40 protein-coding genes (1 of these 40 running past the window's edge) are annotated in these 57,671 nt (G+C 70.9%); 25 read left to right on the top strand and 15 right to left on the bottom strand.

Annotation, left to right across the window (positions count from 1 at the left end; translation table 11 throughout):
- Positions 1-67: 67 nt before the first annotated feature.
- Complete coding sequence (locus ACWF62_RS03245) at positions 68-1,138, top strand: winged helix DNA-binding domain-containing protein (protein ID WP_452629401.1); 1,071 nt, start codon at positions 68-70, stop codon at positions 1,136-1,138.
- Between the two features lie 45 nt (positions 1,139-1,183).
- On the opposite strand, the gene ACWF62_RS03250 is transcribed toward ACWF62_RS03245, so the two are convergent.
- Complete coding sequence (locus tag ACWF62_RS03250) at positions 1,184-2,440, bottom strand: DUF7373 family lipoprotein (RefSeq protein ID WP_378507590.1); 1,257 nt, start codon at positions 2,438-2,440, stop codon at positions 1,184-1,186.
- Positions 2,441-2,663: 223 nt separating this feature from the next.
- On the opposite strand from ACWF62_RS03250, the gene ACWF62_RS03255 reads away from it, so the two are divergent.
- Together ACWF62_RS03255 and ACWF62_RS03260 are read left to right on the top strand one after the other, a co-directional pair.
- The gene (locus ACWF62_RS03255; RefSeq protein ID WP_452629402.1) at positions 2,664-4,454 is read left to right on the top strand and encodes a dynamin family protein; all 1,791 of its coding nucleotides are present in this window, start codon (positions 2,664-2,666) and stop codon (positions 4,452-4,454) included.
- Positions 4,451-5,872, top strand: a complete 1,422-nt coding sequence (locus tag ACWF62_RS03260) for a GTPase (protein ID WP_452629403.1) — start codon at positions 4,451-4,453, stop codon at positions 5,870-5,872. Before ACWF62_RS03255 ends, ACWF62_RS03260 begins: the two co-directional genes overlap by 4 nt.
- A gap of 42 nt (positions 5,873-5,914) precedes the next feature.
- Here the strand turns inward: ACWF62_RS03260 and ACWF62_RS03265 are convergent, their stop codons facing one another.
- Positions 5,915-8,068: an N-acetylmuramoyl-L-alanine amidase gene (locus ACWF62_RS03265; protein WP_378507593.1), complete on the bottom strand. Its 2,154-nt coding sequence runs from the start codon at positions 8,066-8,068 to the stop codon at positions 5,915-5,917.
- Positions 8,069-8,313: 245 nt separating this feature from the next.
- On the opposite strand from ACWF62_RS03265, the gene ACWF62_RS03270 reads away from it, so the two are divergent.
- The 3 genes from ACWF62_RS03270 (at position 8,314) to ACWF62_RS03280 (ending at position 11,765) form a co-directional block, all read left to right on the top strand.
- Positions 8,314-9,840: a SpoIID/LytB domain-containing protein gene (locus ACWF62_RS03270; RefSeq protein WP_378507594.1), complete on the top strand. Its 1,527-nt coding sequence runs from the start codon at positions 8,314-8,316 to the stop codon at positions 9,838-9,840.
- A 111-nt stretch (positions 9,841-9,951) separates the two neighbouring features.
- Positions 9,952-11,187 carry a cytochrome P450 gene (locus ACWF62_RS03275; protein ID WP_452629404.1) on the top strand — a complete coding sequence of 412 codons (1,236 nt, stop codon included), beginning with the start codon at positions 9,952-9,954 and terminating at the stop codon, positions 11,185-11,187.
- Positions 11,184-11,765, top strand: coding sequence for a TetR/AcrR family transcriptional regulator (locus tag ACWF62_RS03280; protein WP_378569814.1), 582 nt, complete (start codon positions 11,184-11,186; stop codon positions 11,763-11,765). The genes ACWF62_RS03275 and ACWF62_RS03280 overlap by 4 nt, the downstream gene beginning before the upstream one ends.
- Here the strand turns inward: ACWF62_RS03280 and ACWF62_RS03285 are convergent.
- A complete protein-coding gene (locus tag ACWF62_RS03285) occupies positions 11,741-12,475 on the bottom strand; it encodes a VIT1/CCC1 transporter family protein (protein ID WP_378569815.1) in 735 nt (244 codons plus the stop codon). The two genes, ACWF62_RS03280 and ACWF62_RS03285, sit on opposite strands and share 25 nt — an antisense overlap.
- 66 nt (positions 12,476-12,541) lie before the next feature.
- Complete coding sequence (locus ACWF62_RS03290; protein ID WP_452629406.1) at positions 12,542-13,351, bottom strand: arylamine N-acetyltransferase family protein; 810 nt, start codon at positions 13,349-13,351, stop codon at positions 12,542-12,544.
- A gap of 117 nt (positions 13,352-13,468) precedes the next feature.
- On the opposite strand from ACWF62_RS03290, the gene glf reads away from it, so the two are divergent.
- From glf to ACWF62_RS03355, 13 genes are all read left to right on the top strand, one after another.
- Positions 13,469-14,689: a UDP-galactopyranose mutase gene (glf, locus tag ACWF62_RS03295; RefSeq protein ID WP_452629407.1), complete on the top strand. Its 1,221-nt coding sequence runs from the start codon at positions 13,469-13,471 to the stop codon at positions 14,687-14,689.
- Positions 14,686-16,605: a glycosyltransferase gene (locus tag ACWF62_RS03300; protein WP_452629409.1), complete on the top strand. Its 1,920-nt coding sequence runs from the start codon at positions 14,686-14,688 to the stop codon at positions 16,603-16,605. Before glf ends, ACWF62_RS03300 begins: the two co-directional genes overlap by 4 nt.
- Positions 16,589-17,104, top strand: coding sequence for a phosphatase PAP2 family protein (locus ACWF62_RS03305; RefSeq protein WP_452629411.1), 516 nt, complete (start codon positions 16,589-16,591; stop codon positions 17,102-17,104). The genes ACWF62_RS03300 and ACWF62_RS03305 overlap by 17 nt, the downstream gene beginning before the upstream one ends.
- A complete protein-coding gene (locus tag ACWF62_RS03310; RefSeq protein ID WP_378507602.1) occupies positions 17,101-18,006 on the top strand; it encodes a decaprenyl-phosphate phosphoribosyltransferase in 906 nt (301 codons plus the stop codon). Before ACWF62_RS03305 ends, ACWF62_RS03310 begins: the two co-directional genes overlap by 4 nt.
- Positions 17,984-19,918 carry a flagellar motor control protein ZomB gene (zomB, locus tag ACWF62_RS03315; RefSeq protein ID WP_452629412.1) on the top strand — a complete coding sequence of 645 codons (1,935 nt, stop codon included), beginning with the start codon at positions 17,984-17,986 and terminating at the stop codon, positions 19,916-19,918. The genes ACWF62_RS03310 and zomB overlap by 23 nt, the downstream gene beginning before the upstream one ends.
- Before the next feature lie 297 nt (positions 19,919-20,215).
- A complete protein-coding gene (locus ACWF62_RS03320) occupies positions 20,216-21,211 on the top strand; it encodes an alpha/beta hydrolase (protein ID WP_378507604.1) in 996 nt (331 codons plus the stop codon).
- A gap of 523 nt (positions 21,212-21,734) precedes the next feature.
- Positions 21,735-23,621: an alpha/beta hydrolase-fold protein gene (locus tag ACWF62_RS03325; RefSeq protein ID WP_452629469.1), complete on the top strand. Its 1,887-nt coding sequence runs from the start codon at positions 21,735-21,737 to the stop codon at positions 23,619-23,621.
- Between the two features lie 119 nt (positions 23,622-23,740).
- Positions 23,741-24,286 (top strand): DUF732 domain-containing protein, encoded by a 546-nt coding sequence (locus ACWF62_RS03330; RefSeq protein ID WP_378507605.1) that lies wholly within the window; start codon positions 23,741-23,743, stop codon positions 24,284-24,286.
- A gap of 3 nt (positions 24,287-24,289) precedes the next feature.
- A complete protein-coding gene (locus tag ACWF62_RS03335) occupies positions 24,290-25,255 on the top strand; it encodes a cutinase family protein (protein ID WP_378507606.1) in 966 nt (321 codons plus the stop codon).
- 102 nt (positions 25,256-25,357) lie between these two features.
- Positions 25,358-26,350 (top strand): LLM class F420-dependent oxidoreductase, encoded by a 993-nt coding sequence (locus tag ACWF62_RS03340; RefSeq protein ID WP_378507607.1) that lies wholly within the window; start codon positions 25,358-25,360, stop codon positions 26,348-26,350.
- 171 nt (positions 26,351-26,521) lie between these two features.
- Positions 26,522-28,408, top strand: a complete 1,887-nt coding sequence (gene fadD32, locus ACWF62_RS03345; RefSeq protein WP_378507608.1) for a long-chain-fatty-acid--AMP ligase FadD32 — start codon at positions 26,522-26,524, stop codon at positions 28,406-28,408.
- A 67-nt stretch (positions 28,409-28,475) separates the two neighbouring features.
- Positions 28,476-33,506 carry a polyketide synthase Pks13 gene (gene pks13 / locus ACWF62_RS03350; protein ID WP_452629470.1) on the top strand — a complete coding sequence of 1,677 codons (5,031 nt, stop codon included), beginning with the start codon at positions 28,476-28,478 and terminating at the stop codon, positions 33,504-33,506.
- Positions 33,507-35,051, top strand: a complete 1,545-nt coding sequence (locus ACWF62_RS03355) for an acyl-CoA carboxylase subunit beta (RefSeq protein ID WP_378507609.1) — start codon at positions 33,507-33,509, stop codon at positions 35,049-35,051.
- A gap of 57 nt (positions 35,052-35,108) precedes the next feature.
- On the opposite strand, the gene ACWF62_RS03360 is transcribed toward ACWF62_RS03355, so the two are convergent.
- From ACWF62_RS03360 to ACWF62_RS03370, 3 genes are all read right to left on the bottom strand, one after another.
- Positions 35,109-36,080, bottom strand: a complete 972-nt coding sequence (locus tag ACWF62_RS03360; protein ID WP_452629413.1) for a hypothetical protein — start codon at positions 36,078-36,080, stop codon at positions 35,109-35,111.
- Positions 36,081-36,253: 173 nt separating this feature from the next.
- Entirely contained in the window at positions 36,254-39,541 is a 3,288-nt protein-coding gene (locus ACWF62_RS03365; RefSeq protein ID WP_452629414.1) for an arabinosyltransferase domain-containing protein, read from the bottom strand.
- 64 nt (positions 39,542-39,605) lie between these two features.
- On the bottom strand, positions 39,606-42,965 hold the full coding sequence (locus ACWF62_RS03370; RefSeq protein ID WP_452629415.1) for an arabinosyltransferase domain-containing protein: 3,360 nt from the start codon (positions 42,963-42,965) through the stop codon (positions 39,606-39,608).
- 416 nt (positions 42,966-43,381) lie between these two features.
- Here ACWF62_RS03370 and ACWF62_RS03375 point away from each other — a divergent pair, with 416 nt between their 5' ends.
- Positions 43,382-44,920 (top strand): serine hydrolase domain-containing protein, encoded by a 1,539-nt coding sequence (locus tag ACWF62_RS03375; RefSeq protein WP_452629416.1) that lies wholly within the window; start codon positions 43,382-43,384, stop codon positions 44,918-44,920.
- A 28-nt stretch (positions 44,921-44,948) separates the two neighbouring features.
- On the opposite strand, the gene ACWF62_RS03380 is transcribed toward ACWF62_RS03375, so the two are convergent.
- The 3 genes from ACWF62_RS03380 to ACWF62_RS03390 all read right to left on the bottom strand — a co-directional run bounded on the left by ACWF62_RS03380 (position 44,949) and on the right by ACWF62_RS03390 (position 48,797).
- Positions 44,949-46,709 carry a glycosyl transferase gene (locus ACWF62_RS03380; protein WP_378507614.1) on the bottom strand — a complete coding sequence of 587 codons (1,761 nt, stop codon included), beginning with the start codon at positions 46,707-46,709 and terminating at the stop codon, positions 44,949-44,951.
- An 89-nt stretch (positions 46,710-46,798) separates the two neighbouring features.
- Positions 46,799-48,445 (bottom strand): GMC oxidoreductase, encoded by a 1,647-nt coding sequence (locus tag ACWF62_RS03385; protein ID WP_452629417.1) that lies wholly within the window; start codon positions 48,443-48,445, stop codon positions 46,799-46,801.
- A gap of 82 nt (positions 48,446-48,527) precedes the next feature.
- Positions 48,528-48,797 (bottom strand): helix-turn-helix domain-containing protein, encoded by a 270-nt coding sequence (locus tag ACWF62_RS03390; protein WP_452629418.1) that lies wholly within the window; start codon positions 48,795-48,797, stop codon positions 48,528-48,530.
- A gap of 45 nt (positions 48,798-48,842) precedes the next feature.
- Between ACWF62_RS03390 and map the strand changes: the two genes are divergently transcribed.
- The 5 genes from map (at position 48,843) to ACWF62_RS03415 (ending at position 52,182) form a co-directional block, all read left to right on the top strand.
- Positions 48,843-49,610: a type I methionyl aminopeptidase gene (gene map, locus ACWF62_RS03395; RefSeq protein WP_452629419.1), complete on the top strand. Its 768-nt coding sequence runs from the start codon at positions 48,843-48,845 to the stop codon at positions 49,608-49,610.
- A gap of 69 nt (positions 49,611-49,679) precedes the next feature.
- Positions 49,680-50,678 (top strand): sigma-70 family RNA polymerase sigma factor, encoded by a 999-nt coding sequence (locus ACWF62_RS03400; RefSeq protein WP_378507616.1) that lies wholly within the window; start codon positions 49,680-49,682, stop codon positions 50,676-50,678.
- Positions 50,675-51,253 (top strand): TIGR03086 family metal-binding protein, encoded by a 579-nt coding sequence (locus ACWF62_RS03405; protein ID WP_378507617.1) that lies wholly within the window; start codon positions 50,675-50,677, stop codon positions 51,251-51,253. Before ACWF62_RS03400 ends, ACWF62_RS03405 begins: the two co-directional genes overlap by 4 nt.
- 141 nt (positions 51,254-51,394) lie before the next feature.
- Positions 51,395-51,820, top strand: coding sequence for a DoxX family protein (locus ACWF62_RS03410; RefSeq protein ID WP_378569822.1), 426 nt, complete (start codon positions 51,395-51,397; stop codon positions 51,818-51,820).
- A gap of 161 nt (positions 51,821-51,981) precedes the next feature.
- Positions 51,982-52,182, top strand: coding sequence for a PspC domain-containing protein (locus ACWF62_RS03415; protein ID WP_378507619.1), 201 nt, complete (start codon positions 51,982-51,984; stop codon positions 52,180-52,182).
- A 10-nt stretch (positions 52,183-52,192) separates the two neighbouring features.
- On the opposite strand, the gene ACWF62_RS03420 is transcribed toward ACWF62_RS03415, so the two are convergent.
- The 5 genes from ACWF62_RS03420 to ACWF62_RS03440 all read right to left on the bottom strand — a co-directional run.
- Positions 52,193-53,560 carry an MFS transporter gene (locus ACWF62_RS03420; protein ID WP_378569823.1) on the bottom strand — a complete coding sequence of 456 codons (1,368 nt, stop codon included), beginning with the start codon at positions 53,558-53,560 and terminating at the stop codon, positions 52,193-52,195.
- Positions 53,561-53,642: 82 nt separating this feature from the next.
- Positions 53,643-54,503, bottom strand: coding sequence for a hypothetical protein (locus ACWF62_RS03425; RefSeq protein WP_452629420.1), 861 nt, complete (start codon positions 54,501-54,503; stop codon positions 53,643-53,645).
- Between the two features lie 129 nt (positions 54,504-54,632).
- Positions 54,633-56,474 carry a galactan 5-O-arabinofuranosyltransferase gene (locus ACWF62_RS03430; RefSeq protein WP_452629471.1) on the bottom strand — a complete coding sequence of 614 codons (1,842 nt, stop codon included), beginning with the start codon at positions 56,472-56,474 and terminating at the stop codon, positions 54,633-54,635.
- A gap of 161 nt (positions 56,475-56,635) precedes the next feature.
- Positions 56,636-57,397, bottom strand: coding sequence for a decaprenylphospho-beta-D-erythro-pentofuranosid-2-ulose 2-reductase (locus ACWF62_RS03435; protein WP_452629421.1), 762 nt, complete (start codon positions 57,395-57,397; stop codon positions 56,636-56,638).
- On the bottom strand, positions 57,397-57,671 hold the 3' portion of the coding sequence (locus tag ACWF62_RS03440) for an FAD-binding protein (protein ID WP_378569826.1). 1,177 nt of this gene lie beyond the right edge of the window; 275 of the gene's 1,452 nt are visible here — the last part of the coding sequence; its start codon lies off the right edge, out of view; the stop codon is at positions 57,397-57,399. The genes ACWF62_RS03435 and ACWF62_RS03440 overlap by 1 nt, the downstream gene beginning before the upstream one ends.

Consider the following 57,671-nt stretch of genomic DNA (forward strand, 5'->3'; position numbering starts at 1 on the left):
TTCCCGCCGCCTCACTGGGGTGTGGGGGGGTCGGCCTCCCCCTCCGCCCCCCCCCCCCCGCGGCCTGGTGTGCCTGCACGCCACCGACCCGGCCACCGTCTACCTGTCCGCGCGGGCCCGGGTGGACGGGATGACGGTCGGTGACCTGGATCGGGCGCTGTACGAGGAGCGGTCGCTGGTCCGGCACCTCGCGATGCGCCGCACCCAATTCGTCTTCCCGCGCGAGACGCTGCCCGCCGCGCAGGCCGGGGCGAGCGGCCGGGTCGCCGACCGGGAACGCCGCAGCCTCGTCCGCGATGTGGAGAAGGCGGGGCTGTTCGGCGACGGCGCCCGATGGTTGGACGAGGCGGGTGCCGCGGTGCTCGCCGCGCTCGCCGACGGCGCCGGGCCGGTGTCCTACCGCGAGCTCAAGGCGGCGATTCCGGTGCTCGCCGGGGCCATCGTGCACGGGGAGGGCAAGAGCTGGGGCGGGAAGATGTCGATCGGGCCGCGCGTCCTGACCGTGCTGTCCGCGGAGGGCCTCGTCGTGCGCGCTGGCAACGACGGGTCCTGGTGGACGTCCCGAAACCGCTGGGCAACAACGGAATCGTGGCTCGGGTCGCGGATCGCGTCGGTCCCCGAGGGGGACGGCACCGCGCGCCTGGTCGCCGAATGGCTGCGCGCGTTCGGGCCGGGCACCGAGGCCGACCTGAAGTGGTGGCTGGGTTCGACCCTGACGGCCGTGCGGCAGGCGCTGTCGGTGCTGGACGTCGCCCGGGTGGACCTCGACGGCGGGGTGGGCTACCTGCTCGCGGACGACCTGGCGCCCGTCGGGGCGGTCGAGCCGTGGGCCGCGCTGCTGCCGGGTCTGGACCCGACGACGATGGGGTGGCGCGAGCGCGACTGGTACCTGGGGTCCTACCAGCAGCCGCTGTTCGACAGTGTCGGCAACGCCGGACCCACCGCGTGGTGGGACGGGCGGATCGTCGGCGGCTGGTGGCAGGACGAGGCGGGTCGGGTGGTGGTGCACCTGCTCGAGGACGTCGGAGTCGAGGCCGAGCGGGCGCTCGCCGCGGAGGCCGACGCGCTCACCGAATGGCTGGGCGGGGTCCGGGTGATGCTGCGCTTCCCGTCCCCGCTGTCCAAGCAGTTCGCCTGACCGGCTGCCGTTCCGGGCATCGGCGGTGCCCGGAACGGCGGCGTGCTACCGCGCGTCCTGGTCGGCCTTGGTCAGGATCAGGTACTGCGCCGAGATCTGCCGGTAGACGTCGGTGCGGTCATCGAGGCCGCTTGCCTCCCCGATGTAGCGGCCCACCTGGACCGAGCAGGAGTACTGGTCGGCGCTCTGCGTGGTCTTGGTCAGGCAGCTGGCGTTCGGCAGGCCCGCCGGGCTGGGGATCGTCGTCCACCCGTTGGACCGGCTCAGGCCGTCGAATTCGGTGAGCATCGCGGCGGCGTCGTCCGGGGTCGACGCCCGGTACACCGTCGTCTTGTAGATCGCGTTGTGCTCGGAGCCGTGCTTGGACAGGGTCCGGTACATCTCGGCGGGGGAGGCGTAGAAGTGCGACATGCCGCGCGGGCCGTACACGCCGCGGTCCGCGTCGCCGGCAGGCGCGTCCGCCGCCGCCGGGATCGCATAGATCAGGATGTCGTTCTGGTCGACCTCCAGCTGGGGGCGCTCGCCACCGTTCTGGGACCGGGTGGGGGTCCGCGGGAACCGGTCGATCAGCGGTCCCTGCAGCTCCACGATGCGGGCGAGGGTCGCTTCCACCTCGTCGGCCCGGTCCTGCGGCGCGCTCGCCCAGGAGTAGAGGACGTACTCGCCGTGCGGGGTGAACGCCGCGAGCTCGACCTCGCCGGCCACCGCGGTGCTGCTGATGCCGTGCGAGTCCGGCAGGCCGGGGATGTCCACGGCCGTGCTCCCCGGGCGCGCTGCGGACGCCTCGGCCATCTGCCCGGCCGCGGCGGCGGCGGCCGCCGGGTCGATGTACCGCATCACCAGGTTCGTCAGGGCCCGTTCCGTCCCGGCCCGATCGCCAGCGGTCGAGGTCCGCGCCGAGGTGACGAAGCCGTAGATCGCGGACGAGGCGTTCGCGGGGACCTCGTAGACGCTCTCGTCGAGGGTGCCCTTGAGCATCTTGTAGTTGCGGACCACGAACGTCGGGAGGGTCGGATCGTTGAACTCCGGGTCGACCTCCCACGGGGCGACGACGAACTCGGCCATCCGCTGACCGTCGACCGGCGCCACCTCCTCCGGGGTCGCGTTGCCGAACGCGGGAGCCGGGTCGGTGGGGTAGTCGCCGGTGTCCAGCGCCGCCGGATCCACCTCGGCCGTTGCGGTCTCGGCGGTCGCGGTGGTCTCCTCCGACTGCGGGTCCGTCGCCTCGGTGCCTCCGCATCCGGCGACCGCCCCGACGGTCACGGCCGCCGCCACGATCAGCTTGCATCCTCGAAGTCGCACTGCGCTGTCCCCTCTGGGTGTCGATGTCCACCCGGCCGGGTGGTTGGGTCTCGCAACGTTGGATGCGGCCGGGCGGCGAAATGTTCCCGGCGGCCGCGGTCAGCGCGCTAGCGCCCACGTCCGGGCCCCCTCGGAACGGCCGTTAGTGTAAGTGCGCAGCTGGCAGCCGGGCGGACGAGGGGGAATCGTGGGTGGTGTCGACTCCGCTCCAACGCCGGAGCGTGTGGCGGAGGTTGTTGCCGCGGCGGGGAAGGTGCTCCGCGCGTACGGCCTCGACGAGCTCGCCGACCTCGCAACGAGGAAGAACGACCCGGACCGGCAGCACCGGACGGTGGTCGTCGTCGGCGAGGTCAACCGCGGCAAAAGCTCGCTGGTCAACGCGCTGGTGGGGCGGCGGAACCTGTGTCCGGTTGGCGTGGACACCACCTCGTCGGTCACGGTGAGCGTCGTCCCCGACGTCGACGGCGAGGACGGGACGGCGACGCTGCTGACCCCCGGCGGGGGACGGCGGATCCCGGTCGCCGAGTTGGATCGGTGGGTGACCGTGGACGGTGCGGGGGTCCGCGATCCCGACGCGGAGTCGCTGCCCACCGCGGCGGTGGTGCCACTGGCCGGGCATGCGCTCGGCGACGTCTCCGTCATCGACACCCCCGGCGTCGGTGGCCTCGAACCCGGCCTGGCGGCGTTGGCGACCCAGACCTCCGCGCAGGCGTGCGTGCTGGTGCTGGTGTGTGATGCGTCCAGCCCGCTGACTGCGCCGGAGATGGCCTTCGCGAGGGAGGCGGCCGCGTCCGTCGACGCGTTGGTGGTCGCGGTGACGAAGACCGACAAGAACCTGCGCCGCTGGCGGCCGATCGTCGCCGAGAACGAGCGGCTGCTGCGCGAACACCTGCAGCGGGCGGTGCCCGTCATCGGGGTGTCCAGCCTGCGGGGTGTCCTCGCCGCCGACGACCCCGACCCGGCACGACGCGCGCACCTCGAGCAGGTCAGCGGAATCGGCTTGCTGCGCAGCGAGATCCATCACCGTCTCGCCGCCGCGTCGGCCCTGCCCGCCGCCGACGCGCTGCGCACCGCATTGGAGGGGCTGCGCACTGTCGCGACCCGGGTGGACGGCGAGTTGGCCGCGGTCGACAATGCGGCCGACCGGTTGCCCGGTCTCACCGCCGAACGCGACCGGCTGACCGAACTGGAGGAGCATTCCCGGCAGTGGGAGCAGTACCTCGCGCGGGACATCACCCTGGTGCGCCAGCAGTCCGCCGACGATCTCGACCGCCGACTCGACGAAATCCGCGACAAGTGGACGACATACGTGAATTCGCATGGCATGCAGGTGTTGCGGCGCAGCCCACAGAAATTTGTCGCCGACATGCAGGCCGACCTGCAGGCGGCGATGGCCGAGACGCTCGCCGGTTTCCTGCAGCGGCTGCACGCGGAGGTGTACCAGCCGCGGCTCGGCGATGACCCGGTGCTGTGGGAGGACCTGTGCGGCCGGATCGTCGACTCCATGCGGGACCGGACGATCGAGTCGCATCAGGTGGCGAGCCGTCGGCAGGGTCTGATCGACCCGGCGCTGCTGACGATGGGCGTGGTGGGGTCGTCGACGCTCGGCGGCCTGATCGGGCTGTCCGCGGTTGTCGGAATCGGTGCGGTGGTCGGGACGGTGTGGGTGGGGGTGAACCTGGGGCACCGCGCGATCCGGTCGGGGAAGGCGAACCTGCTGACCTGGCTGCGGGAAACGATCGGCACCACCAAGGTCACCGTCGGCAGGCTGCTGGACGGCGCGGTCGCGCAGGCACGGCCGGAGATCGTGATCGGCTATCGCAGCCACCTGCGCCGCACCCTGGAGGACCTGCGCCGGACCATCAGCACCGCCGAGCAGGCCGCCTCCTCGGACGAGGCGAGCCGCACGAAAACCCGTGAGCGGCTGCAGAACAACCGCCGGATCGTCGGCAAGCGGATCACCGAACTCGAGGAACTGCTTGCCCAGTCGCCGGTCGGGGCGGTGACCCGATGACGCGGGCGGGCCACGACCCGGTGCACGCGGTCGTGGACGACGGGCTGCGCAGGCTCGCCGCGCTCGGCGGGGATCTCGCCGACCACGCGAACGGTCTCGGCGCGATCCTCTGGTCGCCGCCGCGGGTGGTGATCGTCGGCCGGCTCAAGGCCGGGAAGTCGACGCTCGTGAACGCGCTGATCGGGGCGCCGGTCGCGGAAACCGCCGCGCTGGAGGCGACGAAGGTCGTCACCATCTACCAGGACGGGGCACCGTCCCGGGCCGAGGTGGTCGGACTCGACGGGGTGCGCCGCCCGGTCGCGGTGTCACCCGGCGCCGAGATGGCGTTGCCGATCCCGGCCGCCGAGGTCGGGCACGTGCACCGATGGCTGCCGTCGGCGGCGATCCGGGACGTGACCCTGATCGACACGCCGGGGCTGGCGACGCTGACCGCACCGAACGAGGCGGCGACCCGCCGCGCGCTGATCGACGGTGTCGACCAGACCAGGACCGCCTCCGTCGACGCGGACGCCGCGGTGTTCCTGTTCGACGCGACGCCGCGCGCCGACGAGCTCGAGTTCCTCCGGACGCTGCCGTTCACGCCGCTGAACGTCCTCGGAGTGCTCTCCCGGGCCGACGGATTCGGGGAAGGTGCCCTCGGGCAACAGGATCCACTGGTGCTGGCGAGGTCGCATGCGGCGGAGCTGGGGCGACGACTGGCCAGAACGGCGACGGCGGTGACGCCGATCTCGGGGTTGATGGCGCAGACGGCGTACACCGGCGCGCTCACCGAGCGGGACGCACAGTTGCTCGCGGGCCTTGCCCCGTACCACCCACTGGACCTGGTGGACCTGCTCGACTCCGACGACCCGGCCCCGCTGACCCCCGCGGACCGGGACCGACTGCTCGACCTGCTCGGTGAGTACGGCATCCTGCACGGCCGCGGCGTCGCCCAGTCGGGCGCCGCCGCGCTGGGGGCGTGGCTGGCGGAGCGTTCCGGCGTGGAGGACCTGCGGCGGCTGATGCACGCCTCGATCGGGCGGGTCGCGGTGTGGCACAGGGCGGGACGGATCCTCGACCGCCTCGACCGGCTCGCGTATCAGCATCCGGCGCGGGACCAGATCCGCACCATCGCCCACCAGATGCGGTCGGCGCCCGCGCTGCGGCAGGTGACCCTGCTCGAGGATCTCGCGCGGCTGCTCCAGGTCGATCCCGAGTCGCCGCTGGTCGACGAGGTGCGTGACCTGTTGGCCGGCGACACCGCCTGCGGCAGGCTCGGGTTGGCCGCCGATGCCGACCCGGCGCTGATCCGGGCGACCGCCCAGCAGCGCCTCGCCGACGCCCAGCAGCGGGCCGCGTTCTCCACCCAGTCCGCGGCGGAGGACACCGCGCTGGTGACGGTCATCGCCGCCTACCAGGACATGCTCTCGGCCCGCTGAGGATCCGAACGGATCCTCAGCGGGCCGAGAGGGAATCGGGTGTCAGCCCGCGGGCGCGGGTGCCGGAACCAGTGCCTCCGCGGGTGCCGGAGCAGGGGCCTCGGCGGGGGCGGGCGCCTGCGGGGCGGACCCCGCGACCGGTGCTGCGACGTCGGCGGCCGCGCCGTTGTACGCCCGGAGCACGGTCGTCACCACGCCGGTGACCTCGTTGAAGATCAGCGACCCCTTCTCAAACTCGGCCCGCATGCCGTCCGGCACCGCGTACTCGTCGCTGATCGGGAGGCCGAGCGTGCCCGCGTCGAGCCCGCTCTGCTGCCACGTCTCGTAAATCTTGCCGAGCACCGTCCACACCCCGCCGTTCGGTGACGTCGCGATCACCCCGTTCGCGAACTTCACCAGCAGGTTGCCCGCCTTGGCAGGCAACTCCCCGGTCAGCGCGGCGCCGAGCCGTCCGGTGTCGCCGCCCTCCGCGATCCACTTCTGCGCGATCGGGGACTGATCCGTCAGCTTCAGGATCTCGTCGACGAGGGCGACGACCGAGTCGGCCGATCCGGTGTCGAAGGGCAGGGCACCGCCCGAGGCCGGGGGAGCGGGCGGGGCCGCGTCCGGTGCCGGGTTGGCGGGCGCAGCGGCGAGGACACCCGACCCGCTCGAGGAGCCACCGTCCGGGTTGGCCTTCGCGATGGCCCGGATCTCGTTCATCTTCGTGTACGCGGAGTCGCCGGGGCAGCTGGTGTTGCCGACATCGCGGTGCGCGAAGATGATCGGCAGGTCGACCGCCGCGCCCTGCGGGTACGGCGTGAACTCGGTGCCCTCCGACCACATCGTGGTGCGCCCCTGCGGGTCCAGGCCCGCCTTGGCGAGCCGCCAGCCGAGGAACCGGCCAACCGCGTCGACGGTCGCCTGCGGCGGGCTGACCGTGGAGAAGTCGCCCATCATTGCGATGCCCATGGTGTTCTCGTTGAATCCGCCCGCGTGCGCACCCTGGACGTTGCGATCCAGGCCGCCCGCCCGGCCCTCGAAGATCTGGCCGTACTTGTCGACCAGCACGTTGTATCCGACGTCGCACCAGCCGAGGGTCTGCGCGTGGTACGCGTAGATCGAACGGACGATCCCCGCCGACTCGGCGCGGGTGTAGTCGTTGCTGCCCGCGGTGTGATGCACCGTCGCGCCGCCGAGGCTGTCGTCGTAGGTCGGGCCGTCGCAGCGCAGCGACTCATCGGCCCCCCACTGGGCGCGGGTGATCACTCGCGGGCCGGACCCGCCGACCGAGGTCGCGATGTCGGACAGCGACGCGTCCGCGTCCCCCGATCCCGGCTGGATGAGGACGGCGGTGACCGCGTCCGCCAACGCCTGCGCCGGGTCCTGCGCGCGCAGCGGGGTGCTGACAGCGGCCGGGGCGAATGCGATCGGGTCCTTCGACGGGTCGGTCGGGGTCAGCACGTTCGGCCGGGCGGGATCGGCGGGCTGCGCTGCCCCGGCGGGGGCCGCGTCGGCGGATCCGCTCGGCGTCCCGGCGACCGCCTCCGCGGCCTTGGTGACCAGCACCTGCACCGCGGTCGTGTCACCGACGTACACCGGCTCGGTCCCGGTCTTTCCGCCCGCCGCCCGATCGTTCTTGCCGGTCTCGAGCTGCTCGGTCGCGAACCACGGACCCCACGAGCCGTCGGCAAGCCGGGCCCGGACCTTGGCCGCGGTCGCGCCGAGCTCGGAGGTCAGCGCGATCATGCTGAACGGGGTGTCGCGGACGATCTCCTTGACCGCGGTGCCGAGCTCCTCCGCTGGCGCGGGGGCGCCGTTCTCCGCTGGCGCGGGGGCGACCGGTTCGGCGACATCCGACGGCGCCGACGGCAGCAGCTCGGTCGGCAGGGTGATGGTCTCCGGGAGGGTGATGCCCTCGGGCAGCGGCAGGCCCTGCGGGACGGCGATCTCCGACGGGAGTGGCAGCTTCTTCAGGTCGGACAGGCGCAGGTCGGGCAGATCGAGCCCGGTCAGTTCCTTCACCGGAACGACGATGTCGGGGATCTGGGCGAGTGCGATCTCGGCGATCTGGGTTGGGACCGCGACCGGCGACGAGTCGCTGGTCGAGCGGATGCCCGACGTACTGGACACGCCCCAAACCGCGAACGGGGCGGCGATGGCCACGGCGGCGACCGTCCCCAGGACGATCGACGACTTCGGTCGACGGTGCGGCAAAACGGCTCCCTCGGTTGCTACTGGCGTGTGCGGTCTGCGCCGGCTGCCGGGATGGTGACATCCGACCCGACGGTGTTACTGGTGTTACCAATGTGACAGATGTTGCCAATGCCGAGCACTCTTGCAACACTAGCCACAGATTACCTAAGCCTCAACTTTAGATTGAGACTTTGCTCGATGTCCGGGTGTCGACCGTTCGGCCGACGAGGACCCGGGGACAACTCCGTCGACGAGGAGACCTGGCCATGGCGAAACTCCGTCGCACATCAGCCCCGCGGAGACGATCCGATCGCGGGGGGCGCACCTCCCCGCTCCGTCGGTCGCTGACCCTGGGGGTGGTGCCCGCGCTGGTCGCGGCGGGCGCGGTCGGGACCCTCCTCGTCGACTCCGGGGACCCGGCGGTGATGCCCGTGGTCGCCGCCGACACCCCGTTCACCATCTCCGGCCACGGCCACGGGCACGGCCGCGGCATGGGGCAGTGGGGTGCCTACGGGTACGCCAAGAACGACGGATGGTCCGCCGAGCGGATCGTCGGCCACTACTACGGCGGCACCGAGCTCGGCGACGTCACCGACCGGCGGATCGGGGTCCGGCTCGTCGGGCTGGACGGCAAGGGGCTCGGCGCCTACTCCGATGCCGGGGCGCGGGTGGCGGGCCGGGACGTCGCGCCCGGCGAGGCCGTGCACCTGACCGCGACCCCCGGCGGCGCGGCGGTCGTCGTCACCCAGGGGTGCGACGGCGCGGTCGTGTGGCAGGGCGCAACCGACCATCCATGGGTGGACCCGATCGACCTGTCCCCGGACCGGCCCGCGAACGAACACCTGAAACTGTGCGGCGGCAACACTTTCCGCGGATCGCTCGGCGTCGCGCTCGACGGTGTCGAGTCCCGGGTCCTCAACAACCTCGACCTCGAGGACTACCTCCTCGGGGTGGTGCCGGTGGAGGCAAAGGCCGACTGGGCCGACAGCGGCGGGAAGGAGGCGCTGCGCGCCCAGGCGATCGCCGCCCGCTCCTACGCGGCGGCCGAGCATCGCTATCCCTACGCCGAAACCTGCGACACCCAGGACTGTCAGGTCTACGGCGGGTCGAGCCGGGAGGACGACCGGACCACCGAGGCGGTGCGGACCACCGCGGGCAAGGTGATCACCCGGGGTGGGCAACCCGTCTCCGCCGAGTTCTCCTCGTCCACCGGCGGATACACCTCCGGCGGTGAGTTCGCGGCCGTCGAGGATCGCGGGGACACCCTCTCGCCGACGCACGACTGGACGCAGACCCTCACCGCGGGCGAGATCGGTCGCGCGTTCGGCGTCGGCGACCTGCGGTCGATCACCGTCGTCGGCCGCAACAACCTCGGCGCCGACGGCGGCCGGGTCACCGACCTTGAGGTCGCCGGATCGGGCGGCACCGCCCGGGTGTCCGGTCAGGAGGCGCGGACGAAGCTCGGCCTCAAGTCGGACTGGTTCACCGTCACCGAGGGGCTCGTCGCGCCCGGTGCCGCGCCGGGCCCGGCCCCGGACCTGCCGCCGACCGCGCCCGGCGAACCGCCCGCCCCCACCGAGATCGAGAAGAAGTACGCCGAGATCGGTGGCCCGGCAGGGGCATTGGGTGACCCCATCGGCCCGGAGATGTCTATGCCGGACGAGGCGGGCCGGTTCCGGATGTTCGAGGGCGGCGCGATCGTGTGGACGCCCGCCCTCGGTCCGCAGGTCATCGACGCGAGCGTGGTGATCTCCGAGCTCCCCGGTCTCCCCGGTCTCGGCAGCACCAGCTGACCCAGCCAAGCGGCTGCGCCGCCCGTGCGTGATTTTCACCCCGACCGGGGTGAAAATCACGCACAGTTCGGGGTGGTTGACATATTCGAGCATCTGTCTCACTCTCGACACATGACGACGATGATGTCCGGCAGTGTGGCCTACGTTCCGCCCACGGGGGAGACCTGGCGCGACCCGTTCGGCATGTACGCGGCGCTGCGCGAGCACGACCCGGTCCACCACGTGGTGCCCGCGTCCACCCCGCAGCACGACTACTGGGTGCTGACCCGGCACGCCGACGTGTTCGCCGCCGCCCGCGACCACGAGACCTTCTCGTCGGCGGACGGGCTGACCACCAGCTACGGCGAACTGGACAAGATCGGCCTGCGGGACAATCCGCCGCTGGTGATGCAGGACCCGCCGCAGCACACCGACTTCCGCAAGCTCGTCGCCCGCGGTTTCACGCCGCGTCAGGTCGAGTCGGTGGAGCCTGCGGTGCGGGCCTTCGTGGTCGAGCGCATCGAGGGGTTGCGCGCGGCAGGCGGCGGCGACATCGTCACCGAGCTGTTCAAGCCGCTGCCGTCGATGGTGGTCGCGCACTACCTCGGGGTGCCGGAGGAGGACCGCGGCCGGTTCGACGGCTGGACCGAGGCGATCGTCGCGGCCAACGCGACCGGCGACCCGCTCGCCGCGGCGAACGCGGTCGGCGAGCTGATGGGGTACTTCGGGGAGCTGATCGCCCGCAGGCACGCCGAGGCCGCGACCGGGGAGCTCGGCGACGACACCATCTCCCACCTGGTGTCCGCCGGGATGGGCGCGGACGGCGACCTCTCCGGGCTGCTGTCCATCCTCGGGTTCGCGTTCACGATGGTCACCGGCGGCAACGACACCACCACCGGCATGCTCGGCGGATCGTCCGCGCTGCTCACCCTGCACCGCGACCAGCGGGCGCTGCTCCTTGAGGACCCGTCCCGCATCCCGGACGCCGTCGACGAGCTGCTGCGCCTGACGTCGCCGGTGCAGGGGCTCGCCCGCACCACCACCCGCGACGTCACCCTGCACGGCGTCACCATCCCGGCGGGCCGGAAGACGTTGCTGGTCTACGGTTCCGCGAACCGCGACCAGCGAATGTACGGCGACGACGCGGAGCAGTTGAACGTGCTGCGGGCGCCGCGTCAGATCATGACGTTCAGTCACGGCGGCCACCACTGCCTCGGTGCCGCGGCCGCCCGGATGCAGGCCCGCGTTGCGCTCGAGGAACTCCTCGCCCGGTGCCCCGACTTCGAGGTGGACGTCGACGGAATCGTCTACGCGCCAGGAAACTACGTCCGGCGTCCGCTGCACGTCCCGTTCCGGGTGCGCCCGTGACCTGGCTGCGGGAGGAGCGGTCCGGGATCGCCGCGGAGCGGATCCTGGACGCGGCGGCGGACCTGTTCGTGCGGCGCGGTGTCGCGACCACCGGGATGGCCGAGATTGCCGCCGCCGCGGGATGTTCACGCGCCACCCTGTACCGCCACTTCGACGGTCGCCGCTCGCTGCACCGCGCGTTCGTGCACCGGGAGGCGCGCCGGGTCGGTGAACGCGTCGCCGCCGAGGTCGCCGCCATCCCCGACCCCGAACGCCGGATCGCCGACGCGATTCTCGCCGCCGTCCGGCAGGTGCGGGAAACCCCGACCCTCGCGGTCTGGTTCGCGGTCGAGGACGCCGGGATCGCGTCGGAGTTGGCGAGCACCTCGGAGGTGATCGAGGTGCTCGGCGCGGCCTTCCTCGCCGGCGCGTCCGGCGCCGACGGGACGGATCTGTCGCGGCAGGCACGGTGGGTGGTGCGGGTGATCGTGTCGCTGCTCACCGTTCCCGCGGCGGACGCCGACGAGGAGCGGGCCCTGGTCGAGCAGTTCGTGGTGCCCGCCCTGGCGGCGGGTCAGACCACGGTGCCGAACGCCTGACCGATCGCGAAGGTCACCACCATCGCCAGCGCGCCACCGAGCACCACCCGGGGCACGGCGCGGGCCCGGCGGGATCCTCCGAGTCGGGCACTGATGCTGCCGGTCAGGGCGAGGGCGACCAGCACCGCGACGAACGTGACCGGGATCCGCAGCGGCTGCGGCGTCGCCAGGATCGCGATCAGCGGCAGCATCGCGCCGATCGTGAAGGACACCGCCGACGACCCCGCCGCCTGCCACGGATTCGTCAGGTCGTTCGGATCGATGCCCAACTCCGCGTCGGCGTGCGCGGCGAACGCGTCGTGCGCGGTCAGTTCCTCCGCCACCTGCCGGGCGGTGGCCGGTGCCAGGCCCTTCGCCTCGTACAGGTCCGCAAGCTCCCGCAGCTCGTCCTGCGGGGTGTCCCGCAGTTCGGCGCGTTCCCGCGCGAGCAGTGCCCGTTCGGTGTCCCGTTGGGTGCTCACCGAGACGTACTCGCCGAGCGCCATCGACACCGCGCCCGCCGCGAGCCCGGCGAGGCCTGCGGTGAGGATGGGGCCGCTTTCGGTCGTCGCCGCCGCGACACCCACCACCAGGCCCGCGGTCGAGACGATGCCGTCGTTCGCGCCGAGCACGCCCGCCCGCAGCCAGTTCAGCTTCGCGTACAGGCCCTGAGCAGGTGGCTCGGTGGGCGTCGGGTCGCCGTCGCCGGGTGCGTGCACATCGGTGCTCATGGCCGAAACGCTATCGGCGTCAACGGCATCCGGCCAGCAATGTAAGCCTGCCCGAAGTCCGGCGGATCAGTCGAGGCGCGCGAACGCGGCGTCAAGGCCGTCGAGACCCGCGGCGTCGATCAGAAAGTCCCGCTCCAGGACGGTCCGGAGGGCGGCGGCGTCGTCGATCGGCGAGTGCTCGGTGCTGCCGTCCGCGTGGTGCACGGTCAGCCTGCGACCGGCCAGCGCGTAGCGGCGATCGTCGGTGGCGCGCGCCGCCATCGGCATCGTGACGAACCGCGACTGCGGCCACGTCGACAGGTACCAGTTGGTCGGCTCGTAGTCGATCGGCTGCTGCGGGTGCAGGTCGAAACGGTACGTGGTGCGCCACTCGTCGCCGATCCGGGCCTGCATTGCCCAGTCCCCGTCCAGGTCGACCAGCCGGAACGGCTCGAGCGGGGTGTCCTGCACGGTGTCGCGTTCGAGGCGCAGGGTGCCGGTCAGCGTCATGCCGCCGAAGCCGGTGTCGATCACACGCCGCTCCTCGTCGAGGTCGACGAGCAGCAGCATGTGCGTGCGGCCAGTGATTGCGTGCGGGTCCGGGGACCCCCACAGCACCCGCCCGGCCAGGGCGGTGACCGTATATCCGAGGTCCAGCAGCGCCGCCCGCAGCAGCAGGCCGTGTTCGAAGCAGTAGCCGCCGCGGCCGCCGTCGACGAGCTTCGCCCGCAGGGACGGCAGGTCCAGCCGGTTCGGCACACCCCGGAACGGGTCCAGGTTCTCGAACGGGATCGCGCGGGTGTGCCCGGCCGCGATCGCGTCGAGTGTCGCGCGGGTCGGGGACCGATCGCCGGTGTGGCCGATCCGGGACAGGTAGGCGTCGAGGTCGAGGGTCACGCCCTCACGGTATGCGGCTCCGCCGCCGTGCGTGATTTGTACCCCGGTCGGGGTGAAAATCGCGCACGGGCGGCGGAGCCGCGGCGCCGTTGCGGGCTTCCGATACCCTGGTTGCCCGTGACCTCCGTATCCCCAGACTCCGCGACCTCCGGCCAGTACGACCTGATCATCGTCGGGTCCGGCTTCTTCGGACTCACGATCGCCGAGCGGGCGGCGACCCAACTCGGCAAGCGGGTCCTTGTCCTCGACAGACGGCACCACATCGGCGGCAACGCCTACTCCGAGGCCGAGCCGGAGACCGGCATCGAGGTTCACCAGTACGGGGCGCACCTGTTCCACACCTCGAACAAGCGGGTCTGGGACTACGTCACCCAGTTCACCGACTTCACCAGCTACCAGCACCGCGTCTTCGCGATGCACAAGGGGCAGGCCTACCAGTTCCCGATGGGCCTCGGGCTGGTCTCGCAGTTCTTCGGCAAGTACTTCACCCCGGACGAGGCGCGGGCGCTGATCGCCGAGCAGTCCGCCGAGATCGACAGCAAGGACGCGTCCAACCTCGAGGAGAAGGCGATCTCCCTGATCGGGCGCCCGCTCTACGAGGCGTTCGTCCGGGACTACACCGCCAAGCAGTGGCAGACCGACCCGAAGAACCTGCCCGCAGGCAACATCACCCGCCTTCCGGTGCGCTACACCTTCGACAACCGGTACTTCAACGACACCTACGAGGGTCTGCCCGTCGACGGCTACACCGCGTGGCTGGAGAACATGGCGAAGGACGACCTCATCGAGGTGCGCCTGAACACCGACTGGTTCGACGTCCGCGACGAGCTGCGCGCCGCCAGCCCCGCCGCCCCGATCGTCTACACCGGGCCGCTGGACCGGTACTTCGACTACGCCGACGGCGAGCTGGGCTGGCGCACCCTCGACTTCGAGACCGAGGTGCTGCCGACCGGCGACTTCCAGGGCACCCCGGTGATGAACTACAACGACGCCGACGTCGCGTACACCCGCATCCACGAGTTCCGGCACTTCCACCCCGAACGCGAGTACCCGGCCGACAAGACGGTGATCATGCGGGAGTTCTCCCGGTTCGCCGAGTCCACCGACGAGCCCTACTACCCGATCAACACCCCCGAGGACCGCACCAAGCTCGAGGCCTACCGGCTGCGCGCGAAGGCGGAGACCGAGAACGCGAAGGTGCTGTTCGGTGGCCGCCTCGGCACCTACCAGTACCTGGACATGCACATGGCGATCGCGAGCGCGCTGAGCATGTTCGACAACACGCTGCGCCCGCACCTGGAGTCCGGTGCCCCGCTCGGTGGCGGGGTGGAGGCATGACCCCGAAGCACGTGATGGACCAGGACGCGCTCGTCGACACCCCGGATCTGCTCGGCACGGCGCTGCTGCAGCGGGTGATCCTGCCGCGCGCCGGTGAGCCGCTCGACGTCCGCACCCTCTACCTCGAGGAGTCGCCGACCAATTCCCGTCGGGCGCACTCGCTCTCGCGCACCTCGCTGTCGTTGGGCGCGGAGTCCGAGGTGTCGATGTGCAGCTACTTCAACGCCTTCCCGGCCAGCTACTGGCGGCGCTGGAGCATCCTGACGTCGGTGGTGCTGCGGCTGGAATTGACCGGACACGGCCGCGTCGACGTCTACCGCTCGAAGGCGGACTCGTCGCGAATTCACGTGCAGGGCAAGGAGTTCCGCGGGGATTCGGATCCGACGACCGTGGAGTTCGAGGTGGACCTGGCGCCGTTCGAGGACGGCGGCTGGATCTGGTTCGACATCACCACCGACACCGACGTCGACCTGGTCGCCGCGGGCTGGTACGCGCCGATCGAGGCGCCCGGCGCCGGTCGGGTCGCCCTCGGCATCCCGACGTTCAACCGGCCGACCGACTGCGTGAAGGCGCTGACCGCGCTCGGCTCGGACCCGCTGGTCCTCGACGTGATCGACGCCGTGATCATCCCGGACCAGGGCACCCGCAAGGTCCGCGACGAGCCCGGCTTCGCGGAGGCAGCCGCGGTCCTCGGCGACCGGCTCGCGATCCACGACCAGGCCAATCTCGGCGGCTCCGGCGGCTACAGCCGGGTCATGTACGAGGCGCTGAAGACCACCACCGCCGAGCACATCCTGTTCATGGACGACGACATCGAGATCGAGCCCGACTCGATCCTGCGTGCCCTCGCCCTGTCCCGGTTCGCGAAGTCCCCGATGCTCGTCGGCGGGCAGATGCTGAACCTGCAGGAACGCAGCCACCTGCACACGATGGGCGAGGTGGTGAACCGGTCCATCTTCATGTGGTCCGCCGCCCCGAACGTCGAGTACGACCACGACTTCTCCCGCTACCCGCTCGGCGACCGGGAGAACTCCAAGCTGCTGCACCGGCGCATCGACGTCGACTTCAACGGCTGGTGGATGTGCATGATCCCGCGGGTCGTCGCGGAGGAGATCGGCCAGCCGCTGCCGCTGTTCATCAAGTGGGACGACACCGAGTACGGGCTGCGGGCCCGCGCCGCCGGCTACCCGACGGTGACGATGCCCGGCGCCGCGATCTGGCACATGGCCTGGTCCGACAAGGACGACGCGATCGACTGGCAGGCGTACTTCCACCTGCGCAACCGTCTCGTCGTCGCGGCGCTGCACATGCCGGGCAACGGCCGCGGCATGGTCGTCAACACGGTCAAGGCGACCCTCAAGCACCTGCTGTGCCTCGAGTACTCCACCGTCGCGATCCAGAACCAGGCGATCCGCGACTTCCTCGGCGGCCCGGAGCACATCTTCGACCTGCTGCCGACCGCGCTCGGCCAGGTGCACGCGATGCGCAGGGAGTACCCGGACGCGGTCGTGCTGCCGTCATCGACGGAGCTGCCGCTGCCGTCCGGCGCCGATGTCGGCGCCGTCGGTGACCCCGGCAACCCGCTCGCCAAGCTGGTCCGGCTCGGGAAGGGCCTGGTCCACAATGCGAAGCCGGCGCACGAGGAACACCACGAGCGCCCGCAGCTGAACGTGCCGACCCTCGACGCCCGCTGGTTCCTGCTCTCGCAGGTGGACGGCGTCACCGTCACCACCGCCGACGGTCGCGGCGTCGTCTACCGCAAGCGCGACCCGCGGCAGGCCTGGGGACTGCTCACCGAGGCCATGCGCCTGCGCCGCGAGCTGGCCCGACGGTTCCCCGAACTCAAGGACGAGTACGCCGCCGCGGTGCCGTCGCTGACGAGCAAGGAGAGGTGGGAGCGTGTCTTCGGCATCTGAGGTCAGGATCCTGAACCGGGTCCAGTCCACGATCGGCGCGCGCCCGGAGGTCGTTGCGGCCGCTCGCGGCCTGTCGCACTTCGGTGAACACGCCCTCGGCTGGATCGCGATCGCCGGTGTCGGCGCCGCGCTGGACCGGCCCCGTCGCAGGCAGTGGGCGGGGGTCGCGGTCGGCGCGGTCGGCGCGCACGCCGCGTCCATCGTGATCAAACGGATGGTCCGCAGGCCCCGGCCGAACGACCCGTCCGTCCAGGTCAACGTGTCGACGCCGAGCAAGCTGAGCTTCCCGTCCTCGCATGCGACCTCGACCACCGCCGCCGCGGTGCTGCTCGGTCGGCTGACCGGGCTACCCTTGCCCGCGGTGCTCGTGCCCCCGATGCTGCTGTCGCGGCTGGTGCTGGGCGTGCACTACCCGACCGACGTGCTCGCCGGGTCCGCCCTGGGAGCAGCCTCGGCCGCAGTGGTGCTGCGCGCCGACAGGAAGTGTGGAGAGAGATGAGCGAGCACCCGACCGAGGTCGCCGGACCGCCCAAGTCGCTGCCTGCCGGGATCGTCAAGGCGCTGCGCCCGCGGCAGTGGGTGAAGAACGTCCTGGTGCTCGCGGCGCCGCTGGCGGCGGGCTCGGTCACCGAGCCCGACGTGCTGCTGCCCGTCGCGCTGGCGTTCGTGGTGTTCTGCATGGCCGCGTCCGGCATCTACCTCGTCAACGACGCGATGGACGTCGAGTCGGACCGGCAGCACCCGACGAAACGGTTCCGGCCGATCGCCGCGGGCGTGCTGCCCGTCGGGCTGGCGTACGCGATGGCGGCGGTGCTGCTCGCCGGCTCGATCGGGCTCTCGTTCATCGCGAACTGGCAGCTGGCGGTCGTGATGTCGGTGTACATCGTGATCCAGCTGGCCTACTGCTTCGGACTGAAGAACCAGGCCGTCCTCGACATCTGCATCGTCTCGTCCGGGTTCCTGATCCGGGCGATCGCGGGCGGTGTCGCCGCCGACATCCCGCTGTCGCAGTGGTTCCTGCTGATCATGGCGTTCGGCTCGCTGTTCATGGCGGCGGGCAAGCGGTACGCCGAGCTCAAGCTCGCCGAGGCGACGGGCGCGAAGATCCGCAAGGCGCTGCAGTACTACACGTCCACCTACCTGCGGTTCGTCTGGACGCTGGCCGCCACCGCCGTGGTGATCTGCTACGGACTGTGGGCCTTCGAGCGGGATCAGGCGACCGGGACCAACTGGTTCGCCATCTCGATGATCCCGTTCACGATCGCGATCCTCCGCTACGCCGTCGACATCGACGGCGGCGAGGCCGGTGAGCCCGAGGAGATCGCGCTGCACGACCGGGTGCTGCAGTTCCTCGCGCTCGCGTGGATCGGAGTCGTGGGTGTCGCTGTCTACATCGCCTGACACGGGCCGCGCGGAGGAGATCGCGCCACCCGCCCGCGCCGCGTCGGAGACCGTCGCGGCGCCGGTGGCGCGGCTGGTGTACCTCACTGGGATCGTGGTCACCGGTGCCCTGTTCCTGTGGGGTGCGTGGGAGCGGCGCTGGATCGCCGACGACGGGCTGATCGTGCTGCGCACCGTCCGGAACCTGCTCGCCGGGAACGGGCCGGTGTTCAACGCGGGCGAGCGGGTGGAGGCGAACACCAGCACCCTGTGGACCTACCTGATCTACGCGTTCGGCTGGGTGACGCAGATCCGGCTCGAATACGTGGTGCTGACCCTGGCGCTGGTGCTGTCGGTCGCCGCGGTGGTGCTGGCGATGGTCGGCACCGGAACCCTCTGGCGCGGTGCCGGCCAACGGGGTCGCTCCGCGGGCTCCGCTGCTGCCGCGGGCACCCTGCTGCTGCCCGCGGGCGCGCTGGCCTACGTCGCGGTGCCCCCGGCCCGCGACTTCGCGACCTCCGGCCTGGAGAGTTCCCTGGTCATCTTCTGGATCGCCCTGCTGTGGCTGCTGATGGTGCAGTGGTCCCGCCGCACCCCGACCCCCGGCCGGGTGCTGGTCCTCGCGTTCCTCGCCGGGCTCGGGCCGCTGGTCCGCCCGGAGATGGTTGTCCTCGCGGCGCTGGTGCTGTTGATGCTGGTGCTCAGCCCGGGGACCTGGCGGCTGCGGGCCGCGATCGTCGCGGTCGCTGGCGCGGCCCCGGTCGGCTACCAGATCTGGCGGATGGGCTACTACGGCCTGCCCTATCCGAACACGGCGGTGTCCAAGGACGCGGGCGGCGCCAAGTGGTCGCAGGGCCTGACGTATCTGTGGAATCTCGTCGGACCGTACTGGCTGTGGCTGCCGCTGCTGGTCATCGGCGGCTACGTCGGGTGGCTGGTGTACCGGCGCAGCGGGTTCGCGCTGCCCGGTGACCGGGTCGGCGCGACCGGTCTGGCCCGGCTGCACAGCCCCGCCGCGGTGGTGCTGCTGTTCGTCGGCACCGGACTGCTCCTCGGCGTCTACTCGGTCCGGGTCGGCGGCGACTTCATGCACGGGCGGGTGCTGCTGCCGGTGCTGTTCTGCCTGATCCTGCCGATCGCGGTGCTCCCGGTGCGGGTGCCGCGCCGGGACCAGTGGGGGCGGACACCGGCAACCGCGCTGTTCGCCGCCGGTTCGCTGGCATGGCTGGTGACGATCGGGTGGGCGGTCGTCGCGTCCACCGCGCAGGGCATGCCGAACGGCACCGTCGTCGGGAAATCCGGCATCGTCGACGAGCGCAACTTCTACGTCCTCAACACCGGGCACGAGCACCCGATCCGGGCCGAGGACTACCTCGACTACCCGCGAATGCGCGCCATGGTCGAGACGATCAACAACACTCCCGACGGCGGCCTGCTGCTGCCGTCCGGCTACTACACCTTCTGGGATCTCGTGCCGCCGCCAGCGCCGATCCCGGAGGGCGGCGCCGGTCACACGGTGTTCTTCCTGAATCTCGGCATGACGAGCATGAACGTCGGCCTCAATGTGAAGGTCGTCGACCAGATGGGCCTTGCCTATCCGCTCGCCGCGCACACCGAGCGGCTCGGGGACGGCCGGATCGGGCACGACAAGGCGCTCTACCCGGACTGGGTCGTCGCCGACACCGGGATGGTGGACCGGCATCCGTGGCTGCCGCCGTACCTGGACGAGAACTGGGTCGCGCGGGCCCAGGTCGCGCTCACCTGCCCGGACACCCAGGAGTTGCTGGCCTCGTCGCGCGGGGACCTGACGCGGGCGTTGTTCATCCGCAACGTGAAGCGCGCGTTCCACTACGCGGGCTACCGCATCGACCGGGTTCCGGAGTACGAGATCGCGCGGTGCGGGCTGCAGTTGCCGCCGGAGCTGCCGCGCTGAGACGCGGGCGGGCGAAACCCCGACTAGCGACAAAGGTCACGTTCATGTAACGCTCGTGACCGGAATGCGATGTACAGATAGATGAACTGCCCGGTACCGGCCCCGCGGGGCCGATTTCGGGCGCCGGGGCAGTGGTTGTCAGGTCAGGGACGTTCGCATACGCTGCGGCGAGCGCAGTGTGACCTTGATTCGTTCCACTGCCGGTCCCGCGTGCGTTGGGCCGGCAGAGCCGTGGCTTCGTGCCAGACTTTCGGGCCGCTTCGGCGGATACCGCAGGAGAGAAAGAGAGCAATATTCATGCGTATTGGCAGACCGAGGTTCCAGAACCTCAAGCGACGCCTCCTCGGCCTTTCGGCCGCAGCGCTCGTGCTGCCCGTCACTGCTGGTATTGCGGGTACCGCCGTCGCAGGCGCCGCACCGTCCGTGCACCGCGCACCGGCGGGCGGCTTCGAAGAGGTGATGGTTCCCTCCTCCATGGGTCCGGTCAAGGTGCAGATCCAGTGGGCGAAGCGGGGCGGCGACGCCGCGCTGTACCTGCTCGACGGACTCCGCGCCCGCGACGACCGCAACGCGTGGTCGTTCGAGACCAACGCGCTCGACCAGTTCGCGAACGACAACATCACCCTGGTGATGCCGGTCGGTGGCCAGTCCTCCTTCTACAGCGACTGGATCGCGCCGTCGAACTTCAACGGCCAGAAGACCACCTACAAGTGGGAGACCTTCCTCACCGAGGAGCTCCCGGATTACCTCGCCACCCGTGGCGTTTCGCGCAGCAACAACGGCGTCCTCGGCCTGTCGATGGGCGGCTCCGCTGCCCTGACGCTGGCCGCGTACCACCGCGACCAGTTCAAGTTCGCCAGCTCGCTGTCCGGCTACCTGAACATCTCGGCGCCCGGCATGCGTGAGGCCATCCGCGTCGCGATGCTCGACGCGGGCCGCTTCAACGTGGACTCCATGTGGGGCCCGCCGTGGAGCAAGGCGTGGCTGCGCAACGATCCGTTCGTGTTCGCCCCCAAGCTCGAGGGCCTGTCGCTGTACATCTCGTCGGCGAGCGGTCTGCCGGGTGAGTACGACGCGCCGCGCAAGCCGATCGACTACTACAACACCGCGAACGGCATGGGCCTCGAGGCCCTGGCCCTGGTCAACACCCGCGCCTTCCAGGCGCGGATGGCGACCCTGGGGATCCCGGCGACCTACAGCTTCCCGTCGAACGGCACCCACTCGTGGCCGTACTGGTCGGCGGAGCTGTTCAAGGCCCGCGGCCAGATCCTGGACACCCTGAACGCCTGGTGACCGGATCTCCAACGCGATGACACGGATGCCGCTCTGGCCGCCCACCCGGGCGGTCCGGGCGGCATCCGTCGTTTGACGGACACGTAACAAACGACACACACACCGCGCGTCACAGGCGTCACAGCAGTCCGGTGTGTACTAATGGGCACACGAGTGTTCAGGCGTCACAGCGGTGCGTGCGGGGGTCGGGGACCAGCCGACAGCCGCCGGGTTCCGACGGGGTACCACGCGGAACCGGCCGACAGAGAAAGAGAGTCACCGTCACATGCGACCAGCATCGAGAAAGTTGGGTGCGCGTTTCGGGGGGAGCATCGGCTCCCCACGGCGACGCGGGCGCGCGTTGACCCTGCTGGCGGCCGCGCTGGTGCTGCCGACCGCGGCAGGCCTGACCACCGCCACCATCGCCTCCGCCGAGCCGTCCTCGAGCCCGGCCGCGACGACCACCACCACCACCACCGTCGCGCCGCCGGACCCCGGGACGGACGTCCGGGAAACGCTGGCACCGAAATCGGCGACCACGCCGGTGTCCGCCACCGCGACGGAATCCGCGGAGCCGACGCCGACCACGACCGTCGCGCCGCCGACCACGACCGTCGCGGCCACGACCACGACGACCACCACGACCGCGGCACCGACCACGCCGCCGCCCGCCGCCGCGCCGCGGGTGATCTCGGCGCGGTCCGCGCCTGCACCGGACCGTTCGATCCCCGGCGTGTCGAAGGTGCAGTGGATCACCGACCGGCGGGTCGCGCTGTGGGTCGACTCGGCGGCGATGGGCGCACCGTTCCAGGTGCAGATCCTGCTGGCCAGGGACTGGAACGCCAGGCCGGACGCCACCTTCCCCGCGCTGTACCTGCTCGACGGACTGCGGGCGCGTGACGACGAGAGCGGCTGGACCATCGAGACCGATGCCGCCAGCTTCTACGCCGACAAGAACGTCAACGTCATCCTCCCGGTCGGCGGCCAGTCCAGCTTCTACTCCGACTGGCTGGAACCGGACAACGGCAAGTTCTACCAGCTCGAGACGTTCCTGACGAAGGAACTGCCCCCGGTGCTGGAGAACGGCATGCGGACCACCGGCACCCGCGGCGTGATCGGGCTGTCGATGGGCGGCACCTCGGCGATGTTCCTCGCCGCCCGCAACCCCGGCTTCTTCACGTTCGCCGGCTCGTTCTCCGGCTACCTGAGCACCACCTCGCTCGGCATGCCGCAGGCGCTGCAGTACGCGATGAACGATGCGGGCGGCTACAACGTCAACAAGATGTGGGGCCCGCCGAGCAACCCGCTGTGGAAGGAGCACGACCCGTACATCCTGGCGGAGAAGCTCAAGGGCACCAGCCTGTACATCTCCAGCGGCAGCGGCATGGCGGGCCCGTATGACCAGCCGTCCGGCATCCCCGGCGTGTCCACGAACTACGCGGGCATGGGCCTGGAGATTCTGTCCCGGCTGACCTCGCAGTCGTTCGCGACGAAGCTGAACAAGCTGGGGATCCCCGCGCAGGTCAACTACCGCCCGTCCGGCACCCACTCGTGGCCGTACTGGCAGTTCGAGATGCACCAGGCGTGGCCGCAGGTCGCGAACGCGCTCGGAACCGAGGTCAGCGCCCCGGCGTGCGGCCTGAACGGCGAGATCGGCGGGGTCGCGAACGCCAACCCGTGGCTCGGCGGCTGCGTGACCGGTGAATACTCGGTCGCCGGTGGCCTCGCGCAGGACTTCCACAACGGCCGGATCTTCTGGTCGGGCGGCACCGGCGCCCAGGTGGTGACCGGGATGATCGGCGGCGAATACCAGGCGATGGGCGGTCCCGCCGGCCCGCTCGGATTGCCGTCCACCAGCGAGTTCGGCACCCCCGACGGCCGCGGCCGCGGCAACCACTTCCAGGCCGGGTCGATCTACTGGACCCCGCAGACCGGTGCGCACGCGGTCCGCGGCGCGATCCGCGACGAGTGGGCGCGGCAGGGCTGGGAGCTGGGCCCGCTCGGCTACCCGGTCGGCGACGAGGTCGACACCCCGACCAAGGACGGCGCGGTGCAGGGCTTCGAGATCGGTGCCATGTACTGGAGCCCGACCACCGGCGCGAACGCGGTGCAGGGGCTGATCATGCAGAAGTACGCCGAGCTGGGGTACGAGAACAGCTGGCTCGGGTTCCCCCGGTCCAGTGAGCGGGGCCCGATCCGGGACAACGGCCGGTTCAACGAGTTCGAGCACGGCAACATCTACTGGAGCCCGGCGAGCGGCGCGTGGTCGGTGAAGAACGGGCCGATCTTCGACGCCTGGGCCAGGGAGAACTATGAGGGCGGCCGGCTCGGCTACCCGATCAGTGACGAATATCCCTTCGAGGGTGGTGTCCGGCAGAACTTCCAGTTCGGCACCATCACCGCCAAGGGTGGAAACACCCAGCTCGGATAGCGAATCGACGTCGGCGGGCCGGGTTGCGTAGAGCGGACCCGGCCCGTCGACGTCGGTACCCTCGACAGCGATCACCCGCGGCGTTCCGAGCGCCGACCACACAGAGGACTGTGACCCACATGCTCGTTTCTTCCCGTTCCCCGTTCGCCAGGGTGCTGGCCGTCGGCGCGTTCGCGGCCCTGTCCGTCGGGGTCCTCGCCGGCTGCGGCAGCGACGACTCGACGGCGTCGAGCACGCCGACCCTGACCACGGCGGCCGGATCGGGGTCGCCGACGGTGCCGCCGCTGGCGACCGGCATCGAGGTGCCCGCGTACACGACGCCGTCGGTCGCGGCGACCGCGCCGCCCGAGACCCCGGAGGCGGTGCCGAGCGGATTCCCCGGCCCCACCGAGGCCCCGGCCCTCGACGACCGCGGCCGCGCGTACCTGGAGGCGCTGAAGAAGGGCGGGGTGACCCCGGCCGACAACGGCGACATCGCGATCTCCACCGCGAACTACATCTGCGCGGCGAAGGAGAGCAACGTCGCCGAGGACGAGATTCTCGCGTACGTGACCGGCATGGCCGGTGTCGAGGCGGGGCTCGCCGGCGGGACGCCGACCGACGAGGACGCCACCAAGGCCGCCCGCGTCTACATCGACGCCGCACAGTCCACCTACTGCAAGTAAGCCATGTCTGCCGCACGGAAATCCCGCAGCCGCCTGCTGCGGACGCTGGTGGCCCTGATCGTGGTCCTGCTGGTCGCGCTCGTCGCGCTGGTGGCCTGGTACCTGCTCGCGGGCCGGGTCCCGAAGCCGCCGGTGACCCCGCCGGGGCCGGAGCGGCCGTCGGCGCAGCCGGCGAGCTGCCCCGACGTCCAGGTGGTCGCGATTCCCGGAACCTGGGAGTCCAGTGCCGCCGACGACCCGTTCGCCCCGACCGCGAACCCGAACTCCCTGATGCTCAACATCACCAGGCCGCTGCAGGCCGAGTTCGATCCGCAGCGGGTGCAGGTGTACACGGTGCCGTACGTGGCGCAGTTCTCGAACCCGGTCGCGCTGCCGCCGGACGGGCAGATGTCCTACAACAAGAGCCGCGGTGAGGGCACCGCGAAGGCAACCGACGTGCTGGCGGCGATGCACGCGGAGTGCCCGCTGACCAGTTTCGTGCTGACCGGGTTCTCGCAGGGTGCGGTGATCGCCGGTGACCTCGCGGCGAGCATCGGCGCCGGAACCGGGCCGGTCCCGGCGGACCTGGTGCTCGGGGTCGGGCTGATCGCCGACGGCAGGCGTGACCCGGCGGCCGGTGTGACCGTCGGCCCGCCGGTCGCGGGTGTCGGCGCGGAGTTGTCGCTGGCCGGGATTAAGCTGCCGGGCATCACGATGACCGGCGCCCGCCCCGGCGGATTCGGCGCGCTCAACGATCGGGCCGTGCAGATCTGTGCGCCGACGGACGGCATCTGCGATGCGCCTTCCGAGGCGTTCAAGCCGGGGAACTGGATGGGGAGCCTGTCCCGGCTCCTCGAATACGTCAACAATCCTGTGCACGCGCTGTATAACAGCTTCGTCGTTGATGGAAACGGCACCACGGCGACCCAGTGGATGACAAACTGGGCCGCTGAGAAGGTGCGTACGGCACCCACCCCTGCTCATGAGTGAGGGAGTCCCTGTGCACGAATAGGGGTGGGCGTCGGTACCCGATAGAGTGACCAACCGGTCACCAGCCGTTTCCGCACTGCCAGCTTTCAGGAGAATCGATCGATGAGTTCCGCCGACGCGCCCGCGCCGCGCAAGTTCCGGTTCGCGGCCGGTGGCGAGGGTAACGCCGACGAAGGCGGGGCCCGGCGCTTCGTCAAACTGGCCCAGCAGGCCGAGGAACTCGGGTACGACAGCTTCATGATCCCGGACCACCTCGGCAACCAGGTCGGCCCGATCGCGGCCCTCGGCGCCCTCGCCGTCGCCACCGACAAGATTCGGCTCGGAACGGCAGTGTTGGCCAACGGTTTTCGTCACCCCGCCGTCCTCGCGAAGGATGCAGCCACCATCGATGTGCTGTCCGGGGGACGCCTGGAGCTGGGCATCGGCGCGGGGTGGATGAAGGACGAGTTCGACAAGGCCGGGATCGCGTACGACCGGCCCGGTGTCCGGATCGCCAAGCTTGAGGAGTCCCTGCAGATCCTGGACACGCTGCTGCGCGGCCAGGAATGCACCTTCGAGGGCAAGTACTTCACGATCAACGGACTCAAGGGCAGCCCGCGACCGCGGCAGGGTCCGCGCCCCCCGATCGCGATCGGCGGCGGCGGCCCGAAGATGCTCGCGCTGGCCGCCAAGTACGCGGACATCGTGTCGCTGGCCCCGCCGAGCAACGCGGAGGGCCGGATGCTGCTCTCCGGGATCACGATGGAGGCCACCGCGGCCCGGGTCGACCGGATCCGGGAGGCGGCGGGGGACCGGTTCGACGACATCGAACTGAACTGGACGATCACCACGATCATGCCGACCGATGATCGGGAGGCGATGGCGGAGATGGCGTTGGCGGCGATCGCGAACGGGTACCCGCCGAACATCGAGGCGGACGTCACGCTGACCGTCGAGGAGATCCTCAACTCGCCGTACCTGGCGATCGGCACCTACGAGGAGATCGCCGACCAGATCAGGGCCGTTCGCGCGCGCACGTCGATGTCGTACGTCGGCATCTTCCCGACCCAGATGGAAGCGTTCGCGCCAGTCATTGCCCAGCTCAAGGGGGAATGACCGGCGTGGGACTGTAATATTCCGTTGGTTTGGGGTGCGAAACAGGTCGTTGTCAAGACGCGATCTGACTATTGCCACTAGACACTGATTGCATGATCCCCTCGCGGGAGCAGGGAATGAAGCCCGCCGGTGCGCGATCCTGGCGCCGGGGCTTGCCTTGGAGGAGAAGGTATGAAGAACTTCGATGACTACGTCGACGGATCCGGCCAGATCGTTCTGACGCCGGGCAACACCCTTGTCGACTACGTCGAGCAGCACACTCGGGACAACGCCGACGAGCTGGCATACCGCTACATCGACTACTCCCGTGAACGCGACGGCGAGGTGCACGAGCTCACCTGGAACCAGTTCGGGGTCCGGCTGCGCGCGGTCGCGGCCCGGCTGCAGCAGGTGACCAAGCCCGGCGACCGGGTCGCGGTCCTCGCCCCGCAGGGCCTCGACTACGTGATCTCGTTCTTCGCCGCCATCCACGCCGGGACCATCGCGGTGCCGCTGTTCGACCCGGACGAGCCCGGCCACACCGACCGCCTGCACGCGGTCCTCGGCGACTGCGAACCCGCCGCGATCCTCACCGCGTCCGAGTCGGCCGCGGGCGTCCGGCAGCTGTTCCGGTCGCTGCCCGCGCCGCAGCGGCCCCGGATCATCGCCGTCGACGCCATCCCGGACACCGTCGGCGAGACGTGGAGCAACCCGGATCCCGCCCTCGACGACATCGCCTACCTGCAGTACACGTCGGGCTCGACCCGCGTCCCCGCCGGTGTCGAGATCACCCACCGGGCGGTCGGCACGAACGCGCTGCAGATGGCCGACGCGATCGGGCTGAGCACCGACTCCCGCGGCGTCACCTGGCTGCCGCTGTTCCACGACATGGGCCTGCTGACGGTGATCCTGCCCGCGCTGGGCGGCAAGTACATCACGATCATGAGCCCGCGGGCGTTCGTCGCCCGCCCGTACCGCTGGATCAAGGAACTCGCCGCGGTCGCCGACGGTGCCGGCACGTTCGCGGCGGCGCCGAACTTCGCGTTCGAGCACGCCGCCGCCCGCGGCCTGCCGAAGAGCGGCGAGACCCTCGACCTGTCCAACGTGATCGGCCTGATCAACGGCAGCGAGCCGGTCACCACCTCGTCGATGCGCAAGTTCAACGAGGCCTTCGCGCCGTACGGGCTGCCGAAGACCGCGATCAAGCCGTCCTACGGCATGGCCGAGGCGACGCTGTTCGTCTCGACCACCGACCAGGCCGACGAGGCCAGGGTCATCTACGTCGACCGGGACCGGCTGGGGCAGGGCCGGATGGTCAAGGTCGCGCAGGACGCGCCCGGCGCCATCGCGCAGGTCTCCTGCGGGCACGTCGCGCGCAGCCAGTGGGCCGCGATCGTCGACCCCGAGACCGGTGCCGAGGTCGCGGACGAGCACGTCGGCGAGATCTGGCTGCACGGCAACAACATGGGCATCGGCTACTGGGGCCGCACCGACGAGACCGCGCAGACCTTCCACAACAAGCTCACCGACCGGCTGACCGAGGGCAGCAAGGCCGACGGCACCCCCGCGGACGCGAACTGGATGCGCACCGGCGACTACGGCGTCTACGTGGACGGCGAGCTGTACATCACCGGCCGGGTCAAGGACCTGGTGATCGTCGACGGCCGCAACCACTACCCGCAGGACCTCGAGTTCTCGGCGCAGGAGTCGAGCACCGCGCTGCGGCCCGGGTTCGTCGCCGCGTTCGCGGTGCCGGCGAACCAGCTGCCCGCGGAGGTCTTCGAGTTCGGCGCCGCCGGCCTCAGCTACGACGCGGACGACGCCTCCGAGCAGCTCGTGGTCGTCGCCGAACGCGCCCCCGGCGCGGGCAAGGCCGACCCGGCCCCGGTCGCCGACGCGGTGCGGGCGGCGATCTCCGGTCGGCACGGGGTCACCGCGCGCGACGTGCTGCTGGTGCCCGCCGGTTCCATCCCCCGCACGTCCAGCGGAAAAATTGCGCGACGCGCCTGCAAGGCCGCGTACATCGAGGGCACCCTGCGCGGCGGCTACCAGCAGACCGCGTTCCCGGACAGCGTCTGAACGCGCAACCGTCCCCGACGACCCCTCCGACGACGAGTAGCGTGATGCACTGATGGCTGAGACAGAGATGACGGTCGCGCAGCTGCGCGAATGGCTGCGGAACTGGGTTGCCGGGGTCACCGGGCAACCGGTCGACCAGATTTCCGACGACCGGCCGATGGAGGAGTTCGGCCTGTCGTCGCGGGACGCCGTCGCCCTGTCCGGGGAGATCGAGGACCTGCTCGGCGTCACCCTGAGCGCGACCGTCGCCTACCAGCATCCGACGATCGCCTCGCTCGCGACCCGGATCATCGAGGGTGAGCCGGAGGCACCGGAGGGCGCGGACGAGGCCGGGTACTACGCGCCGCGCGACCTGTCCGGCGCGCACGACGTCGCGATCGTCGGCCTTGCGTCCCGGTTCCCCGGAACCGGGCACACCCCCGACGAGATGTGGCGGCTGCTGATCGAGGGCCGGGACGCGGTCACCGACCTGCCCGAGGGACGCTGGTCGGAGTTCGCGGCCGACCCGCAGATCGCGGACGCCATCGCGAAGGCGAACACCAAGGGCGGCTACCTCGACGACGTGAAGGGCTTCGACGCGGAGTTTTTCGCGATGTCGCCGCTCGAGGTCCGCAACGTCGACCCGCAGCAGCGGCTCGCGCTGGAACTGGCGTGGGAGGCGCTTGAGCACGCCCACATCCCGGCCAACGAGCTCAAGGGCGAGCAGGTCGGTGTGTTCATCGGCAGCTCCGCCAACGACTACCAGCTGCTCGCGGTCAGCGACCCGGTGCACGCGCACCCGTACGCGCTGACCGGCACCTCCACCTCGATCGTCGCGAACCGGGTCTCCTACTTCTACGATTTCCGCGGCCCGTCCGTCGCGATGGACACCGCCTGCTCGTCGTCGCTGGTCGCGGTGCACCAGGCGGTCCGGTCGCTGCGCACCGGCGAATCGGACATCGCGCTGGCCGGCGGCGTCAACATGCTGATCGCGCCCGCCGGGACCCTCGGCTTCGACGAGACCGGTGTCCTCACCGCCGACGGCAAGATCAAGGCGTTCTCCTCCGACGCGAACGGCATCGTCCGCGCCGAGGGCGGCGGCCTGGTCGTCCTCAAGCGGCTCGAGGACGCCGAACGCGACGGCGACACGATCCTCGCCGTCATCGCCGGATCCGCCGTCAACCAGGACGGCCGCTCCAACGGCATCGTCGCCCCGAACCCGGACGCGCAGGCCGACGTGCTGCGCGCCGCCTACCGGGACGCGGGCATCGTGCCGTCCGGCGTCGACTACATCGAGGCGCACGGCACCGGCACCATCCTCGGCGACCCGATCGAGGCGGATGCCCTCGGTCGCGTCGTCGGCCGCGGCCGCGACGCCGACAAGCCGGCGCTGCTCGGCTCCGCGAAGACCAACTTCGGCCACCTCGAGTCCGCGGCGGGCGCCGCCGGGCTGATCAAGGTCGTACTGGCGATGCGGGAGGACAAGCTCCCGCCGTCGCTGAACTATGCGGGCCCCAACCCGTACATCGACTTCGCCGGGGCGCACCTGCAGGTGATCCCCGAGGCCACCGACTGGCCGCGGTACACCGGCCGCGCGATCGCGGGCGTCTCCGGCTTCGGTTTCGGCGGCACCAACGCCCACGTCGTGGTGCGCGAGTACGAGGCGCCTGCGGCGCCCGTGAGTCCTTCTGGTCTCGAGGTGGGCCAAAAGGACGCACAGGCGGCGGAGCCGCTCGACGTCGCGGCCGAGGCGGAGTCCGTCCTGGCCGACGCCGCCGAGTCGATGGGCATCGAGGCGCCTGCGGCACCTGTGAGTCCTTCTGGTCTCGAGGCGGGCCAAAAGGACGCACAGGCAGCGGAGCTGCCGGTGCTGCTGCCGGTGTCGGCGTCGATGCCATCCCGCCGCCGCCGCGCCGCGTCCGACCTCGCCGACTGGCTCGAGACGGAGATCGGCAGCACCACCGGACTCGACGACCTGGCCCGCACCCTCGCCGGGCGCAACCACGGCCGCTCCCGCGCGGTGGTGCTGGCCCGCACGCACGCCGAGGCGATCGCCGGACTGCGTGCCGTCGCGGCGGGCAAGCCGGGGCCCGGCGTCTTCTCCGCCGACGCGCCCGCCGCGAAGGGCGCGGTGTGGGTGTTCTCCGGGTTCGGGTCGCAGCACCGCAAGATGGCCAAGCAGCTGTACCTGAACAATCCGGTGTTCCGGGCCGCCGTCGACCAGGTCGACGAGCTGATCGAGTTCGAGACCGGCTACAAGATGGCCGAGAAATTCCTCGACGACGCCGTCGACTACGACGTCGAGACCTCCCAGGTCGGCATCTTCACCATCCAGATCGGCCTGGCCGCACTGCTGCGGCAGCACGGCGCCGAGCCGGAGGCCGCGGTCGGGCACTCGATGGGCGAGGCCGCCGCGGCGTATGTCACCGGGGGGCTCTCCCTCGAGGATGCGGTCCGGGTCATCACCGCCCGTTCCCGGCTGATGGGTGAGGGCGAGTCCGCGCTGGTCGGCGACGACATCCGGCTGATGGCGCTGGTCGAGTACAGCGCCGCCGAGATCGAGGGCGTGCTCGGCGACTTCCCGCACCTCGAGGTCTGCGTGTACGCGGCACCGACGCACACCGTCATCGGCGGCCCCCAGCCCGAGGTCGAGGCGATCGTCGCGCGGGCCGAGGCCGAGGAGAAGATGGGCCGGATCCTGCAGACGAAGGGCGCCAGCCACACGTCGCAGGTCGACCCGATCCTCGGTGAGTTGGCCGCGGAACTCGCCGGTATCGAGCCGCACCCGCTGACCGTCGGGCTGTACTCGTCGGTCGACAAGGAGACCTTCTACCGGGCAGGCCACGGCCCGATCCACCCGGTCGAGTACTGGACCAAGGGCATGCGGCACAGCGTGTACTTCACCAACGCGGTGCGGATGGCCGTCGACGCCGGACACACCACGTTCGTCGAGTTGGCACCGAACCCGGCGACGCTGATGTCGGTGGCCGCCACCGTGTTCGACGCGGGCGTGCACGACGCCCAGCTGATCCCGACGCTCAAGCGCAAGGAGGACGAGGAGGTCGGCGTCCTCACCGCGCTCGCGCAGCTGTATGTGCACGGGCAGCCGGTGAACCTGTCGTCGCTGCTGCCCGCGGGCGGCTTCGCGAACCCGCCGCGGACCGTGTTCCTGCGCAAGGACCACTGGCTCGACGTCCAGGTCAGCGCGGGCGGCACCACCCGCGCGCCGGGTGCGCACGTGTCGCTGCCCGACGGCAGGCACGTGTGGGAGGTTGCGGCGACCGCCGTCACCGACCTGAACGAGCTCGCGACTTCTGCTGCCACGCAGGTGCTTTCGGATGTGACGCTGACCGCCGCTATTGCGCGCGGGGAGCTTCCGCAGTCCGGCACCCTGACCACGACGCTCAGCCCGCATCCGGGTGGCGCTGCGCTGCAGGTGCATTCGAAGACGGACGGTTCCTTCGCGCTGCTGTTCGACGCGGTCGTCAGCTCCGGTGAGGCGCTGCCCGAACCGGTGATCGCCGCACCCGCGGCACGGTCCAGTTCGCCGATGGAGGAGCTGCCGGAGGTCGTCGAATCCTTCGGCGACACGTGGGATCCGAACGGAAGCCAGTCCCTCGAGGATCGGCTGGCGCTGATTGTTGCCGAGTCGATGGGCTACGCGGTCGAGGACCTGCCCGCCGAGATCCCGCTGATCGAACTGGGTTTGGATTCGCTGATGGCGGTGCGGATCAAGAACCGCGTCGAGTACGAGTTCGATATCCCGCAGTTGCAGCTCACCGCGGTCAAGGACGCGAACCTGCGCGAGGTCGAGAAGTACCTGCGCTACGCGGTCGAGAACCGGGACGAGGTCGCGGCGCTCGCCGCGCAGCAGCAGGCGGAGAAGGAGGCCGAAACTGCCTCCGAGGCGATGGATTCCGTGCTCGGCGCGGAGACCACCAGTCCGGTCGCGGAGGCGGAGGAGATCCTCTCCGCCGAGGCACCGGACGGCGCTGCCGTCGCCGCCCCGAGCGTCGGCGACGCCTCCGACGAGGACGTCAACGTGCCGCCGCGCGACGCAGCCGAACGCCTGACGTTCGCCACCTGGGCGGTGGTGACCGGCAAGTCCGCGAAGGGCATCTTCAACATTCTCCCGGTCCTCGACGACGACACCGCCGAGAAGCTGGCCGCGCGCCTGAGCGACCGCGCCGGTGGCGACGTGAGCTTCGATGACGTCCTCGACTGCGAGACGATCGAGCAACTCGCCGAGAAGGTGCGGCCGCATCTCGAGGACGAGGGCAAGATCGACGGACTCGTCCGGGTGCTCCGAGCGCGTCCCGAAGGCTCCTCAGCCGTACCGGTTTTCGTCTTCCACCCGGCCGGCGGATCCACCGTCGCGTACGAGCCGCTGCTCAAGCGACTCCCCGCAGGAACCCCGATGTACGGCTTCGAACGCACCGAGGGGCCGATCGAGGTCCGGGCCCGCGAGTACCTGCCGCTGATCACCGAGATCCAGGGCGACGGACCGTACGTGCTGTACGGCTGGTCACTCGGCGGCGCGCTGTCCTACGCGGTGGCGAAGCTGCTGCGTGAGCAGGGCAAGGACGTCCGGGTCGTCGGCCTGATCGATACCGTGATGGCGGGCGAGGAGGTCGAGGACACCCCCGACGAGATCCGCAAGCGCTGGCAGCGGTACGCCGCATTCGCGAAGAAGACCTACAACGTCGACGCGCCGCTGCCGTACGACAAGCTCGCGGCGGCGGAGTCCGACGAGGAGCAGATCGAGATCCTGATGAACCTGCTCAAGGTGAGCGGCGCGAAGATCCCGGGCGGGATCATCGAGCACCAGCGCACCTCGTGGCTCGACAACCGGGCGCTGCAGACCGTCAGGCCGGACCGCTACGACGGCCACGTCGTCCTGTACATGGCGGACAAGTACCACGACGACGCGATCGCGCTCGAGCCCGCGTTCGGGACGCGCACCCCCGACGGCGGGTGGGCGAAGGTCGCCGAGGACCTCGAGGTCGTCTACGTCGGCGGTGACCACGTCCAGATCGTCGACGAACCGTACATCGCGAAGGTGGGTGCCGATCTGACCGAACGGCTGGCCGCCATCGAAGCCGAGAACCGGAGTAACTGAGTGAGCACCACCACCGCCGAGAAGCTGGCCGAACTGCGGGAGAAGCTCGAGGTCTCGAAGGCCCCCGGCAACCCGAAGGCGATCGAGAAGCGTCGGGTGAAGGGCCTCCCGACGCCTCGCGAGCGCATCGACATGCTGCTCGACCCCGGCACCTTCGTCGAGTTGGGGCAGCTCGCCAGGCAGCCCGGCGACCCGTCGAACCCCTACGGTGACGGCGTCGTCACCGGTCACGGGCTCGTCGACGGCCGCCCGGTCGCGGTGTTCGCCCACGACCAGACCGTTTTCGGCGGTGCGGCAGGCGAGATCTTCGGCCGAAAAGTGGCTGCGGTCAACGACTTTGCGATCAAGATCGGTTGCCCCGTTGTCGGCATCAACGAGTCGGCGGGTGCCCGCATCCAGGACGCGGTGACGTCCCTGGCGTGGTACGCCGAAATGGGTCGCAGGCAGGAACCGCTGTCGGGGATGTGCCCGCAGATCTCGATCATCCTCGGCAAGTGCGCGGGCGGTGCCGTCTACGCACCGATCAACACCGACGTCGTGATCGCGACCGAAGAGTCGTACATGTTCGTCACCGGACCCGACGTGATCAAGTCCGTCACCGGCGAGGACGTCAGCCTCGACGAGCTCGGTGGCGCACGGAATCAGGTGGAGTACGGCAACATTCACCACGTCGCGCCCGACGAGAAGGCCGCGTTCGAGTGGGCGCGCAAGTACCTGAGCTACATGCCGTCGAGCTGCACCGAGCAGCCGCCGATCATCAACCCCGGCCTTGAGCCGGAGATCACCCCGGACGACCTCGAGCTCGACACGTTCATGCCGGACGCCGACAACGCGGGCTACGACATGCACGACATCCTGGTGAAGATCTTCGACGACGGGGACTTCCACGAGGTCCGCAGTCAGACGGCGCAGAACATCATCACCGGCTTCGCGCGGGTCGACGGCCGTCCGGTCGGTGTCGTGGCGAACCAGCCGATGCACCTGTCCGGTGCGCTGGACGCCGCCTCCTCCGACAAGGCCGCCCACTTCGTCCGCGTCTGCGACGCCTACGACATCCCGCTGGTGTTCGTCGTCGACACCCCCGGCTTCCTGGTCGGGGTGGAGCAGGAGAAGATCGGCGTCATCAAGCGCGGTGGCCGGTTCCTGTTCGCGTTCGTCGAGGCGACGGTCCCGAAGGTCACCGTCGTGGTGCGCAAGTCGTACGGCGGCGGCTACGCGGTGATGGGCTCCAAGCAGCTCGGCGCCGACATCAACTTCGCCTGGCCGACCGCCCGGATCGCGGTCATGGGCGCGGAGGGCGCGGTCAACATCATCGGGCGCAGGCAGATCGAGGCAGCTGGCGAGAACGCACCCGCGGTGCGCCGGGACCTGATCAACTTCTACAACGAGCACGTTGCGACGCCGTACATTGCCGCCGAGCGCGGCTACGTCGACGCGGTGATCGATCCGTCGACCACCCGCCTCGAGATCCGCAAGGCCCTCACCGTGCTCCGCGACAAGACCGTTTTCAAGAATCCGCGCAAGCATCACCTGCTGCCGTTCTGACCCCCATACAGGTTCCCTAATGTCACATTGGCGCACTCCACGATCCCCAATGTGACATTAGGGAACCTTGGGGCGGAGTCGAACCTTTGGGCGTGGTCGGGACGCAGCGTGCCCGTAATTGTCCCTGAGGTCTTGCAGTGCGAGTGCGGGGTTCTGGCGCAGCGTCTTCGGCAGATGGCACAGCACGACTATCCCCGCCGCCTGCATGCGCGCCCGACGGAGCACGGTTGCCTCGTGATCGGTCAGGGTCAGGTGGTGCTTGAGGGAGTCGATTTCCCAGGCCATCGCAACATCGTCGATCCAACCGTCCGGCGACGCGACGAATTCCCCGTTGTGGTTTTCGACCTCGCGGTTGTGCACCATCGTGGGCAGCCCGCTCCGCTTGTAGATGCGTTGGGCGTGGATCTCCTCGACGGAATGCGCATCGTCGGCAAGCTCTCTCAGGACGGATCTGGCCAGGGCGGTCCCACGACGGGAGCCCTCGGCGAGTTCGATCGCGAGCTCCTCGAGCGAGGTGTCGCCGCGCTGGATGACCTCGGCCAGCAGTGCGCGGCAGTCGTCGCGCCGACCGATTCGCCGCGCCGCGTCCATCGCTGCCCTGGTGACCGAGGCGTAGCGAACGGGTCCACGGTCGCTGATCTCGCTGGCGTCCGGCATGCGCCAGGTCCGTTCGACCTTGACGTACCCGGTCGGTGCCCGGTGCCGTGATGCGGGAATGAGGAGCAGGACGTCCGACATTGTCGCCGAACGACGGAATCCGTGCTCAGCGAGTGCGGCGTGACCGGACAGGACGCTGTCAGGTCCGCCGTACATCAGGGCGGCGGTCGCACGCTGTCGTGCACTGGGGACCCCGTTGTGCAGCAGAATGATCCCGGGAAGAATCCGTTGCCACGGACCGCCCGGAAGGCAGTAGCGGGCGAGGGTCTTCGGTGCGACGCCGAGACCGCGGAGGGTGCTCGACCGGATGGCTAGGTTCGTGCTGTACCCGACGAGCGTGTTGTAGTCGTCGGCCCATTTTCCGCGTCGCATGCCGTCAGTGTGGGTGGTCGCCGGCGCGGGAGGTTCCGTCCGAGCCCCGACTCCTGGCGTTCTGTGGATGAATCTCCGGCCTGTGGATAGTTGAGATTCCTCCACACCGGAGGTTCCCTAATGTCACATTCAGGATCGTGGAGTGAGTCAATGTGACATTAGGGAACCTCGGGCTATGGGTAGACGCGCATCATGCCGGGGCTCCAGAAGCCGGAGCGGGTCACCGTGGCCGTGTCGACGGTGGCCGGGGTGGCGTCGGGGAAGTGCCGGGTGTACCGCTCCAGCGCGCCCCAGTCCCGACCCCAGTCGTCCTTCATGTAGGTGGGGACGGTGGAGGATTCGGCGAGCATTTCGGTCCAGCCGAGCGGGCCGCCGTTCTCCGCGGCCTGCCAGGTGTCGGTGGAGCTGACGGCCAGCGGCCGGTCCGGCAGGATCCGGTAGCCCGGCATCTCCGCGACGCCGTAGCGGTGGTCGAACGGGCGTTGACACGGGAACTGCAACCCGACGGCCCAGTCCAGCAGCACCGGCTGCTCGGAGCCGAGATAGGTGTTCAGTGTCTGCAGCTGCGGCACCCGCGGCGGGGTGAACGCCAGCCACTGGTCACCGGAGAGGTTCGGGTCGTTGGCGGTGATCCGGACGGTGTCGGTCTCGGCGGGCAACTCGTCCAACGGGATCCGCAGATTCCGCCACGACGGGGCGGGCCCGATGTCCTTGGGCAGGTAGCTGCCGAGGATGGTGACGGTGCCGTCGGCCTCCCGATGGCCGTACTCAAGGCGCAGGGCCTGCCCGTAGGTCACCTCGCCGTCCTTCGACTCCGACCAGATGCGGCCCGCCGCCGTCACCACGACGAGCGGGGCGTCGTCGCTGCGGGCGGGCAGCGCGTACCAGCTCGACGTCAGCAGCGCGGGCTCCTGCACCCCGGTCTGGTAGCTGCCGAGGACCGGGGTGGTGGCCGGGTCGAGGCCGAACGGCAGCTTCGCGGTCGATCCGTTGACGCCGCGGGCCCCGGTGCCGCCCTCGGTGCCGGCACTGGCGCCGGTGACGAATTCCGGTCCGACGGACTGGTTGTCGGTGTTCGCCTGACCGGGCTTGACCTCGGTGTAGTCGGCGGTGAGGTCGGATGGAACCCCGTCGGGGCCGAAGCCGACGGCGTTCACGCCTGCGAGCGGATCCGTGACCCCGGGTTCCGGGAGTGGTTGCAGCCGACCGGCGTTCGGGTCGGCCTCGGTGAGCACGTGGTCGGCGAGCCCGCACGGCGACCCGGTGACGGCGTCGATGTTGGAGCGCGCCAACGAGTACGCCGGGTACTGCGCGACCGCGCCCTTCGTCAGGGACAGCACCTCGAACAGCACCATCAGTGCCGCGACGACGGTCAGCGGCATCGCGGCCAACGCCGTGATGCGGCGTCGACGGCTGCCCGACGCCCGCACCTGCTTGCCGATGAAGTCCTCGCGGAAGTACTGCCAGCCGACCAGCAGCACGCACGCCACGAACAGCACCAGCAGCACGGTGTTGACCTGGATCCCGGCCAGGGAGACGGTCTTGTCGAACCACGGGATGCCGTAGCTGGAGACGTACCACCAGCCGTTGATGCCGGAGAACGAGAAGGCGAGCACCAGCAGCAGACCGGCCGCGAACATGGTCCGGTTGCGACGCGAGCGCAGCGCCGTCGCGGACACCGCGACCGCGGTCAGCGCGGCGAGGGCGCCTGCGATACCCGCGTACACGCCGAAGTGGTGGGTCCACTTCGTCGGGTTGAACATCATGAAGAAGACGGTGCCGAACACGACGCCGAGCAGACGCCACGACGGCCCGACGGCGGCGCCGGGAACCCGCTTGCGGCGCAGCAGCACGAACAGCGTCGTGAACAGGCACAGCACCATCACCAGGAACGCGAACCGGCGGGAGACCGAACCGTCGACGGTCTGCACGAACAGGTAGTAGTAGCGCAGGAACTCCTCGTACCACTGCATGTTCGGGCCGATCAGGGTGCGCACCCGGGTGGCCTCGCGAACCCCGGCGAAGGTCTGGTCGGCGAACACCGCGACCAGCACCACCGCGCCGGACGCGAGCAGCGGCGCCACCAGCGGCCAGGTGCCGACGGCGCGGTGCCTGCGGACGACGATGCGGACCATCGGCCGGGCGCCCGCGAGCAGCGCGGCGACGCACATCAGGCCGGTGGGGGCGGCGCCGAGCGAGAACGCGGCGATCATGATCGCGACGGCGGCAGGGAGCAGGCGGCCGGTGGCGATGGACCGTTCGACCGAGCACCAGGTGAGCAGGGCGCCGAGCGCGACGATCGGCTCGGGGCGCAGGCCGTTGTCGTAGGGCAGCCAGAACGCGAGGAACACCAGGCCGCCGGTCCACACCGCGGCCTGGTTCAGGCGGACGGCGCGGCCGAGCCGGGGGAGCACCTCCCGGCTGATGACCAGCCAGCACACGATGCCCGCGATCAGGGCGGGCAGCCGCATCCAGGGGCTGGCGGTGGAGACCTTCGCCATCGCCGCGAGGACGTCGTAGTACCAGCCGAACGGCGCCTCGGGGACCCCGAACCAGCGAAAGTAGTTCGCCATGTAGCCGGAATGCTCGGACACCCGGGCCATCGTCAGCAGGTAGCCGTCGTCGGAGGTGTTCGCGCCGATGAAGTGCCACAGCACCAGGGTGCCGACGATCACCCCGTCCAGCGGACGGACCCGCCACCAGTGCGACGGGAAGAAGCGGCGGGCGCGGCGGCCGTCGATGCCGTCGAGGCGGTGCAGCGCGACCAGGGAACTGACCGTCAGCAGCACCGCGAGCACCATCGCGGCGAGCTTGACCAGGGTCGGGGACGACGAGAACCGGGAGTCGAGGTTGGAGGTGAACGTGAGGCCGTCGGGGGCGGCACCGGTCAGGTCGGTGAAGACGCCGACGACCTGCGGGCGCAGGTCGCCGGTGAGGGTGCCGGTGACCGGGTTGCCGTCGACGGTCAGGCCCTCGAAGGTGGCGGTGGTGGCGTCGATGTCCGAGCTGATGGCGATCGTCGTGCAGCCGCCGCCCGCGACCGCGTCCCTGGGCGCGGAGGCGACGACGACGTTCCGGTCGAGGACGTCGACGCTGGTCTCGGTGACCCGGACGGACATCGCGTTCAGCGGGGCGCCGCTGCCGTCCGGTGGTGCGGTGCCGAGCAGCAGCCCACCCGACGCGGGCAGGTCGTCGACCAGGCGGCAGGGGATCGACGCCCGCAGGTCGATCGGCACCTGCGCCATCAGCGGCGCCTCGACGCTGCCGACGGTGCCGGCCTGCGGCCAGTTCAGGGTCGCCGCGGTCTGCGTGATCGGCAGGAACGGGGTCGCCACCGCTAGCACGAACCCGAGCAGACCGGTCACGATCGCGACCAGCCGGGCGGTCCGGTACTGGGTGCGCGGGTCGGGTAACGGTGCTGGCGCGGGGGCGGGCGCGGTGGCGGTCAGGGCGTCGGACACGGTTGTCGATGGTATGACAGCCACCTGAGTGGCCCTCACAGCATCGACGAACCGGCGCCGGGGGTCAGCGGGCCGCGATCGGGCCCGGCGACCAGAGGCCGGACCTGGTCACCGTCTCGGTGACGACGGTGGCGGTGCCCGCCGTCGGGTCGAGCGGGGTGTACCGCTCGAGCGAGCCCCAGTCCCGCGCCCAGTCGTGGTTCAGGTAGCTGGGCATGGTCTCCGCGGTCAGCAGCAGGTTCACCCAGCCGAGCGGGCCGCCGCCGAACGCGTCCTGCCAGGCGTTGGTGGAGTCGGCCCCGACCCGGTCGGGCAGGATCCGGAACTCGGGGACCTCCGCGACGCCGTAGCGGTGGTCGAACGGCCGCTGGCAGGGGAAGGACAGCCCGACGGACCAGTCCAGCAGCACCGGCGCCTGCGACCCGACAACGTCCTGCAGCGTCCGCGTCTGCGGCAGCCGCGGCGGGGTGACCGCCAGCCACTGCTTCGGGGTGAGGTCGTGGTCGTCGGCGACGAGGCGGACCGCGTCGGCGTCGGCGGGGATCGCGTCCATCGGCACCCGCAGGTTCCGCCACGACGGGGACGGGCCGATGTCGATCGGCGCGACCGCGCCGAGCACGTCGACCGAGCCGTCCGCGTTTCGGGTGCCGTACTCGACGTGCAGGTCCTGCCCGTGGGTTTCGATGCCGTCGGGGTCGACGTACCGGATCCGGCCCGCGGCGGTGACCACCAGCAGCGGGGTCGCGTCGCTGCGGTCGGGCAGCGCGTACCAGCCGGTGGTCAGGTGCGCGGGCCCGTCGCTGCCGGAACTGCCGAGGACCGGGGTGGTCGCGGGGTCCAGGCCGAACGGCAACGCGACGGAACTGCCGTTGACACCGGTGCTTCCGGTGCCGCCGCCGGTCCCGGCGGAGGTGGTTCCGGTGGTGGTGGTCGACCCGGTGTCGACGGTGTTGGCGCCGCCCGCCGCCTTGGCCTCCTCGTCGGCGGTCAGGTCGACGGGCACCCCGTTCGGGGTGAACCCGGTGTTCTCGGCCGCGGCGAACGGGTCGGGTCCGGCGGTCAGCGGGGCCAGCATGCCCGCGTTGGCGTCCGGTTCGATCAGCACGTCGTTTGCGAGCGCGCAGCTGTCGCCGGTGAGGGTGTCCAGGTTGGACCGCGCCACCGAGTAGGCCGGGTACTGGCCGACGGCGGCCTTCGCGAGGGACAGCACCTCGACGAGCACGATGAACGCCGCGGCCAGCGTCAGCGGCGACGCGATCAGCGTCCGCAGCCCGGGCCGCACCGGCTGTTCCGGCCCCCGATACGGTTCGCGCAGGTGCTGCCAGCCCGCGTACAGCAGAACCAGGATGCTCAGCGCGAGGAACGCGGTGGAGAACGGTTTGCCGCTGATCGACGGCGGCTTGTCCCACCAGGGGACGCCGTAGCTGGAGACGTACCACCAGCCGTTGGATCCGGTGAACGCCAGCGCCAGCAGGAACAGCACGCCGGACGCGAACAGCGCGCGGTTGCGGCGGGAGCGGGCGGTGGCCGCGGCGATCCCGACGGCGGTGACCGCGGCGATCGACCCGGCGAGGCCCGCGTACACCCCGAAATGGTGCGTCCACTTCGTCGGCGTCGACATCATCAGCAGCAGCGAGACGAACACGATGCCGAGGATGCGGCGGGACGGGCCAGCCGCCGCGCCGGGGATCCGGCCGCGCCCGCGCAGCAGCAGCATCGCGCACACGATCAGGCACAGCACCATCGCGAACACCCCGAACCGGCGGGCGAGGGACCCGTCCGGTGAGATGTTCAGCAGCGCCTCATACCGCTGGTACTCGCCGAACCAGGACACGTTCGGCCCGATCTCGGTGCGGACCTTGATCGCCTCGAACACGACCGCGAGGGTCTGGTCGGCGAAGATCGCGATCAGCACCACCGTGCCCGCCGCGAGGACCGGCGCGAGCAGCGGCAGCACCCCGGTGCCGCTGGCGCGGGTGACGACCAGCTTCACCAGCGGCCGCAGGCTGACGATCAGCGCGGCGACCGCGATCAGTCCGGTCGGCCCGGCGGCGAGCGAGAACGCGGCGAGCAGCACACCGACCGCGGCGGGCAGCAGCCTGCCGGTGGCGATCGCCCGCTCGATCGAGCACCAGGTGAGCAGGGCGCCGAGCGCGATCACCGGTTCGGGGCGCAGGCCGTTGTCGTAGGGCAACCAGAAGGACAGGAACACCAGCCCGGCGGTCCACACCGCGATCCGGTTGCGGCGCACCGCGCGGCCGAGGCGGGGGATCACCTCCCTGCTGATCACCAGCCAGCACAGGATCCCGGCGACCAGGGTGGGCAGCCGCATCCAGGTGCTGGCGGTGGACACCTTCGCCAGCGCGGCGAGGACGTCGTAGTACCAGCCGAACGGCGCCTCCGACACCCCGAACCAGCGGTAGTAGTTGGCCATGTAGCCGGAGTGTTCCGACGCCCGGGCCATCGTCAGCAGGTAGCCGTCGTCGGAGGTGTTCGCGCCGATGAAGTGCCACACCACCAGGGTCCCGATCACGACGGCGTCGACGGCGCCGAACCGCAGCCAGTGCCGCGGCAGGAAGCGGCGGGCGCGGCGCCCGTCGGCGAGGTCCAGCCGGTGCAGCGCGGCCAGCGACAGCAGCGTCGCCGCCGCCCCGACGATCATCGCGATCACCTTGAACGCGGTGGGGCTCGACGAGAAGCGGGAGTCGAGGTCGGCGTGCACCTCGAGGCCGGCGAGGGCGGTGCCCTCACTCGTGCCCGGGGCGGTGCCCTCACTATTGCCCGGGGCGGGCCCGGTCAGGTCGGTGAACAGCCCCACCAGCTGGGGGCGCTGGTCGCCGGTGACCTCGGCGGTCACCGGCCCGGTCCCGTCGGCGGCGTCCAGCCCGGCGAACGTCGCGGTGGTTCCGTCGGCGTCGGAGTGCAGGACGAGGGCGCTGCACCCGGTCAGGTCGGCCAGCGGCGCCGCGACCATCCGTCCGCCGCGCAGGACGACGGAGACGGTGCGGTCCTCGTCCGTCCCGACGGCGACGGTGAGGCCGACCGTCTCGGCGTCGGGCGCGGAGGCAGGGACGGTGGACAGGACGGTGCCGCCGTCCGCGCCGAGGTCCGCGAACACCGGGCAGGGAATGTGGGCGTCGAGGGTGAGCGGCTCGTAGCTCACCAGCGGCGCCTCGACGCCGGTCAGCTCGCCGTTCTGCGGCCACGACAGGGTCGCGGCCTGCTGCGAGACGGGCAGCAGCGGCGTCGCGACCGCGAGGAGGAAGCCGAGCAGTCCGGCGACGGTCGCGATCAGCCGCACCGTGCGGGAGGCACGCTGATCCGGCGCCTGCGGGGACGTGGGGACGGCGGGGGCGTCGGACTCGGCTGGCACAGGGATCGATCGTATGGGATGGGCGGGCCGTCGCAGGCGAGCGTGGCCCATCAGTGGAAACGCCGCCGGTGATGCGGGGCGGCATCACCGGCGGCGGGTCGAGGGCCGGACGACGCCGCGAGGGAGCGGTGGCCCGGTCGGCCGGGGTCAGGAGTCGAAGGCGAAACCTCCTCCGCCCTCGGCGCCGCCGCCGGCCGCACTGCCGACACTCGGTCCGAGCAGCGACGCGATCAGCGAGAACATGGTCGAGAAGGACATGGGAGCTCCTGATGTCGCGGTCCGGCACCGGTCGGTGCCTGCTGCCATTCGACCGGGTGCTGGCGGCTCCCGCCGCGATTCGGCGGCAGGTTAGGGGACGGTGGGGGGCAGATCGGACATCCCCGACCCCCTATGTGCGCCCCGGGGCGGCGCTCCCGGGGGTGCCGCGTCTGATGTACTGGCCCCCCGACGAAGCGAGGTGAGAATCGATGGCGGGGCGCCACCGTGGTCTTCCGTACCTGGTCCGACTGGTCGTTGCCGGTCTCGTCTGTGTGACGGTTGCCCTCGCGGCGGGGGCGGGTGTGGTTGCGGCGCAGCCCTCGTCGGGGTCCACCGCCGACGAGGACGTGCTCGGGTACCTGCAGGCGCAACTGCGCGCGTCCCACGTTCCGTCCGCGGCGTACGCGATCGTGGCGGACGGTGGGGTGACAGGTTCGGGAGCGCTCGGTGCCGGCGTCACGGTCGACACGCCGTTCCTGCTCGGCTCGCTGAGTAAATCGTTCACCGCGCTCGCCGTGATGCAGCTGGTCGATCAGGGCAGGATCGCCCTCGATTCGCCGATCACCCAGTACATTTCGTGGTTCCGCACCGCAGGCGGAAGCGAGCCGATCACCGTCCGGCACCTGCTCGAGCAGACCAGCGGGTTGCCCACCGCTGCCGGAACGGTGGACCTGTACGAGCCGTCCGTCACCCTGGAGGACCGGGTCCGAGCCCTCGCCGACGTCGAACTCGTCAGCACACCAGGCGCCGAATTCCACTACTGCAACAAGAATTACGCCACCCTCGGCCTGCTGGTGGAGACGGTGTCCGGGCAGGCCTTCGCCGACTACGTCCAGGCGCACATCTTCGATCCGCTCCGGATGACGCGCAGCTTCACCGACCTCGATGCGGCGCGCGAGGCCGGACTGGTCGAGGGCACCACCACCGTCTTCGGTGCGTCCGTCGAACGGGACACCCCGGCCTTTCCCGGCGCGCTCCCCGACGGCTATCTGATCTCCACCGCAGGCGATCTCGGCCACTACCTCGAGTTTCAGATGACGGGCAGCTTCGACGGCGTCCGCCTGCTGTCCGAGGCCGGCCTCGCGCTCATGCACGCCCCCGCGGTCCCGATCGCCGACGACGGCGCGCTGTCCGGCGTCGACCACTACGGATTCGGCTGGGGTGCCGGGTCGGTGGCCGGGCAGCCGGTCGTCCGGCACGACGGCGACCTGGCCAACTACCACTCCAATCTGGGATTCCTTCCCGACCGCGGCGTCGGACTGGTCGTTCTCACGGCAGCCAACCCGGTTCTGGTGGACAGCGGGACGGCGTTCGATGGTGCGATGGCGATGCTCGCGGGCGATGGCGCACCGTCGATCAGCAACGCCTTCACCGTCACCTACGTCGTCGTCGGCGCGGTCGCCGCGGTGGCCCTGCTGGCGATGGTGCTGGCGACACGGGGACAGGTCCGGCGCGCACGCACCCTGCCGCGGCGGTTGCGGGACAACGGTTTCGTCGCGGGCGCGCTGCTGCCGGGCCTGCGCGACCTCGCAGCCGCGGTCGCGGTGTATGTCGCGGTGTTCGTCGGGGTCGGGTATCTCGGTTTCGGCGGGCCGGTGTCGATTGCCGTCGCGTTCGGTGCGCTGCCCGACGTCACCGTGCTCGTGCTGGTGATCGTGGCGTTCCTGGCGCTCCGTGCCCTCGCCTGGGTCGGCTACGGGATGCTGGTCCGGGCCAGGGCGGGGGTGCCGCGCCCGCTCCCGACCTGAACGGTTCGCGCCACCCGGCGACGGCGGCTCAGCGTGCCCGCAGGTCCCACACCCACACGTCGGAGGCCCGGTGCCCCTGGTCCCGGAGCAGGTCCTGCACCGTCAGCCGCAGCGCCCGCTCGTTGCTGCCGTGCGGCATGACGAGAACGTCGGCCCGCCAGTACGCCAGGTCGGCGGCGGCCTCGGCGCGCATCGCGTCGGTGACGTGCGGGACGACGCCGTCCTTCTGCACCCGCGCGAGCAGGCTCGCGGTCGGACGGTCGTCGGGGCCGTACTTGGCCTTCTTGTCCGGGCCGACCGGGCCGACGAAGTAGCCGCCAGCCAGCGGGAACCCGAAGCCGGCCTCGACCTGCCAGGTCAGGGCGCGGGCGTCCTCGGGGCGGGGCAGCGGGATGGTCACGACGGAGCCGCCGCCGACGTACTGCCGCCAGGTGCCGTCGGTGAAGAACTGGGGCGCGGGCGCGCGCTCAACGGCGTGCAGGGGCAGCGGGGTCAGCGGCAGCAGGGCGAGGACCAGCGCCGCCGTCCACGGCGCCAGGGTGGCCCGCTCGCGGCGGGCCCGGTCGATGGTCAACGCGAGCAGCAGCGCGATCGCGGGGATCGCCCCCATCGCGAAGCGGGTTTCGAGGACCGATTCGAGCAACGGCAGCCGCTCAAGCAGCGACCACGGCAGCCAGATACCGGTGCCGTCCCGGCCGATGGTCAGCTCGGCGCCGAGGGACAGCGTGCACAGCGCGACGACGGTGATCGCGGCGGCGCGGGCGATCGCGACCCGGCGCAGCCACACCGCGGCGGCGAGCGTGACGGCCAGCAGCGGCCAGCCGAAGTAGGCGTTCTCCTCGGTCGCGTTGATCGCGACGTCCTGACCGGGGGTGACGCGGCCGCCGACGGACTGGCGCGGGAACTGCAGCAGCGCCTTGAGGTCGTTACCCATCGGGCCGTGGTCGATGGAGCGGTAGCTCTGCGGGCCAAAGAACTGCCACCACAGCGGCCCCGCGGTCAGGATCAACGCGATCAGCGCGGCGAGCAGCAGCGGCTTCGTCGCGCGCCGTGCCGCGGGAAGGAACAGCCGGGGCCGGACCGCGTAGTAGGCGGCGGTGAACACCCCGAACGTGAGGGCGGTGATCAGCAGCGGCTCCTCACCGAGCGCGATCTGCATCGCGACCAGCAGGCCCAGCCAGACGGCGGTGCGGGTTCCGGCGCCGCGGGAGAGGCGGATCACGCAGCCGAGGATCACCGGGAGCAGCGCCAGCACCACGAAGTTGGGGTGCCCGTTGGCGTGCGAGATCACCGCGGGCGCGAAGCCGCAGAACAGGCCGCCGACGGTCGCCGCGACCCGGGACACGTCCGCGTAGCGGCGCAGGAACCAGTACCAGGCGTACGCGGTGGCGGCGAGCCCGAACGTCAACACCAGCGTCCAGGTGACGGTCGGGCCGAGCAGCAGCGTGATCGGCGCGAGCGGGACGCTGACCCCGAACATCGCGGTGTTCGCCATCAGGTTCACACCCTGCGGATAGTTCTGCAGCAGTGACCCGAGCGGATTGTCGAGGCGGGTGATCGAGCGGGCGGCGAGGGCGAAGAACCACTCCCACATTCGCTGATCCTGGCCGCTGCCGGTGAGGTACCCGGACGCGGGCTGCCGCCACTGGTTGCCCATCACGACGACGGCGAGCGCGGTGAACCCGGCCGCGACCAGCAGATCGGGGCGGGCCGGTCGCGGGCCGCGGCGACGCGTCGCGGCCCGCGTGGTCGACGGTGCGACCACGGTCGATGTCGAGTCCGCTGTCATGCACCGTCCCTTCGATCGGTTGGCACCCGGAGCGGGCACCAACCGATCACGCTACCGACCGGCGTCGGGGACCGCCCGCGCCGACCGGGTCAGGCCCGGGCGGCGACGAACCGGTCCAGGCAGCGTTCGGCGATCGCGGTGATCGTCAGCGCCGGGTTCACCAACGCGGACGATCCGGGCAGCAGCGCGCCGTCAACGACGAACAGGTTGGCGTAGCCGTCGACCTTCCCGTCGTGGTCGCAGGCGCGGCCCATCACCATGCCGCCGAGGCCGTGCCAGGTGCAGCCGGACCCGAAGTCGACGAGCCGGCTGTAGACCGGGACGCCGGTGGCAGGCGAACCGAACCGCACCTCGGTCCGGTCGTGGAACCGGCTGGCGAACCGCTTCGCGCGGGCGTCGACGTCGCTGGACTCCTCGCTGTGCGGATAGTTCAGCTCGGCCCGCCCGGTCGCCGGGTTGTAGTCGACCGAGCCGCGTTCGTCGCTGATCACCTGGATCAGGTTCGCGGACGTGATGCCGCCCGCGGCGTCGGGGAACGGTGACGCCTCCCACGAGATGGAGATCGGTCCGTCCGGATTGTCATCGTCGTACATGACCGCGACACCCGGCCCGCCCTGCCTGGCGCCGTAGTCGCGGCGCAGCAGGGTGCGGGCCATCAGGAAGTCGCCGTTGTTGCCGTACCCCTTGCCGACCTGGTCGCCGAGCCGGGGCAGGGTGCCGCGCGCCTTCGCGGTGGCCAGCAGCGCCGAGGTGTAGAAGGAGCCCGCGGCCATGAACACGTAGTCGGCGACGAGCGTCTTGTGTGCGACGGCGGCACCGGTCTCGTCGATGACGCGGACCGCCACCTCGAACCGGTCCTGCCCGGACACCTCACGGATCTCGGTGACCTCGTGCATCGGTTCGACGGTCACATTGCCGGTGGCCTCGGCGGCGGGCAGATAGTTGTGGTCGACGCTGTTCTTGGCGCCCGAGTTGGAGCCGTACGGGCCCTCGCCGATCGAGTACGACGCGGGCCTGCGCCCGGCGAGTTCGTCGCGGACGAGGTCCCAGTCCACGCAGAAGTCGTGCAGCACCGGTTCGCCGCCGAAGTCGCGGATGTCGTCGAGCCAGGCCCGCGCTCCCCGGTAGGACGGGTGGGCGAGCAGGTCGGCGGGCAGCGGGGAGGTGCCGAGCATGGCCCTGGCCCGCGGGAAGTAGACGCGGTCGAGTTCGGTGTAGTCGATCTGGGTCGGGAAGACCTGCTCGAAGTCCCGGCGCCGCGGCTGCGGGGTGAACGCGCCGAAGGCGAGCGAGCCGCCGCCGACACCGGCGCCGTACAGGGCGTCGATGCCGTTGCCGCGGACCCGGTCCACGATGCCGGGGTAGCGCGGGATGGTCAGGATCTTGGTCGCCTGGTTGAGGTGCGGCCGGTCGGAGAACCAGGCGGAGCGGCCGTCCGGCTGGTTGATCGTGCTGAACGTGTTGCCGGCGGGGTCGATCGGCCAGCGGCGACCGCGTTCGAGGACGGTGGTGCGGACACCGGCCTGCCCGAGGCGCAACGCGGCGACGGCGCCGCCGAATCCGCTGCCGACGACGATCGCGGTCCGGCCGCGCAGCGCGGTGGGGGCGGGTCCGGCCTGCGCGGCGGCGGCCCCGGCGAGCCCGAGTCCGCCGAGGCCGAGCGCGCCGAGGCCGAGGGCGGCACCGCGCAGCACGGCGCGACGGTTGGCGGTGTGTGGTGTCGAGGGGGAGGTCACGGCGGGGAAGATACGGGGTCGACGCGGCGCTGTGGGGTGCGTCGCGGGAGACCGGGAGCCTGGTGAGGCCTGCGCGTCCTGGTCAGGACGCCACGTCGCGCTCGACCGGTGGGTCCGCGAGAACGTGCGCGACCCGGTCGAGGGACAGGCCGAGGACCCGGGCGAGCGCGGACACGGTGAAGAACGCGGGGGTGGCGATCCGGCCGGTCTCGATCTTGCGCAGCGTCTCGACGGAGATCCCGGCCGCGGTGGCGACGTCGACCATGCTGGCCGGTCCGCGCGCGGTGCGCAGTAGCTCGCCGAGTCGTCGGCCTCGTTCCAGTTCCTCCGCCGTCAGCGGCACGCGCACCATGTGCATATAGTAATACCGGTATTGTTATTTGGGTCGGAGGTGGTCGTGGTCGAGTTGAAGACGTCGGGCGAGATCGAGGCGATGCGGGAGGCGGGCCGGGTCGTCGCCGCCGCGCTGGCGGCAGCCAGAGAGGTTGCCGCCGTCGGGGCGAGTCTGCGCGAACTGGACGCTGCTGCGGCCGCGGTCATCGCGGAGGCCGGGGCGCGTCCGGCCTTCCTCGGCTATCACCCAAACTGGGCGCCCACCCCCTTCCCCGGCGTGGTGTGTGTCAGCGTCAACGATGCGGTCGTGCATGGCATTCCGACGGATGCGGTGCTCGCCGACGGGGACCTCGTCAGCCTCGACTGCGGGGCGTACCTCGACGGATGGTGCGGCGACTCGGCGATCAGCTTCGTGGTGGGCGACGCAGACCCCGACGATCTGAGCCTGATCACGGACACCGACGAGGCGCTGGCCCGTGGCATCAGCGCCGCGGTCGCGGGCAATCGGATGGGCGACATTGCCGCCGCCATCGGAACGTGCGCGCGGGCCCGTGGCCGCCGGGTGCTCGCGGACCACGGCGGACACGGCATCGGCCGCGCCATGCACGAGGACCCGGACGTGCCGAACGAGGGCCGTGCCGGCCGCGGAATGCGGCTGCGACCCGGGCTGGTGCTCGCGCTCGAACCGATGCTCATCGGCGGTGGCACCGGCGACTATCGGCACGACCCCGACGGGTGGACGCTGCGCACCCTTGACGGGTCGCGGGCCGCGCACAGCGAGCACACCGTCGCGATTACCGAATCGGGGCCGGTGGTGCTGACACTGCCCTGACACCGGCCGATGAGTTTCCGCCCGCCCGCCGGTCTGTACTCCGATGGCCGATCGAGGAAGGGTGGGTGCATGAGCGACGCGACGACAGTCCGGGATGAGTTCACACCGCAGGCGGAGCAGTACCGGCGCGAGTTGCTCGCGCACTGCTACCGGATGTCGGGGTCGGTGCACGAGGCGGAGGACCTGGTGCAGGAGACGTACCTGAAGGCGTGGCGCGCCTACGACAAATTCGAGGGCCGGTCCTCGCTGCGCACCTGGCTGTACCGGATCGCGACCACGACCTGCCTCACCGCGCTCGAGTCCAAGGGGCGGCGCCCGCTGCCGACCGGGCTCGGCGCGCCGAGCTCCGACCCCGCCGACGACCTCGTCACCCGCGAGGAGGTGCCGTGGCTCGAGCCGATCCCCGACGAGATGCTCGGTGTCGCCGCCGCGGACCCGGCGACCGTCGCGACCTCGCGGGAAAGCCTGCGGCTGGCGTTGATCGCGTCGCTGCAGTTCCTGCCGCCGAAGCAGCGGGCGGTGCTGATCCTGCGGGAAGTGCTGGCCTGGCCCGCCGCCGACGTCGCGGAGCTACTCGACACCAGCACCGCCGCGGTCAACAGCGCGCTGCAGCGGGCCAGGGCCCAGCTCGCGCAGGCCGCCCCGGCGGAGGACGCCGTCGTCGAACCGGTCGACCCCGAGCAGCGGGCGTTGCTGGACCGGTACATGGCCGCGTTCGAGAACTACGACATGGCGGCGCTGACCGACCTGTTCACGAAGGACGCGGTGTGGGAGATGCCGCCGTTCGACGGCTGGTACCAGGGGCCGGCCGCGATCCGGTCCCTGATCGAGAACAACTGTCCCGCCACGGGTTCCGGTGACATGCGGCTGGTGCCGACGGTGTCGAACGGGCAGCCAGCCTTCGGTCTCTACATGCGCGCGGAGGACGGGGTGCACCGGGCGTTCCAACTGCAGGTGGTTTCCCTGGGGCCGTCCGGGATCGGGCATGTGACGGTGTTCTTCGACCTGTCGCTGTTCGCGAAGTTCGGGCTGCCGGACGTCCTGCCAGCCCCGGATCCGGCGACATGACGGCCGAGTGGACCACCGGGCCGCTCGCCGACCCGGTGCCGCTGCTCGAACGCGCGATCGCCTACACGGACGGCGCGCTGCGGAGCGTGACGGACCGGGACCTGGACCGGCCGACCCCGTGCTCGGGGTGGGATCTGCGGATGCTGCTCGCGCACATGAACGAGTCGCTGACCGTGCTTGAGGAGGTCGTGCTGGATCGGGCGGTGGTCCTGGTGCCCGCGTCGATCCCCGATGCGGGCACCGACCCCGTTGCCGCGCTGCATGATCGGGCCTGCCGAATGATGAGCGCGTGGCGTGGGTCCGGTGACCGGGGCGCGATCCGGGTGGGCGGCGTCCCCCTGCCGTCCGACATCGCGGCCGCGGCGGGCGCCCTCGAGGTCGCGGTGCACGGCTGGGACGTGGCCGCCGCGTGCGGCGTGCCGCGGGAGATCCCCGGCGGACTGGCCGATGAACTGCTGTGGTGCGCCCGCCTGTTGGTGTCGGACGCCGACCGGCCGGGACGCTTCGCGGCGCCCCGCCGGGTGTCGGCGTCGGCGGGCCCGGGTGAACGACTGCTGGCCTTCCTCGGCCGCTGACCGCCCTTGCCGGTCCGGGCCACCGGCAGGAGTGCCACTGCCGCTTCGGAACCCGCGGGCGATGAGTTTGGGTGCGGTGCGGTGTCTATCTGACAACGGCTTCACGCACCCCGCGCGGAGCACCGGATCCGAGGAGTCCCCATGACCGCCACTCCGATCGCCGTCCAGTCCGCCCCGACCGGCGCGGTGTCCCCGCGCTCCCGACTGGCTGGGCTCGTGGTCACCGCCCTCGTGGTCGCGTTCCTGCTATTTGATGCCGTCATCCACCTCGCGAACATCGAGCCGGTGCGGGAGTCGATCGCCGAGTACGGATTCCCCGACTACGCGCCGTACGTGATGGGCATCGTGATGCTGGTGTGCCTGGCGCTGTACCTGCTGCCCGTCACGTCGCTCCTCGGGGCGGTGCTGCTCACCGGCTACCTCGGCGGCGCGGTCACCAGCAACATCCTCACCGAGCAGCCGCTGCTGTCCACGATCCTGTCGCCGGTGTACGTCGGCATCCTGGTCTGGGGCGGGCTGTTCCTGCGGGACGCCGAGGTCCGGCGGATCATGCCGCTGCGCCGCTGACGCCGCGCCGCGCGGGCCACCGTCCCGAATGGGCCATTTGGTCAGTTCAACTGACCAAATGGCCCATTCGGTACGTGGGGCGGGGCTCCGGGCGAAGATCAGGGTCGAAATCGGGGTGACACCTGATGCGCCGAACCCGGTCCGGGCGACAGGATGTCGACATGACCTTCGACAGCAACACCACCAAGCCCTTCGCCCGCTCGACCTCGCAGCGCATGCTCGGCGGCGTGTGCGGCGGCGTCGCCGAGTACTTCGGGGTCGACGCCAACCTCGTCCGGGCCGGCGCCGTCCTCGCTGCCTTCGCTACCGGTGGCACCGCCGTCCTCGTCTACCTCGCGCTGTGGATGCTGTTGCCCGCGTGAGGTAGACGGATCAGCCGACCGGGACCGCCCGCGGCCAGCGCGGGTGCGCCGCGTCGATGACGACCGCGTGGGTGTGCCGGTAGAGGTCATCCCCGACGAGGTCGGCCGCCGCCCGCTCGGCGGGGGTGAGCGACCCCGCGTCGTGCAGGTGCGTGATCACCTCCGGGTCGTGCCGCGGCCACATCCACAGTGCCGCAGCGAGTCCGGCGGCACCGATCACCGACAGCGTCACCCAGGTAGCGGTCAGCCCGGAGGCCGCGAGCCATCCCGCGATCGGGTAGGTGACCAGCCACGCGAGGTGCGAGAGCGAGAACTGTGCGGCGAACAGGGCGGGTCGGTCCGCCGGGCCGGACGACCGCCGCAGCACCTGGCCGGTGGGGGTGAGCACCGCGGCGGTGCCTGCCCCGACGACCGCCCACACGCCGACCGCGGCGGCCCAGCGCCAGTCGCCACCGTCCGCGAGCGAGAGCAGGATCGCCGCCCCGAGGCCGGCGAGCAGCGTACCGCCGCCTGCCAACATCACCGGCCGGGCCCCGACCCGGTCCAGCACCCGTGGTGCGGTGAGCGCGACGACCATCGTCCCGAATCCGTTGGCGGCCAGCAGAACCGCCACACCAGACTGGGTTCCCCCGAGGGTATCGCGGACGTAGTTGACGGTGTTGACCATGATCACCGACCCGGCCGCCGCGACCGCGAGGTTCAGGCCGAGGAGTCCCCGCAGGCGTGGGGTGGCCGCGAAGATGCGCAGGCCGACCGTGATCCGTTCCCGGAACGTGCCCTCCGTGGGTGCCGTGCTGTCGGGGATGCGGGTGGCGATCACCAGGGCGGCCGAGACAACGAATCCGAGTGCGGTGCCGACGAACAGCCAGTGGAAACTCACCAGGGTCAGGGCAACCGCGGCCAGCATCGGGCTCAGCAGCGTCTCCATCGTTGCGGCCAGCTGCGCGGCCGACAGCGCGCGGGTGTACTCGCGTTCGTCGGGGAGGATGTCCGGGATAATCGCCTGATAGGTCGGGGTGTACGCGGCGGAGGCGGTCTGCAGGACGGCGATCAGCAGGTAGATCTGCCAGACCTGATCGACAAACGGCAGCGCCATCACGATCGCCCCGCGAATCACGTTGAGCGAGATCAGGAACGGTCGTCGGGGGAGCCGGCCCGCGTAGGCGGCGACGACCGGGGCGACGGTGACATAGACGACCATCTTGATGGTCAGTGCGGTGCCGAGCACCGCTGCCGCGTCGGCGCCGGCGAGCTCGTAGGCGAGCAGCCCGAGCGCAACCGTGGTCAGGCCGGTGCCGAACAGGGCCGACACCTGGGCGGTGAATAGCCGGAGGTAGTCGCGGTTCGCGAACAGCGACGTGAGGGTGGACTCGGACACGGTGGTGGGTTCCTTCGTCGATGGGGTGGGTCGCGGGTGCGCGGACAGCAGCAGTCGCACATCGGGTCGCCTCCGGTGGGTGTCAGTGGTGCTGGTGTGCGGCCGCGGTGAGGGTGAACGCGGCGGTGCGGACGGTGTCGCCGTGCTTGAAGTCGAGGAACAGGCGGTACGTTCCGACACCCGGTGCCGCGGTGTGGAAGGTGACGGCCGGTCCGGGTGCGGTGACCCCGTCGCCGGGCGCCCCGTTCGGGTGGACGTGCACGTAGGCGAGGTCGCCCGCGCGCAGCACCACCAGGTGTCCGTAGGCGCCGAGGTACGGCTGCAGGTCGGTGACGGGCACGCCGTTCCGGTGGACGGTGAGGGTCAGCAGGCCGCCCGCCCCGGTGGTCAGGTCCCCGTCGAGGGTGACCTCGTAGTCGTCGACGACGACAGTGCGGTTCGGGGCGGGCGTCGGCCGGGGGTCGTAGGCGCCCGCAACGGCGAGATCGGCGCCGAGCGTGATGGTGCGTCCGAGCGCGGTCGGCGCGATGTCGGTGAACACCCGATAGGCGCCCGCCTCCGGCAGGTGCAGGCGCACCGACCAGGTGCCGTCGTCGGCGAGCACGGGGTGCACGTGCCAGAAGCCGGTCAGCTCGCGCCGCGCGACGATCAGGTGCAGGTCGCGGTCGTGGATCGAGGTGTAGTCGGTGACCGGGCGGCCGTCGGGGCCGAGGATGCGGAACCGGAGGTCGAGGTCGCCGGGCCGGACGACGGTCTCGGCCAGGTCCAGGGTGTAGCCGTCCTGTGTGATCTGCAGTCCGCCCGGCAGGCCCGCGGGATGGTCACCGCCGCCGTGCGCATGACCGGCGTGGGCGTGGTCGCCGTGACCGGCGTGGGCAGCGTGAGCGTGGCCGCCGTGGGCGTGGCCGCCGTGGGCGTGCTGGTCGTGGGTGTGGGTGCTCATCGTCGTTCCTCTCGTCGCGGGGTGGTCCCAGGAACGAACATACATACCCCCAGGGGGTATGGCAAGGGGTGTGGAGAATCGGCGTGTGGGTGGGCCAGGTTTCCGCCGGGTGGGTGACCCGGCCGGGGGTCAGTGCCGGGTCACGACGGTGAACGGGCCGACCTCGGTCGCGGTGAACCGCGGATCGTCGAACAGCGCCTTCGGGAACTCGACCGTGTACCGCTTGACGTTCGGATCGTTCGGGTAGACGTCCGCGGCCAGTCGCAGGGTGTAGGCATCGTCGGCGGACCGGAACACGAACACGTCCGGCGCCCGCCACGGGGCCTCGTCCATCGCGGCGATCAGGGCGTCGGGGGAGTCCGACTCCGCCCAGCGGGCGATCGCCGCGGCGCGCTCGTCGAACTGCGCGAGCGGGTTCGCGTAGTGCGACGTCAACCCCTGGAACCCGAAGTACGGATAGAACGACAGGAAGCCGGTGTCGGCGGTGAGGACGACGGTGCCCGACCGCGGTCCGGGCCGCTGCGCGAGGATCTCGTCGTCGACCTGTGCGTAGTAGGCGGCGGCCCCGGCGGGACGCTGGTCCGCCCGCACCCCGTCCCCGTCGGTGTCGGTGTAGGCGGTGGTGATTTCGGGGGCAAGGTGATGCGGGATCGACTGGCTGAACGCGACCGCGCCGAGGGCACCGACCGCGACCGCCGCCGCCCTGATCCGCGGATTGTCGCTGCTCGCCAGCAGGATCCACCGGGTGACGTCGACGAAACCGAACACGCCCGCCGCGCCGAGCAGCACCAGCAGCACCGGCTCCAGCCGGAACGAGAGCAGCGTGCTGCCCGCCGCGGTGAACGCCATCGACAGCAGCGACCACAGGTACACGGCAATGACGCCGATACCGAGGGATTGTGCGCGCCGTGACGACCACGCGCGGCCGACCAGCCACACGGTCCCGAGCAGGCACAGCAGCCCGACGAGGGAGGCGTCGAACATCGGCAGCGGCAGCGTCGAGCCGGACTCGGGCAGGTAGTGGGTCGCGGTGCCGGACCCGGCGAGGGTGTGGGTGCGCAGCGCGAGCAGGAACGGTGCCCACACGATCAGCGCGATCAGACCGGCGATCACCGCGATCGCGACAAGCCGCAGCAGCGGGTCGCGGGCCGCACGAATCCCGTTCGCGCGCACCGCGACCCCGGCCGCGATCAGGGCCATCAGCGTCACCGCGAACGCGGCGTACCCGAGATACAGGGTGTAGAAGGTCGCGGCGAGGCCGAGGAACAGGCCGGTTCCGACCACCGCGCCCCAGCCGCCGCCGCGGGTCGGGCCGACGCGGTGCAGCCCGCCCCAGGCCAGCACCAGCACCGGCGGAAGCAGGACCACCAGGACCGCGCTGTACGCCTCGGGGGAGGCGAACGCGACGGCGATCGCGGTCGTTGCGGCGGTCGCGACGACGGCGAGGTCACCGCGAATCAGCTTGGACCACAACACGAGCGCGACCGCAGCGGCGACCGCAAGGGAGCCGATCGCGTACGGCTTGAACATCTCCCAGCCGTCCATGCCGAGCAGGTTCGCGAGGCGTCCGCCGATCCAGAACCAGCCTGCCGGATAGAACGACGGCAGGTCGACGTACGTCATGTCGTCGAGGCGGGCGGTGTCGGTCAGCCGGGTGAGAAACTCGGTGCGGAACTCCTGGTCGACGGAGACGCCGTGCAGGTACAGCTTGGTCGCGGCCAGCGGCATGCCCAGGGTGACGGTGACGAACCCGGAAACCCCCACCCAGGATGCCAATTTCGCGACCAGCGGGGCACGTCCCGCCCGCAGCAGCCACACCGACACCGCCAGCAGCGCCAGCGTGGCCACCTGCCCGACCGTGGTCAGTGCGCGGGTGACGTTGGAGGAGTTGAACGCGGGCCAGTCGACCACCGAGAACGCGACCAGCCCGACGGCGGCGACCACCGCGGCGACGACGACCGCCGACGCCATCTCGCCGAGCGCCCCGATCGCCCGGCGGGCGGGTCGGACGGGGTCGGGGGAATCGGTGCTGGCGGTCGTCGGCGTCACGATTTCGGAGTCTAGGCGCTGCGCGCCCGTGAGTACTTTCGGTCCGTCAGGGGACCAAAAGGACTCACGGGCGGCGCAGCCGCCTAGATGGGGAGCTTGCGGAAGACAGCGCGGGGGACGTGCCGCAGGCCCATCATCACGAAGCGCCACGGGCCGGGGGTCCAGACGATCTCCTTGCCCGCGTCCGATGCGGACACCGCCATCCTCGCGACGACGTCCTTGTTGACCGTCAGTGGGGCCTCCTTGACGTGGGCGCTGAACTGGGTGCGCACCATGCCCGGCCGAACCACGGTGACCTTCGGGCCGAACGGGGCGAGCGCCTCGCCGAGGCCTAGGTAGAAGCCGTCGAGGCCGGCCTTCGTTGAGCCGTAGACGAAGTTGGCGCGCTTGACGCGCTCACCTGCCACCGACGACATCGCGATGATCCGGCCGTAGCCCTGCGCCTTCATCTTCTCGCCGACCAGCACGCCGACGGACACCGACGCGGTGTAGTTGACGTTCGCGACGAGGACGGCCTTGGCCTGGTTCTGCCAGAGTTCCTCGGAGTCGCCGTCGAGCGCGAACGCGACGATCGCGACATCCACGTCACCCTTCTGCCAGGCGGTGTCGATCACCGCGGGGTGTGCCTTGGTGTCCAGCGCATCGAAGTCGATCACATCGACCTCGGTGGCGCCCGCGGCCTTCATCTGCGCGACGGCGTCCTCGCGGAGCGGGTCCCCGGGCAGCGCGGCGAGCACGACGCGCATCGGCGCCTTGCGCAGGTACTCCTCGCAGATGGCGAGGCCGATCTCGGAGGTGCCGCCGAGCAGCAGCAGGGTCTGGGGGTTACCCACGGCGTTGATCATCAGCTCAGTTCCAGTCGTCGGGACATGTCGGAGGCGAAAACGCCTGTGGGGTCGTACTTGCGGCGGGTGGCGATCCACTCGCCGATCCGCGGGTACATCGAGTGGAAGGTCTCCGCGGTGGTGCGGGAGTCCTTCGCGGTATACAGCCTGCCGCCGAATTCGAGGACCCGCTTGTCGAGTTCGGTGACGAACTCGTTCAGGCCGGCCTTGATCGGGAAGTCGACGCACACGTTCCAGCCGCGCATCGGGAAGCTCAGCGGCGCCTGGTTGCCCT

This window comes from Rhodococcus sp. NPDC054953, from assembly GCF_053609225.1.

Coding starts and splice junctions, on each gene's coding strand:
- ACWF62_RS03260 (WP_452629403.1), top strand. CDS start 4,451: ATGACGCGGGCGGGCCACGACCCGGTGCACGCGGTCGTGGACGACGGG.
- ACWF62_RS03270 (WP_378507594.1), top strand. CDS start 8,314: ATGGCGAAACTCCGTCGCACATCAGCCCCGCGGAGACGATCCGATCGC.
- ACWF62_RS03275 (WP_452629404.1), top strand. CDS start 9,952: ATGACGACGATGATGTCCGGCAGTGTGGCCTACGTTCCGCCCACGGGG.
- ACWF62_RS03285 (WP_378569815.1), bottom strand. CDS start 12,475: ATGAGCACCGATGTGCACGCACCCGGCGACGGCGACCCGACGCCCACC.
- ACWF62_RS03300 (WP_452629409.1), top strand. CDS start 14,686: ATGACCCCGAAGCACGTGATGGACCAGGACGCGCTCGTCGACACCCCG.
- ACWF62_RS03310 (WP_378507602.1), top strand. CDS start 17,101: ATGAGCGAGCACCCGACCGAGGTCGCCGGACCGCCCAAGTCGCTGCCT.
- ACWF62_RS03320 (WP_378507604.1), top strand. CDS start 20,216: ATGCGTATTGGCAGACCGAGGTTCCAGAACCTCAAGCGACGCCTCCTC.
- ACWF62_RS03330 (WP_378507605.1), top strand. CDS start 23,741: ATGCTCGTTTCTTCCCGTTCCCCGTTCGCCAGGGTGCTGGCCGTCGGC.
- ACWF62_RS03335 (WP_378507606.1), top strand. CDS start 24,290: ATGTCTGCCGCACGGAAATCCCGCAGCCGCCTGCTGCGGACGCTGGTG.
- ACWF62_RS03340 (WP_378507607.1), top strand. CDS start 25,358: ATGAGTTCCGCCGACGCGCCCGCGCCGCGCAAGTTCCGGTTCGCGGCC.
- fadD32 (WP_378507608.1), top strand. CDS start 26,522: ATGAAGAACTTCGATGACTACGTCGACGGATCCGGCCAGATCGTTCTG.
- pks13 (WP_452629470.1), top strand. CDS start 28,476: ATGACGGTCGCGCAGCTGCGCGAATGGCTGCGGAACTGGGTTGCCGGG.
- ACWF62_RS03360 (WP_452629413.1), bottom strand. CDS start 36,080: ATGCGACGCGGAAAATGGGCCGACGACTACAACACGCTCGTCGGGTAC.
- ACWF62_RS03370 (WP_452629415.1), bottom strand. CDS start 42,965: ATGGGCCACGCTCGCCTGCGACGGCCCGCCCATCCCATACGATCGATC.
- ACWF62_RS03375 (WP_452629416.1), top strand. CDS start 43,382: ATGGCGGGGCGCCACCGTGGTCTTCCGTACCTGGTCCGACTGGTCGTT.
- ACWF62_RS03380 (WP_378507614.1), bottom strand. CDS start 46,709: ATGACAGCGGACTCGACATCGACCGTGGTCGCACCGTCGACCACGCGG.
- ACWF62_RS03390 (WP_452629418.1), bottom strand. CDS start 48,797: ATGGTGCGCGTGCCGCTGACGGCGGAGGAACTGGAACGAGGCCGACGA.
- ACWF62_RS03400 (WP_378507616.1), top strand. CDS start 49,680: ATGAGCGACGCGACGACAGTCCGGGATGAGTTCACACCGCAGGCGGAG.
- ACWF62_RS03405 (WP_378507617.1), top strand. CDS start 50,675: ATGACGGCCGAGTGGACCACCGGGCCGCTCGCCGACCCGGTGCCGCTG.
- ACWF62_RS03410 (WP_378569822.1), top strand. CDS start 51,395: ATGACCGCCACTCCGATCGCCGTCCAGTCCGCCCCGACCGGCGCGGTG.
- ACWF62_RS03415 (WP_378507619.1), top strand. CDS start 51,982: ATGACCTTCGACAGCAACACCACCAAGCCCTTCGCCCGCTCGACCTCG.
- ACWF62_RS03425 (WP_452629420.1), bottom strand. CDS start 54,503: ATGAGCACCCACACCCACGACCAGCACGCCCACGGCGGCCACGCCCAC.
- ACWF62_RS03430 (WP_452629471.1), bottom strand. CDS start 56,474: ATGGCGTCGGCGGTCGTCGTCGCCGCGGTGGTCGCCGCCGTCGGGCTG.
- ACWF62_RS03435 (WP_452629421.1), bottom strand. CDS start 57,397: ATGATCAACGCCGTGGGTAACCCCCAGACCCTGCTGCTGCTCGGCGGC.